Origin of the sequence: Citrobacter sp. S55_ASV_140, assembly GCF_018919505.1 — a bacterium.
GTDB lineage: Bacteria > Pseudomonadota > Gammaproteobacteria > Enterobacterales > Enterobacteriaceae > Citrobacter > Citrobacter werkmanii.
The window spans coordinates 1-43,998 of the sequence record NZ_JAHLQZ010000018.1; the positions used below are offsets into that span (position 1 = coordinate 1).

45 protein-coding genes, 1 tRNA gene and 5 pseudogenes are annotated in these 43,998 nt (G+C 51.2%); 39 read left to right on the forward strand and 12 right to left on the reverse strand.

The window, feature by feature from the left end; all coding sequences use genetic code 11:
- From KQJ18_RS24615 to KQJ18_RS05145, 22 genes and pseudogenes are all read left to right on the forward strand, one after another.
- Nucleotides 1-92, forward strand: a pseudogene (locus KQJ18_RS24615) (hypothetical protein); the annotation flags it as partial.
- A complete protein-coding gene (locus KQJ18_RS05045; RefSeq protein ID WP_216421579.1) occupies nucleotides 73-588 on the forward strand; it encodes a lysozyme in 516 nt (171 codons plus the stop codon). The pseudogene KQJ18_RS24615 and the gene KQJ18_RS05045, both read left to right, overlap by 20 nt.
- On the forward strand, nucleotides 585-1,013 hold the full coding sequence (gene lysB / locus KQJ18_RS24620; RefSeq protein ID WP_253297453.1) for an Rz-like lysis system protein LysB: 429 nt from the start codon (nucleotides 585-587) through the stop codon (nucleotides 1,011-1,013). Before KQJ18_RS05045 ends, lysB begins: the two co-directional genes overlap by 4 nt.
- Nucleotides 898-1,146 carry an Rz1-like lysis system protein LysC gene (gene lysC / locus KQJ18_RS05050; protein ID WP_253297454.1) on the forward strand — a complete coding sequence of 83 codons (249 nt, stop codon included), beginning with the start codon at nucleotides 898-900 and terminating at the stop codon, nucleotides 1,144-1,146. The genes lysB and lysC overlap by 116 nt, the downstream gene beginning before the upstream one ends.
- The gene (locus KQJ18_RS05055; protein WP_216421583.1) at nucleotides 1,109-1,540 is read left to right on the forward strand and encodes a phage tail protein; all 432 of its coding nucleotides are present in this window, start codon (nucleotides 1,109-1,111) and stop codon (nucleotides 1,538-1,540) included. The genes lysC and KQJ18_RS05055 overlap by 38 nt, the downstream gene beginning before the upstream one ends.
- The gene (locus tag KQJ18_RS05060; protein ID WP_216421585.1) at nucleotides 1,533-1,979 is read left to right on the forward strand and encodes a phage virion morphogenesis protein; all 447 of its coding nucleotides are present in this window, start codon (nucleotides 1,533-1,535) and stop codon (nucleotides 1,977-1,979) included. The genes KQJ18_RS05055 and KQJ18_RS05060 overlap by 8 nt, the downstream gene beginning before the upstream one ends.
- 212 nt (nucleotides 1,980-2,191) lie before the next feature.
- Nucleotides 2,192-2,575 (forward strand): hypothetical protein, encoded by a 384-nt coding sequence (locus KQJ18_RS05065; protein WP_216421587.1) that lies wholly within the window; start codon nucleotides 2,192-2,194, stop codon nucleotides 2,573-2,575.
- The gene (locus KQJ18_RS05070; RefSeq protein WP_216421588.1) at nucleotides 2,550-3,764 is read left to right on the forward strand and encodes a PcfJ domain-containing protein; all 1,215 of its coding nucleotides are present in this window, start codon (nucleotides 2,550-2,552) and stop codon (nucleotides 3,762-3,764) included. The genes KQJ18_RS05065 and KQJ18_RS05070 overlap by 26 nt, the downstream gene beginning before the upstream one ends.
- 72 nt (nucleotides 3,765-3,836) lie before the next feature.
- Nucleotides 3,837-4,415, forward strand: a complete 579-nt coding sequence (locus tag KQJ18_RS05075) for a phage baseplate assembly protein V (RefSeq protein WP_216421589.1) — start codon at nucleotides 3,837-3,839, stop codon at nucleotides 4,413-4,415.
- A complete protein-coding gene (locus tag KQJ18_RS05080) occupies nucleotides 4,412-4,771 on the forward strand; it encodes a GPW/gp25 family protein (protein ID WP_216421590.1) in 360 nt (119 codons plus the stop codon). The genes KQJ18_RS05075 and KQJ18_RS05080 overlap by 4 nt, the downstream gene beginning before the upstream one ends.
- Nucleotides 4,758-5,666, forward strand: coding sequence for a baseplate assembly protein (locus KQJ18_RS05085; protein ID WP_216421592.1), 909 nt, complete (start codon nucleotides 4,758-4,760; stop codon nucleotides 5,664-5,666). Before KQJ18_RS05080 ends, KQJ18_RS05085 begins: the two co-directional genes overlap by 14 nt.
- Nucleotides 5,659-6,264 carry a phage tail protein I gene (locus KQJ18_RS05090; RefSeq protein WP_216421593.1) on the forward strand — a complete coding sequence of 202 codons (606 nt, stop codon included), beginning with the start codon at nucleotides 5,659-5,661 and terminating at the stop codon, nucleotides 6,262-6,264. The genes KQJ18_RS05085 and KQJ18_RS05090 overlap by 8 nt, the downstream gene beginning before the upstream one ends.
- Nucleotides 6,261-7,706, forward strand: a complete 1,446-nt coding sequence (locus tag KQJ18_RS05095; RefSeq protein WP_253297452.1) for a phage tail protein — start codon at nucleotides 6,261-6,263, stop codon at nucleotides 7,704-7,706. The genes KQJ18_RS05090 and KQJ18_RS05095 overlap by 4 nt, the downstream gene beginning before the upstream one ends.
- Nucleotides 7,693-7,884 (forward strand): hypothetical protein, encoded by a 192-nt coding sequence (locus KQJ18_RS05100; RefSeq protein ID WP_216421594.1) that lies wholly within the window; start codon nucleotides 7,693-7,695, stop codon nucleotides 7,882-7,884. Before KQJ18_RS05095 ends, KQJ18_RS05100 begins: the two co-directional genes overlap by 14 nt.
- Before the next feature lie 1,477 nt (nucleotides 7,885-9,361).
- Nucleotides 9,362-10,534 carry a phage tail sheath protein gene (locus tag KQJ18_RS05110; RefSeq protein WP_216421596.1) on the forward strand — a complete coding sequence of 391 codons (1,173 nt, stop codon included), beginning with the start codon at nucleotides 9,362-9,364 and terminating at the stop codon, nucleotides 10,532-10,534.
- 9 nt (nucleotides 10,535-10,543) lie between these two features.
- Nucleotides 10,544-11,059 carry a phage major tail tube protein gene (locus KQJ18_RS05115; protein WP_137366269.1) on the forward strand — a complete coding sequence of 172 codons (516 nt, stop codon included), beginning with the start codon at nucleotides 10,544-10,546 and terminating at the stop codon, nucleotides 11,057-11,059.
- A gap of 54 nt (nucleotides 11,060-11,113) precedes the next feature.
- The gene (locus KQJ18_RS05120) at nucleotides 11,114-11,416 is read left to right on the forward strand and encodes a phage tail assembly protein (RefSeq protein WP_216421597.1); all 303 of its coding nucleotides are present in this window, start codon (nucleotides 11,114-11,116) and stop codon (nucleotides 11,414-11,416) included.
- Nucleotides 11,417-11,430: 14 nt separating this feature from the next.
- Complete coding sequence (locus KQJ18_RS05125) at nucleotides 11,431-11,550, forward strand: GpE family phage tail protein (protein WP_001397628.1); 120 nt, start codon at nucleotides 11,431-11,433, stop codon at nucleotides 11,548-11,550.
- The gene (locus KQJ18_RS05130; RefSeq protein WP_216421599.1) at nucleotides 11,543-14,608 is read left to right on the forward strand and encodes a phage tail tape measure protein; all 3,066 of its coding nucleotides are present in this window, start codon (nucleotides 11,543-11,545) and stop codon (nucleotides 14,606-14,608) included. Before KQJ18_RS05125 ends, KQJ18_RS05130 begins: the two co-directional genes overlap by 8 nt.
- On the forward strand, nucleotides 14,605-15,090 hold the full coding sequence (locus KQJ18_RS05135) for a phage tail protein (RefSeq protein WP_216421602.1): 486 nt from the start codon (nucleotides 14,605-14,607) through the stop codon (nucleotides 15,088-15,090). Before KQJ18_RS05130 ends, KQJ18_RS05135 begins: the two co-directional genes overlap by 4 nt.
- A complete protein-coding gene (locus KQJ18_RS05140) occupies nucleotides 15,087-16,187 on the forward strand; it encodes a phage late control D family protein (RefSeq protein WP_216421604.1) in 1,101 nt (366 codons plus the stop codon). The genes KQJ18_RS05135 and KQJ18_RS05140 overlap by 4 nt, the downstream gene beginning before the upstream one ends.
- Before the next feature lie 67 nt (nucleotides 16,188-16,254).
- Nucleotides 16,255-16,470, forward strand: coding sequence for an ogr/Delta-like zinc finger family protein (locus KQJ18_RS05145; protein WP_058842448.1), 216 nt, complete (start codon nucleotides 16,255-16,257; stop codon nucleotides 16,468-16,470).
- 287 nt (nucleotides 16,471-16,757) lie between these two features.
- Here the strand turns inward: KQJ18_RS05145 and KQJ18_RS05150 are convergent, their stop codons facing one another.
- Entirely contained in the window at nucleotides 16,758-18,443 is a 1,686-nt protein-coding gene (locus KQJ18_RS05150) for an aspartate:alanine antiporter (protein ID WP_038639225.1), read from the reverse strand.
- A gap of 269 nt (nucleotides 18,444-18,712) precedes the next feature.
- On the opposite strand from KQJ18_RS05150, the gene KQJ18_RS05155 reads away from it, so the two are divergent.
- Nucleotides 18,713-19,093, forward strand: a complete 381-nt coding sequence (locus KQJ18_RS05155; protein WP_061388467.1) for an inner membrane protein YbjM — start codon at nucleotides 18,713-18,715, stop codon at nucleotides 19,091-19,093.
- Between the two features lie 34 nt (nucleotides 19,094-19,127).
- Here KQJ18_RS05155 and KQJ18_RS05160 read toward each other — a convergent pair whose 3' ends face one another.
- Nucleotides 19,128-19,391, reverse strand: a complete 264-nt coding sequence (locus KQJ18_RS05160) for a GrxA family glutaredoxin (RefSeq protein ID WP_016152408.1) — start codon at nucleotides 19,389-19,391, stop codon at nucleotides 19,128-19,130.
- A 173-nt stretch (nucleotides 19,392-19,564) separates the two neighbouring features.
- Between KQJ18_RS05160 and KQJ18_RS05165 the strand changes: the two genes are divergently transcribed.
- From KQJ18_RS05165 to KQJ18_RS05220, 12 genes and pseudogenes are all read left to right on the forward strand, one after another.
- The gene (locus KQJ18_RS05165; protein WP_085049182.1) at nucleotides 19,565-19,855 is read left to right on the forward strand and encodes a YbjC family protein; all 291 of its coding nucleotides are present in this window, start codon (nucleotides 19,565-19,567) and stop codon (nucleotides 19,853-19,855) included.
- Entirely contained in the window at nucleotides 19,839-20,561 is a 723-nt protein-coding gene (nfsA, locus tag KQJ18_RS05170) for a nitroreductase NfsA (RefSeq protein WP_087857572.1), read from the forward strand. The genes KQJ18_RS05165 and nfsA overlap by 17 nt, the downstream gene beginning before the upstream one ends.
- A gap of 57 nt (nucleotides 20,562-20,618) precedes the next feature.
- Nucleotides 20,619-21,521 carry a 30S ribosomal protein S6--L-glutamate ligase gene (gene rimK / locus KQJ18_RS05175; RefSeq protein WP_038639233.1) on the forward strand — a complete coding sequence of 301 codons (903 nt, stop codon included), beginning with the start codon at nucleotides 20,619-20,621 and terminating at the stop codon, nucleotides 21,519-21,521.
- Between the two features lie 90 nt (nucleotides 21,522-21,611).
- On the forward strand, nucleotides 21,612-22,088 hold the full coding sequence (locus KQJ18_RS05180) for a YbjN domain-containing protein (protein WP_038639236.1): 477 nt from the start codon (nucleotides 21,612-21,614) through the stop codon (nucleotides 22,086-22,088).
- Nucleotides 22,089-22,521: 433 nt separating this feature from the next.
- Nucleotides 22,522-23,634, forward strand: coding sequence for a spermidine/putrescine ABC transporter substrate-binding protein PotF (gene potF, locus KQJ18_RS05185; RefSeq protein WP_038639239.1), 1,113 nt, complete (start codon nucleotides 22,522-22,524; stop codon nucleotides 23,632-23,634).
- A 138-nt stretch (nucleotides 23,635-23,772) separates the two neighbouring features.
- The gene (potG, locus tag KQJ18_RS05190) at nucleotides 23,773-24,906 is read left to right on the forward strand and encodes a putrescine ABC transporter ATP-binding subunit PotG (protein WP_069323238.1); all 1,134 of its coding nucleotides are present in this window, start codon (nucleotides 23,773-23,775) and stop codon (nucleotides 24,904-24,906) included.
- Between the two features lie 9 nt (nucleotides 24,907-24,915).
- Nucleotides 24,916-25,869 (forward strand): putrescine ABC transporter permease PotH, encoded by a 954-nt coding sequence (potH, locus tag KQJ18_RS05195; RefSeq protein ID WP_069323239.1) that lies wholly within the window; start codon nucleotides 24,916-24,918, stop codon nucleotides 25,867-25,869.
- Nucleotides 25,866-26,711 (forward strand): putrescine ABC transporter permease PotI, encoded by an 846-nt coding sequence (gene potI / locus KQJ18_RS05200; protein WP_038639247.1) that lies wholly within the window; start codon nucleotides 25,866-25,868, stop codon nucleotides 26,709-26,711. Before potH ends, potI begins: the two co-directional genes overlap by 4 nt.
- 59 nt (nucleotides 26,712-26,770) lie before the next feature.
- Complete coding sequence (locus KQJ18_RS05205; RefSeq protein WP_038639250.1) at nucleotides 26,771-27,259, forward strand: YbjO family protein; 489 nt, start codon at nucleotides 26,771-26,773, stop codon at nucleotides 27,257-27,259.
- A gap of 166 nt (nucleotides 27,260-27,425) precedes the next feature.
- Nucleotides 27,426-28,571: pseudogene (rlmC, locus tag KQJ18_RS05210) on the forward strand (23S rRNA (uracil(747)-C(5))-methyltransferase RlmC); the annotation flags it as partial.
- A 26-nt stretch (nucleotides 28,572-28,597) separates the two neighbouring features.
- A pseudogene (locus KQJ18_RS05215) lies at nucleotides 28,598-28,930 on the forward strand (DNA-directed RNA polymerase subunit beta); the annotation flags it as partial.
- A gap of 472 nt (nucleotides 28,931-29,402) precedes the next feature.
- On the forward strand, nucleotides 29,403-30,146 hold the full coding sequence (locus KQJ18_RS05220) for a hypothetical protein (RefSeq protein ID WP_121528828.1): 744 nt from the start codon (nucleotides 29,403-29,405) through the stop codon (nucleotides 30,144-30,146).
- Nucleotides 30,147-30,607: 461 nt separating this feature from the next.
- Here the strand turns inward: KQJ18_RS05220 and KQJ18_RS05225 are convergent, their stop codons facing one another.
- On the reverse strand, nucleotides 30,608-30,961 hold the full coding sequence (locus KQJ18_RS05225) for a hypothetical protein (RefSeq protein ID WP_216421606.1): 354 nt from the start codon (nucleotides 30,959-30,961) through the stop codon (nucleotides 30,608-30,610).
- 236 nt (nucleotides 30,962-31,197) lie between these two features.
- On the opposite strand from KQJ18_RS05225, the pseudogene KQJ18_RS05230 reads away from it, so the two are divergent.
- Nucleotides 31,198-31,868: pseudogene (locus KQJ18_RS05230) on the forward strand (IS3 family transposase); the annotation flags it as partial.
- Nucleotides 31,869-32,107: 239 nt separating this feature from the next.
- Here KQJ18_RS05230 and KQJ18_RS05235 read toward each other — a convergent pair.
- The 3 genes from KQJ18_RS05235 to KQJ18_RS05245 form a co-directional block, all read right to left on the reverse strand.
- Nucleotides 32,108-32,195 (reverse strand) — tRNA-Ser (locus KQJ18_RS05235).
- Between the two features lie 149 nt (nucleotides 32,196-32,344).
- Nucleotides 32,345-33,022 (reverse strand): isochorismatase family protein, encoded by a 678-nt coding sequence (locus KQJ18_RS05240; RefSeq protein WP_032939929.1) that lies wholly within the window; start codon nucleotides 33,020-33,022, stop codon nucleotides 32,345-32,347.
- A gap of 16 nt (nucleotides 33,023-33,038) precedes the next feature.
- On the reverse strand, nucleotides 33,039-33,899 hold the full coding sequence (locus KQJ18_RS05245; protein WP_216421607.1) for a pirin family protein: 861 nt from the start codon (nucleotides 33,897-33,899) through the stop codon (nucleotides 33,039-33,041).
- A gap of 108 nt (nucleotides 33,900-34,007) precedes the next feature.
- Between KQJ18_RS05245 and KQJ18_RS05250 the strand changes: the two genes are divergently transcribed.
- Nucleotides 34,008-34,919: a LysR family transcriptional regulator gene (locus KQJ18_RS05250; RefSeq protein WP_069323241.1), complete on the forward strand. Its 912-nt coding sequence runs from the start codon at nucleotides 34,008-34,010 to the stop codon at nucleotides 34,917-34,919.
- 81 nt (nucleotides 34,920-35,000) lie between these two features.
- Here KQJ18_RS05250 and infA read toward each other — a convergent pair whose 3' ends face one another.
- From infA to trxB, 6 genes and pseudogenes are all read right to left on the reverse strand, one after another.
- A complete protein-coding gene (infA, locus tag KQJ18_RS05255; RefSeq protein ID WP_002211347.1) occupies nucleotides 35,001-35,219 on the reverse strand; it encodes a translation initiation factor IF-1 in 219 nt (72 codons plus the stop codon).
- A pseudogene (locus KQJ18_RS05260) lies at nucleotides 35,147-35,504 on the reverse strand (hypothetical protein). The gene infA and the pseudogene KQJ18_RS05260 overlap by 73 nt, the downstream one beginning before the upstream one ends.
- Entirely contained in the window at nucleotides 35,505-36,209 is a 705-nt protein-coding gene (aat, locus tag KQJ18_RS05265) for a leucyl/phenylalanyl-tRNA--protein transferase (protein WP_038639268.1), read from the reverse strand.
- Between the two features lie 44 nt (nucleotides 36,210-36,253).
- Nucleotides 36,254-37,975, reverse strand: coding sequence for a cysteine/glutathione ABC transporter ATP-binding protein/permease CydC (gene cydC, locus KQJ18_RS05270; RefSeq protein WP_216421608.1), 1,722 nt, complete (start codon nucleotides 37,973-37,975; stop codon nucleotides 36,254-36,256).
- The gene (gene cydD / locus KQJ18_RS05275; RefSeq protein WP_204577929.1) at nucleotides 37,976-39,742 is read right to left on the reverse strand and encodes a cysteine/glutathione ABC transporter permease/ATP-binding protein CydD; all 1,767 of its coding nucleotides are present in this window, start codon (nucleotides 39,740-39,742) and stop codon (nucleotides 37,976-37,978) included.
- Nucleotides 39,743-39,856: 114 nt separating this feature from the next.
- A complete protein-coding gene (gene trxB / locus KQJ18_RS05280; RefSeq protein ID WP_003831889.1) occupies nucleotides 39,857-40,825 on the reverse strand; it encodes a thioredoxin-disulfide reductase in 969 nt (322 codons plus the stop codon).
- 547 nt (nucleotides 40,826-41,372) lie between these two features.
- Between trxB and lrp the strand changes: the two genes are divergently transcribed.
- Nucleotides 41,373-41,867, forward strand: coding sequence for a leucine-responsive transcriptional regulator Lrp (lrp, locus tag KQJ18_RS05285; RefSeq protein WP_002439523.1), 495 nt, complete (start codon nucleotides 41,373-41,375; stop codon nucleotides 41,865-41,867).
- A 134-nt stretch (nucleotides 41,868-42,001) separates the two neighbouring features.
- On the forward strand, nucleotides 42,002-43,998 hold a 1,997-nt coding region (locus KQJ18_RS05290), incomplete at its 3' end, for a DNA translocase FtsK 4TM domain-containing protein (RefSeq protein ID WP_216421609.1).

A 43,998-nucleotide genomic window follows, 5' to 3' on the forward strand; every position in this document is an offset into this window, starting at 1 on the left:
TGGCTATCAACTGGTACTACAAACACCAGTCTTTCAAATTGTTACGTGGCGGCAAAATTTCGCGGGGGGAATATGAATCCTTCAATCGTTAAGCGCTGCCTTGTCGGGGCGGTGCTGGCTATCGCCGCCACGCTGCCCGGTTTCCAGTCGCTTCATACCTCCGTCGAGGGGCTGAAACTGATTGCCGATTACGAGGGATGTCGTCTGCAGCCGTATCAGTGCAGCGCAGGTGTCTGGACTGACGGGATCGGAAATACATCCGGGGTGGTGCCGGGGAAAGCTATCACGGAACGGCAGGCGGCGCAGGGGTTAATAAACAATGTACTACTGACTGAAAAAAGGCTGGATGACTGCCTGACGGTTAAGCCCCCGCAGCATGTCTACGATGCGCTGGTGAGTATTGGTTTCAATGTGGGGACTGGCGCGATCTGCAGGTCAACCATGGTGTCATATATCAATCGCCAGCAGTGGTGGCAGGCATGCAACCAGCTACCGCGCTGGATTTACGTTAACGGTGTGAAAAATAAAGGTCTGGAGAACCGCCGCGCGCGGGAAATGGCTTGGTGCTTAAAAGGAACTGGGGTATGACGCGCTTGCTGGCGGTAGGGCTGGCGCTGGCTATTGCGGCGCTGGGCTGGCAGTCGTGGCGGCTTAAAAATGCCAGTCACACCATTGAGACTCAGGGCACCGCGCTGAAAAGCAAAACGCAGGAACTGATGAAGAAAAACAGTCAGTTGATCGGCCTGTCCATTCTGACCGAAACCAACAGCCGGGAGCAGACGCGGCTTTATGCTGCAGCGGAGCAGACCACCGCACTGCTGCGAAGCCGCCAGCGCCGGATCGAGGAACTGAAACGTGAAAACGAGGATTTGCGCCGCTGGGCTGACGCTCCTTTGCCTGCTGACATTATCAGGCTGCGGGAGCGTCCGGCCTTCGTCGGAGGTGCAGCTTACCGTGAGTGGCTGTCCCAGAGTGACGCAGTGCCGCCTGGAAAGGTCAGCGCCGCGCAGTAACGGTGATCTGAATGCGGCACTGGATGAAACCGAGGCCGCCTGGGCGGTCTGTGCCGACAAAGTCGACACGATAGTTGCGTGTCAGGAGCGAAACAGTGAACAAACCGCAGTCCCTGCGCAGCGCCCTGAATAAAGCGGTGGCGTATGTCCGCAACAACCCGGATAAGCTGCACCTTTTCGTTGATAACGGCTCACTGGTGGCAACCGGTGCCAGCTCTATGTCATGGGAATACCGCTACACCCTGAACGTGGTGATCGAGGATTTCAGCGGCGACCAGAATCTGCTGATGGCTCCTGTGTTGCTGTGGCTTAGAGAAAACCAGCCGGACGCCATCAACAACCCGGAGCTGTGCGAAAAACTGTTCACCTTTGAAGTGGATATTCTGCGCAATGATGTATGCGATATCAGTCTGAATCTGCAACTGACGGAGCGTGTACTAGTCAGCACTGACGGTAATGTGTCGAGCGTTGAAGCGGTGCCGGAGCCTGACGGATTCGAGGAAATGTGGACGGTGAAACGTGGATGAACTGCAGAGGGTGGATGACTGGCTGACGGCATTGCTGGCAAATCTGGAGCCTGCAGCCCGCAGCCGTATGATGCGACAACTGGCGCAACAGCTGCGCCGGACGCAGCAGCAAAACATCAGGCTGCAGCGTAATCCTGACGGCAGCGGCTATGAGCCGCGCCGGGTGACTGCCCGCAGCAAGAAGGGACGCATCAAACGCCAGATGTTTGCAAAGCTTCGCACAACAAAATACCTGAAAACTGCAGCCAGTGCCGACTCTGCCAGCGTGCAGTTTGAGGGCAAGGTGCAGCGTATTGCCCGTGTTCACCACTACGGCCTGCGTGACCGCGTCAGCCGTAAAGGCCCGGAGGCCCGCTATGCTGAGCGTCGCCTGCTGGGTGTAAATGATGAGGTGGAAACCGTTACCCGTGACACTCTGTTTCGTTGGTTATTAGAGTGATTTTGTTGGCACCATCTTCTGGACTCTAACTCATTCCTCTCTCTTGGTGATGCTCACCCACTGAAGTGATCTTGGAATTAAACACCACTGTTTATCAATTGATTAGTTGATTTTTTGTGAGGTAGGTGGAGCTTTAGGAATAACAAATCCATCATAGTTCTACAAAAGTTATGATAAAGTATTCCTAAACTAGAACTCAATGAAGAATTGTAATGCAAAATTTTATTCAAATACTTCAAGTTTTACTTACATGGCCAACTGCTTTTATTTTTGGTATTTGTGTTTTATATAAGCCCATAAATTTGTTACTGAATCGTTTAGTGGAAAGCAATACAGCGAAAGCTAAGTTAGGGTTTATAGAATTGGAGTTGGGCGAATTTACAAGGAAAGGGAAAATTGCTGTCGATCATTTTAATGAGTTATCGATCGTGCTGGCAAAGACAAGACTGCTTGAATTAGAAGTTACAAAGGAAAACTTTGCTCATGCGTTTACTGCTAATCAACAAGTAAAGCTTAATGGTTTAATGATTGAGTTGCAGAAAATAATGTCGAGTTTAGAGGATGGGAAGGATGAAATTATACCTTCTAAAAAATAAAATCGTAATATCATTTTCATCTGTTATTCCGTTGGCGATAAAAGTGTATGTCAGAGATGGTCAGATTTTATCAGATATACATCATGAGTCTAACGTACAGAGAGGTGAAATAGATTGTGGTATTCCGTTATTCAATGTTGAGGTTGTTGGTAAGGATTGTGTTGAGCACTTAATTAATATGCTTAATGTTGAGATTGATTCTAATATTGAGAGGATATTGTGCTATAACGATGCTCAAATTGAGTTATTTAATGCTATAAATACGAGCAAGTCACTTTCTGAGTTATATTTTGATTGCTCAAGCTTGGCCTGGGGAATTGTTCTTGATAATTATTATGGTCATAACGCTCATACTGTGGAATATTTATCAAGAATGAAAAGGAAAATTTTGCTTTCTATTGTCGCTGGCACGCCTCCTCAGGAAAGACTGGTAACGTTATTAAAAAAAACAATGTTGTTGCATGGTCGAAAGTATGAGTTTAGTTTGCTCTCGAAAATTCTAAGAGATGAAGAGGTTATTGAGGATTATAGACATAGTAAGACCGTTGCTATTCAAGAGCTTTATATGGCGAGTAGATATAAGTTATTCTCGGGTTCTGTTTTACTTAACCATCTTTGTCAGTCTAAAAAGGATTTTTTTAGAGAATATAAAGTTGGTGTGGCCTATCTGGAAAGATTGGTTCGAGATAGTATAAGAATTGGGGAGAATATAGGTATAAAAAAATCCCACGATATTGTATTGAGTTGTTCGAATGTAGAGCAGGTACAACAACTTCATGATAGATGGACTCAGAAGTTACGATATACTACGAAATATATAAAAGATGATATTTGGTTTGAGGAACCAAGTATAAGTGTATGGGATGGTATAGAGTTTATCGCTTCAGTTAATGGACTTATTAGGGAAGGGAAAGAAATGGAACACTGTCTTGCTTCTTATAAAATGAAGGCTTTGAATGGAGAAAGTTATATATATAAATATTCAAGCGCTGGGCGTAATAGACTCACCATAGAGCTTGGTCTTTCAAATGGTATCTATATACTAAAACAAGCTAAAGGATATAGAAATTCTGAACCGGGTAATGTTGAGATTAATTACATACATAGTTGGTTGAATAATGAAAATAAAGACCTTAAAGCACGTGTAAAAGAGTATGAACAACATTTTTTGAAAACATTAAGTGCCTAAAACAATTTTGTGTCATGGATGACACAACCCTGAAATTTTTCTTCCAATCCCAAATGCGTTCAACATATTCGTATGAACGTACAACTTACCGAAATCATGCGTCTTATCACCAATCTGATCCGCACCGGCATTGTGACCGAAGTGGACCGGAAGAAATGGCTGTGCCGGGTGAAAGTGGGCGAGCTTGAAACCAACTGGATTAACTGGCTGACGCTGCGCGCCGGTGGTGCCCGTACATGGTGGTGTCCGTCGCCGGATGAGCAGGTGGTGGTGCTGAGTATGGGCGGCAATCTGGAAACCGCTTTTGTGCTGCCTGCCATCTACTCCAATCAGTTTCCTCCGCCGTCGGATTCCGTGGACGGCTGCGTGACGGAGTACCCGGACGGGGGCTGGTTTGAGTATGAACCCGCCACCGGACGATGGCATGTCCGGGGTATTAAATCCATGGTGATCGAGGCGGCGGATAATATCACCCTCAAAACCAGTGAGTTTGTGGTGGAGGCAGACACCACACGCATTAACAGTGAAATGGTGATCAATGGCGGCGTCACCCAGGGAGGCGGAGCGATGAGTTCCAACGGGATTGTGGTGGATAAACACGGTCACACCGGCGTGAAGTCCGGCGGCGATACCTCAGGAGGCCCGGTATGACGTTGTATATCGGTATGAGCAGGAATGACGGACAGGCCATTGCAGATACAAACCATCTGCGCCAGTCGGTGCGGGATATTCTGCTGACGCCGCAGGGCAGTCGTCTTGCGCGTCGGGAATATGGCTCCCTGCTGTCTTCCCTGATAGACCAGCCGCAGACCCCGGCGCTGCGCCTGCAGATTATGTCTGCGGTCTATGTGGCGCTGAACCGTTGGGAGCCGCGCCTTACGCTGGATTCCATCACCATCAACGGCAATTTTGACGGCTCTATGGCGGTTGAGCTTACCGGGTACAGCAATAACGGCGCGCCAGTTTCCCTTTCCGTATCAACAGGAGCAGACAATGGCAGTCATTGATCTTTCCCAACTACCGCCGCCGCAGATTGTGGACGAGCCGGACTTTGAAGCATTGCTGGCAGAACGCAAGGCCGCCTTTGTGGCCCTCCATCCGGCTGATGAACAGGACGCCGTTATGCGCACGTTGGCGCTGGAGTCAGAACCTGTCACCAAATTGCTGCAGGAAAATACTTATCGCGAAATCCTGCTGCGCCAGCGTATTAATGAGGCTGCCCAGGCGGTCATGGTGGCCTATTCCATGGGAAATGACCTTGAACAACTGGCAGGTAATTGCAACGTGAAGCGCCTGACGGTAGTCCCTGCAGATAATGACGCGGTGCCGCCGGTCGCCGCAGTGATGGAAAGTGATGAAGCATTACGCCAGCGCATTCCTGCAGCATTTGAGGGGCTGTCCGTTGCAGGGCCAACGGGAGCCTATGAGTTCCACGCCAGAAGTGCCGACGGGCGGGTGGCTGATGCCAGCGCAACCAGTCCGGCACCGGCAGAGGTGGTGCTTACCGTGCTGAGCCGTGAGGGTGACGGTACGGCAGGGGCTGACCTGCTGGCGGTGGTTGAGCAGGCGCTTAACAGTGAAAAAGTTCGCCCGGTGGCAGACCGCCTGACGGTGCGCAGCGCTGAAATTATTCCGTACAACGTGGATGCGACGATATTCCTTTATCCGGGGCCGGAGGCTGAGCCGGTGATGGCAGAGGCAAAAGCCAGCCTGCAGAAATACATCGCCAGTCAGACACGGCTGGGACGTGATATCCGCCGCAGCGCCATTTATGCCGCGTTGCACGTGGAGGGTGTCCAGCGTGTGGAACTGGCGTCCCCTCTGGAGGATGTGGTGCTGAATAAGACGCAGGCGGCATCCTGTACCGAATGGAGCGTTACCAACGGGGGCACGGATGAATAGTCTGTTGCCGCCGGGTTCGTCGCCGCTTGAGCGCCGACTGGCGCAGACCTGCAGCGGGATTTCCGATCTGCAGGTATCGCTGCGTGATTTGTGGAATCCGGCAACCTGTCCGATCAGATTCCTGCCCTATCTGGCCTGGGCGTTTTCTGTGGACCGCTGGGATGAAAGCTGGGCAGAAAACGTCAAGCGCCGCGTTGTGCAGGACGCGTTTTATATCCATCAGCACAAGGGGACAACCAGCGCCGTGCGGCGTGTGGTGGAGCCGTTCGGCTTTCTGATCCGCATCATTGAGTGGTGGCAGACCGGCGAAACACCAGGGACGTTCCGTCTGGATATTGGCGTGCAGGACCAGGGCATAACAGAAGAAACCTATCTGGAGCTGGAGCGTCTGATCGGTGATGCCAAACCGTGCAGCCGTCATCTGGTTGGCATGTCCATCAACCTGCAGACAGGCGGCCCGTATTTTGTGGGTGCAGCCACTTATACCGGCGAAGAAATCACGATCTACCCGTATATAAACGAAACCATTATTTCCGGCGGCACCGCTTATGAGGGCGGCGCGGTCCATGTTATTGACACGATGAGAGTGAACCCATGAGCGCAAAATTTTATACCCTGCTGACGGATATCGGCGCGGCGAAACTGGCAAGCGCCGCCGCGCTCGGTGTCCCACTAAAAATTACCCATATGGCGGTGGGCAGCGGTGGCGGTGTGCTGCCCACACCCAACGCGCAACAGACCGCGTTAGTGGCTGAGGAACGCCGCGCAGCGCTGAATATGCTGTATATCGACCCACAGAACAGCAGCCAGATTATTGCTGAGCAGGTGATCCCGGAAAATGAGGGCGGGTGGTGGATTCGTGAAGTCGGCCTGTTTGATGAAACCGGCGCGCTGATTGCTGTGGGTAACTGCCCGGAGAGCTACAAGCCGAAGCTGGCGGAGGGCAGCGGACGCACGCAGACCGTGCGCATGGTACTGATTACCAGCAGCACCGATAACATCACCCTAAAAATTGACCCCGCTGTGGTTCTGGCAACCCGCAAATATGTGGATGACAAGGTGCTGGAACTTAAGGTGTATGTGGATGACCTGATGGCAAAGCATCTTGCTGCTGTTGATCCTCATTCGCAGTATGCACCAAAAGACAGTCCGACTCTGACAGGCATGCCTAAAACGCCAACGCCACCGGCAGGAAACAACAGCACCCTGATTGCCAGTACAGCCTTTGTACAGGCCGCTATTCTTGCCCTGATTGGTGGCGCACCGGCAACGCTGGATACGCTGAAAGAAATTGCAGCAGCTATCAATAATGACCCGAATTTCAGTACCACCATTAACAATGCGCTGGCACTGAAAGCACCGCTGGCAAGCCCGGCCCTGACCGGAACGCCAACGGCTCCGACTGCGGCGCAGACTGTGAACAATACGCAGATTGCCACTACCGCGTTTGTGAAATCTGCTGTTGCGGGGCTGGTTGGTTCGTCGCCGGAGGCGCTGGACACACTGAATGAACTGGCGGCTGCGCTGGGGAATGATCCAAACTTTGCGACAACAGTGATGAACGCGCTGGCGGGAAAACAACCACTCGATGCCACGCTAACGAATCTCAGCGGGAAAAGCATTTCAGGGCTTCTCGAATACCTTCAATTGGCAGAAGTGGGGAATACCAGTGGCACGCTGGCGATAATCGGGAACGTCAAAACAGATAATGATAAGTGCGCGGTCATTGTGAAAACCGGCTCTAATGCGAATGGTAAATACAGAATCTGGAGCGACGGCTCAATTGATATGTGGGGGAACGGGATTGCAAACGTGAATGGTGACGCTCTCGTTAATTATCCGATTGCTTTACCTGCTGCTGCCCAAAACGTTACGACGACACCGTTAGTATTATCGACTGGAACAAACCGACCAGCGACATCTGTCATGGTTGTCACTGACCTGACCACCGCCACGAAAGCGACATTTCTCGTTAAGCGTTCGGATGGGTCAATATCTGCTGATGGTTTTTACTGGAGTGTAAATTATGCGGCTTTTTAATCCTGAAACACTGACTGAAGTTATCCCCGGTATTCATAGCACTGAAGGGGCTGTAGAGCTACCAGATGATAACTGGTTCTTCGTGATGGATAGCATCCCTGAAGGTAAGGTACTGGCTGCTAATGAAAGGAGTGAGCCGGTTCTGGCGGACATTGTTGCGGCAGAAAAGTCAGCGTAGAAAAATTTACCAGCACCAGTAGTCTCGATACCACCAGTACTACTGGTGGTTTTTTTTGCATAATATACTGATGTGCTAAGCTAGTAATTTTACTTTTAAACTAACTATCTACCACCAAACAAAATAGCTGAAATTAAAGGATTCCGTTTTATGAGGTTTGCGATTAGTATACACAGGAGTAATATAAATAGCGAAAAAAATGTAGTAATGATTAGATTATAAACATATATATTTCCACACATGCTATTAATGTCGAACTCATCGGTTATACGGTAGATAATAAGTGTTGAAATTGCATATACAGGAAGGGTATATAGTCCAAAGAATGATGTGAGACGTGAAAAAACATTGTTTTTTGAAATTATAAAATAACATAAATATGCCATAGAGAAGCTACCAGCAAAACCAATTAGATAGCGGAATGTTATGATTTTAGTATGCTGCCAAAAGTCAACATTAAAATACGACATTGGCGTAATGTATATATAATACTGTTTGTCCCACAATAATAGCATTACCATCCATGTTCCGATGGAAAGAAAGCCCATTACATGTTTGTTTTTTAAGATGAAATCCATATGCTTACACACTAATATTCCCATCATAAAATAAGGAGCCATGAATTTTATTTTGTCCATGCTCCAGTCATCTCCACAAAAAAGAGATAAAATAAAAATAATAATGAACATGTGTGGTGCGTATTTATCTTTAATCGAATGACATGCTATATATACTATGGATAGTACAAAAAGAGATGTAAGAAACCAAAGGAAATACATTGAACCATAAAGTATATTTTTAACATCTAGATATATGGAGCCATAGAAAATATTACTGAAGTGAGTGTTGAATCCAATTAAAATTGACTCAATAACAAACCAAGATATCGCAGGAATAAGTAATTGTTTAATTTTCTTTAATGAAAGAGTAAGTCCAGAGTGCCTACTAAGTGAAAAGTGGAAAAGATATCCACTTATTATCATAAAGAATGGCATGTGAAAACTATAAATTGTTATAAAAAGTGGGTTGTCAAAAAAAGAAATACCATCTTTTTTGATGTATTGGATTGAATGCCCCCATACAACAAATATGATTGCCAGGCCTTTCATAGAGTCTAAAAAAACGTTTCTAGTATTGTTTAATAATAAAGATTTGGTTGATTTAATCGTCATTTTTTTTGCCAAATTCATGTCAATAGTGTGCAGTCAGTCGCATTGTAGATGATGATGTGTCTAGAAGACAGAAAGCTCGCATTGGTTTATGTAAGTGTTGGAAAAGGTGAGTCGGTACTGGTGGACATTGACACCTCGGAAAATCCAGCTGGTATAGGAACCTTTCAAAGAATTTAAATGCGCTGCGAACCATCATTTTTCGCCAATATCAATTGTACTATTCACCATACATAGCCAGCAGCGTGCGCCGCGCGCATATCAACCAGAACATAGGCAGACACCCTGTAAACCGGAGAGACTGCCTTATGGCTCAGGATTACCACCACGGGGTGCGCGTTGTTGAAATCAACGACGGCACCCGTTCCCTCACCACGGTAAGCACCGCTATCGTGGGTATGGTCTGCACCGGCGATGATGCTGATGCGTCCGTTTTCCCTCTCAATAAGCCGGTTCTGCTGACAGATGTGCTGGAGGCCAGCGGTAAAGCAGGCGAGTCCGGCACGCTGGCCCGTTCACTGGATGCGATTGCCGACCAGTCAAAACCCGTGACGGTTGTTGTGCGCGTTGCGCAGGGCGAAACCGAAGCGGAAACCACCTCCAATATTATCGGTGGCGTCACGTCCGACGGTAAAAAAACGGGGATGAAAGCGCTGCTTTCTGCGCAGTCGCAACTGAAAGTTAAGCCGCGCATTCTCGGTGCGCCTGGGCACGACACGCAGGCGGTTGCCACTGAGCTGATGAGTGTTGCGCAGAGCCTGCGCGGGTTTGCCTACTTGTCCGCCTATGGCTGTAAGACGGTGGAGGAAGCCATTGCTTACCGGGATAATTTCAGCCAGCGCGAGGGGATGCTGATCTGGCCTGATTTCATCAACTTTGACACCGTGCTAAAAGCCGATGCGACGGCTTACGCCTCCGCACGTGCGCTCGGTCTGCGCGCCAAAATCGACGAACAGACTGGCTGGCACAAAACCCTGTCCAACGTGGGTGTGAATGGCGTCACCGGTATTTCCGCTGATGTATTCTGGGATCTGCAGGACCCGGCAACGGATGCGGGACTGCTGAACCAGAACGACGTCACCACGCTGATCTGTAAAGACGGGTTCCGTTTCTGGGGTTCCCGCTGCCTCAGTGACGATCCCTTGTTTGCGTTTGAGAACTACACCCGCACGGCGCAGGTACTGGCTGACACGATTGCAGAGGGGCATATGTGGGCGGTGGATAAGCCACTAAATCCGTCACTGGCCCGCGACATTATCGAAGGTATCCGCGCCAAATTACGCAGCCTGGTGAATCAGGGATACCTCATCGGGGCGGACTGCTGGCTGGATGAGTCAGTGAACGATAAAGACTCCCTGAAAGCCGGGAAACTCACCATCGACTACGACTACACGCCTGTGCCGCCGCTTGAAAATCTGATGCTGCGCCAGCGCATCACCGATCGCTACCTGGTCGATTTTGCCAGCCGTGTCAGTGCATAAGGGGGATACATGGCATTACCACGCAAGTTAAAACACCTGAACCTGTTCAACGACGGGAACAACTGGCAGGGGATCGTTGAGTCCCTGACTCTGCCGAAATTCACCCGCAAGTTTGAGAAGTATCGCGGCGGCGGTATGCCGGGCGCGGTGGATGTGGATATGGGGCTGGATGACGGCGCACTGGATACGGAATTTTCAATCGGCGGCACCGAACTGTTGTTATTCAAGCAGATGGGCAAGGCAACCGTTGACGGCATCCAGCTGCGTTTCACCGGCTCTATTCAGCGTGACGATACCGGCGAAGTGCAGGCCATTGAGCTGGTTGTGCGCGGGCGTCATAAAGAAGTGGATTCCGGCGAGTGGAAAACCGGCGAGAGCAGCACCACCAAAGTCAGCAGCACCAACAGCTACGCGAAGCTGACCATTAACGGCGAAGTGCTCTATGAGGTTGATGTGGTCAACATGATTGAAATCGTTGACGGCGTGGACCTGATGGAAGCACACCGTAACGCCCTTGGCCTCTGATTTAACTTAACGGCGCGGTGATCCGCGCCAGTATCTGATGAACAGGAAACGAACATGAGCGACAAGCTGACTGAAAAAACCGTACAACTGGATACGCCCATCATGCGCGGTAAAACCCAAATCACCGAAATTGTGCTGCGTAAGCCGCAGTCCGGTGCGCTGCGCGGCACCCGCCTGCAGGCCATTATGGATATGGACGTGGGGGCCATGATGACAGTGATCCCGCGAATTTCCACCCCAACGCTGACCGCACAGGAAATGGCTGAACTGGACCCCGCCGATCTCACCGCGCTGTCGGTCGAGGTGGTGACTTTTTTGTTGAAGAAGTCGGTGCTTGCCGGTTTACCGACACCCTGACGATTGATGACCTGGTGGCGGATATCGCCACCATCTTTCACTGGTCGCCGTCCATCACTGACGTTATGCCGCTGACAGAGGTGCTGGAGTGGCGGCACAAAGCGATTCAGAGAAGCGGGGCCAGCGATGAGTGACAATAACCTGCGTCTGCAGGTGATTCTGAATGCGGTTGACAAGCTCACCCGCCCATTTCGATCCGCGCAGGCCAGCTCAAAAGAGCTGGCTGCAGCTATTCAGCAAAGCCGCGCCCGGCTGAAAGAGTTAGATTCTCAGGCGGGCAGAATTGATGGCTTCCGTAAGGCCAGCGCGCAGCTGGCAGTCACAGGTAACAGCCTTAAAGCCGCCCGCGAAGAAGCGGCAAAACTCGCCACGCAGTTTACTGCGACCAACCGCCCGACGGCAGCGCAGGCCAGACTGCTTGAGCAGGTTAAAAATCGCGTCACCGATTTACAGGGAAAATATAACGGGCTGCGTCAGTCAGTGCAGCGTCAGCGCCTTGCGCTGAATGAGGCAGGGCTTGATACAAAGAAACTGAGCAGCGCACAGCGTGAGCTACGGCAGAACGCCGATGAAACCCGACTGGCACTGGAGCGACAGCAAAAATCCCTGAAACGCCTGGGTGAACAGCAGGCGAGAATGAATGCGGTTCGTGATCAGTATTCGCGCCGTCTTGAGGTTCGGGATCGCATAGCCGGAGCTGGAGCCACCACCACAGCTGCCGGGCTGGCAATGGGTGCGCCGGTTATGGCTGCAGTGAAAAGCTACGCCAGCATGGAAGATGCCATGAAAGGCGTGGCAAAGCAGGTAAACGGGCTGCGGGACGATAACGGCAACCGTACAAAACAGTTTTATGACATGCAGGATGCCATTAAGGCTGCCAGTGAGCTGCTGCCGATGGAGAATGGCGCTATAGACTATGCCGCGCTGGTTGAAGGCGGCGCGCGCATGGGCGTGACCAGCCAGGATGATCCTTACGAAGACCAGAAACGTGACCTGCTGGCCTTTGCTTCCACGGCGGCAAAAGCTGCAACGGCCTTTGAGCTGCCCGCCGATGAGCTGGCGGAAGGGCTGGGGAAAATCGCGCAGCTCTATAAAGTTCCGACGCGCAATATTGAACAACTGGGCGATGCGCTGAACTACCTGGACGATAACGCCATGTCAAAGGGTGGGGACATTATCAACGTCCTGCAGCGTATGGGGGGCGTGGCTGACCGCCTTGACTTCCGAAAGGCTGCTGCGCTGGGTTCAACATTCCTTTCTCTTGGGGCTGCCCCGGAAATTGCCGCCAGCGCCTCTAATGCCATGGTGCGTGAACTGTCCATTGCCACCATGCAAAGTAAGCGCTTCTTTGAAGGTATGAACCTGCTGAAACTCAATCCTGCGGAGATTGAAAAGCAGATGACCACCGATGCCATGGGCACCATTCAGCGGGTTCTGGAGAAGGTCAACAATCTGCCGCAGGATAAACGCCTGTCAGCCATGACAATGATTTTTGGTAAAGAGTTTGGCGATGATGCGGCAAAGCTGGCTAACAACCTGCCGGAGCTGCAGCGTCAGCTGAAACTCACATCAGGCAGTGGTGCTAATGGCTCCATGCAGAAAGAATCCGACATTAACAAGGATTCATTGTCTGCGCAGTGGTTGCTGGTTAAGACGGGGGCGCAGAACGCTTTCAGCAGTCTGGGGGAAACGTTGCGCCAGCCGCTGATGGATATTATGGGCATGGTTAAGGGCGTGACCGGGGCGCTGCGTCGCTGGGTGGAGCAGAATCCTGTGCTGGCTGGCACACTGATGAAAGTGGCGGCGGCTACGGCGGCTGTCACTGTCGGGCTGGGTACACTTGCCGTGGCAGTGGCTGCTGTGCTGGGGCCGATTGCAGTGATTCGGTTTGGCTTGTCTGTGCTGGGTGTAAAAACATTACCTTCCGTTGCTGTAGCGGTAACACGTACTGGCGGTGCCCTGTCATGGCTGGCAGGTGCGCCACTTTCCCTGTTGCGTCGGGGTATGGCGTCATCCGGTGGCAGTGTCGGGTTATTGAGTGCCCCGCTTAATTCCCTGCATCGCTCAGCCGGAATAGCGGGTAATGCACTGAAAACGGTGGCAGGTGCGCCGCTTGCCGTGTTCCGTGCCGGTATGTCAGGCATCCGTAATATTATCGGTATGGTGATGAACCCGCTGGCGGCGTTGCGGGGTGGGCTGACAGCTACCGGTGGCGTATTGCGTTTTCTTGTTTCTGGTCCGCTGGCATTACTTCGCGGCGCGCTGTTTGGTATTTCCGGCATGCTGGGTGCGCTGCTCAGTCCGATAGGGCTGGTTGTGGCTGCGCTGGCTGGTGTGGCGCTGGTTGTGTGGAAATACTGGCAGCCCATCAGTGCATTTCTGGGGGGCGTGGTGGAAGGGTTCAAAGCCGCTGCTGCGCCCATCAGCGCTGCCTTTGAGCCGCTCAGGCCCATGTTCCAGTGGATTGGTGACAGGGTGCAGGCCTTGTGGGGCTGGTTCAGTGATTTACTTTCGCCGGTTAAATCCACTTCCGAAGAACTGAACAGCGCAGCTGCAATGGGGCGACGGTTTGGTGAGGCGATGGCGGAAGGTCTGAATAGGGTGATGCACCCGCTGGAGTCTCTTAAATCCGGTGTGTCATGGCTACTGGAAAAGCTCGGTATTGTCAGTAAGGAGGCGGCAAAGGCGAAACTGCCTGCGCAGGTCACGCAGCAGCAATCCGCCACAGTGAACAGTGACGGCAAAGTGGTGTTGCCGCCAGGCGGGTTCCCGGCTTACGCAGGGATGTACGACACGGGCGGGATCATTCCACGCGGGCAGTTTGGCATTGTTGGAGAAAATGGCCCTGAAATTGTGAACGGACCGGCAAATGTCACCAGCAGGCGGCGTACTGCTGCGCTGGCCTCTGTCGTTGCTGGCGTGATGGGGGTAGCTGCGACACCTGCAGAAGTGGCTCCGCTTCATCCGTTCAGTCTGCCTGCGAGGGCATACCAGACGCAGCCAGTGAAGACTGACAGCCCGCCGTCAGTTATTCGTTATGAGATAAATGCGCCCATTCATATCGTCGCGCAGCCGGGACAGAGTGCGCAGGATATTGCCCGTGAAGTGGCACGCCAGCTTGACGAGCGGGAACGCAGGGCCAGGGCAAAAGCGCGCAGCAATTTCAGCGATCAGGGGGGGTATGAATCATGATGATGGTGCTGGGTTTGTATGTATTTATGTTGCGCACTGTCCCTTATCAGGAGCTGCAGTATCAGCGCAGCTGGCGACATGCAGCCAACAGCCGGGTGAACCGCCGCCCGTCAACGCAGTTTCTTGGCCCGGATAATGATTCACTGACACTGTCCGGGGTTCTGCTGCCGGAAGTGACTGGAGGCAGGCTGTCATTACTGGCGCTGGAGTTGATGGCAGAGCAGGGTAAAGCCTGGCCTTTGATTGAAGGCAGCGGAACCATTTACGGCATGTTTGTTATTGAGAGTCTGAGCCAGACAAAGACGGAGTTTTTTGCCAGCGGTATGCCCAGGCGCATTGAGTTTACGATCACCCTTAAACGGGTCGATGAATCGCTGTCTGACATGTTCGGGAGCCTGACTGACCAGCTCAGCAACCTGCAGGACTCTGCTGCCTCTGCGATTGGGGGGATTAAGAACACGGTAGGAGGATTGCTGCAGTGAACGTTAATTCTGATCTTCTGAATCTGAACAGCAAAAGCCCGGCTTTCAGTATCGTCATTGAAGGTAAGGACGTGACGACCGTGCTGGATACCCGCCTGATGAGTCTGACGCTGACGGATAACCGGGGCTTTGAAGCGGACCAGCTTGATCTGGAGCTGGACGACGCCGACGGGCTGATCGCCCTGCCGCGACGTGGGGCAGTGATTCAGCTGGCGCTGGGCTGGAAAGGCCAGCCGCTTTTCCCTAAAGGGGCTTTTACTGTGGATGAAATTGAACACAGCGGTGCCCCTGACCGGCTGACCATCCGGGCGCGAAGCGCAGATTTCCGTGAAACCCTCAATACACGGCGCGAAAAATCATGGCATCAGACAACGGTGGGGGAGGTGGTAAAGGAAATAGCCGCCCGGCATAAGCTCAAAGTGGCGCTGGGTAAAGACCTGACGGATAAGGCGCTGGATCATCTGGACCAGACCAATGAAAGCGATGCAAGTTTTCTGATGAAACTGGCGAGACAGTATGGGGCGATTGCTTCCGTTAAGGACGGGAATCTGCTGTTTATCCGGCAGGGACAGGGAAGAACGGCGAGCGGCAAGCCGCTGCCGGTTATCACCATCACGCGCAAAGCCGGTGACGGTCATCGGTTCACCCTTGCTGATCGTGGTGCCTATACCGGTGTTATTGCCAGCTGGTTGCATACGCGTGAACCCGGGAAAAAAGAGACAACCAGTGTTAAGCGTCGTCGAAAGAAAACCACCACACCCAAAGAGCCGGAAGCAAAACAGGGCGATTATCTGGTGGGAACGGATGAAAACGTGCTGGTTCTTAATCGTACCTACGCCAACCGGAGCAATGCAGAGCGCGCAGCAAAAATGCAGTGGGAACGTCTGCAGCGTGGGGTTGCTTCATTTTCCCTGCAGCTGGCTGAGGGACGGGCTGATCTCTATACGGAAATGCCGGTGAAGGTGACGGGGTTTAAGCAGCCGATCGATGATGCCGAATGGACCATTACCACCCTGACGCATTCTGTCAGCCCGGATAATGGATTTACGACCAGCATGGAGCTTGAAGTGAAAATAGATGAGTTCGCAATGGAATGATTAGTTCCAAATTGCGAACAATGGTGTATCATTATTGCGAACTGGTTAATAATGAGGGCTGATTATTATGATGAATTGTCCTATGTGCGGGCAGGCTGCACATACCCGAAGCAGCTTCCAGGTTTCCAATGAGACCAAAGAACGCTACAACCAGTGCACTAACATCGAATGCGGGCATACTTTCGTGACGCATGAGACTTTTGTGCGCTCAGTATGCCGTCCGCAAAAAATCAGCGCAGCACCGCCTCATCCAAAGGGTATGCAGGAACAATTTGCTTACTAATACTGACCCGCCGCTGGCGGGTTTTGTACGTCTGGTGCCGCCATAACAAAAGCGCTGTCGCCATTTTGTCGCCACACATGAAAAAGAAGTTATCTAATTGGTTGATTGGAAAGGGGATGAATTTCAGACAACAAAAAACCCATCAACCTTGAACCAAAACGGCGGGGTTGATGGGCTCCACAAATTGGGGACATCAAAGAAAAGCAGTGGCAATAGTTATGACTGACACCTTGAAGAAAAGTTCTGCTGAACTGCAAAAAATTTTCTTTTAAGGGTAATTTTCAGTGCTAACCAAGGCCTGGCCAGACGATGACGATGAGTGTCCCCGCCAATGTCAGCAGAACGTTGGCAATGGCGTAAGTGCCAGCATAGCCTAATGCCGGGATGTTGCTGCGGGCCGTGTCGCTGATAATTTCCATTGCCGGAGCGCAGGTACGTGCGCCCATCATGGCGCCAAACAGCAGGGCGCGGTTCATGCGCAATACGTAAGCGCCAAACAAGAAACATATAACAACCGGAACCAGGCTTACAATCAGACCGGCAATCAGCATTTGACCACCCACGGCGCCAAGGCCATTGCCAATGCCGCTACCCGCGCTTAAACCGACGCCTGCCATGAATACCATCAAACCAAACTCTTTCACCATGTTCAGCGCGCCCTGCGGGATATAGCCAAACGTAGGATGGTTGGCACGCAGGAAGCCCAGCATAATCCCGGCGAACAGTAATCCAGCCGCATTCCCGATGCCGAAGCTGAAATTGCTGAACTGGAAGGTGATCATCCCAATCATCAGACCAATGATAAAGAAGGCGCAGAAGGCCAACAGATCGGTCACTTGACTGTGAATGGAAATGAAGCCGATACGATCTGCGATCGTTTTAACGCGACGGGCATCACCGCTCACCTGCAACACGTCACCTTTATTGAGCACGACGTTGTCATCAATAGGCATTTCGATCTGGCTGCGGATCACGCGGTTGAGGAAACAGCCGTGGTCGGTCAGTTTCAACTGGGCCAGGCGACGACCAACGGCATTGTGGTTTTTCACCACAATCTCTTCCGTGACGATACGCATATCGAGCAGATCGCGATCGAACACTTCTTTGCCGTTACGGAAACTGGGATCGAGGCGGGCATGCGCGTCTGGATAACCGACTAAGGCTATTTCGTCGCCCATTTGCAGCACTGCGTCACCGTCCGGGTTAGCCAGGATGCCGTTGCGGCGGATGCGTTCAATGTAACAGCCGGTCTGACGATAAATACCTAACTCGCGCAGGTTCTTACCATCAGCCCATGCTACCAGCTCCGGGCCTACGCGATAGGCGCGGATCACTGGCAGATAAACCTTACGGTTGGCGTCAGTGTCCAGACCTCGTTCACGCGCAATTTGTTGGGCGCTGGTTTGCAGGTCTTGATGCTGAAGTTTCGGCAGGTAGCGCGCACCGACAATCAGACTGACCAGTCCAATCAAATAGGTGAGGGCGTAACCCAGACTCAGGTTATCGAGGGCGGTGGAAAGCTGCGCGCCTGCCATTCCGGAATGGCGCAAGGTATCGCCTGCGCCGACCAGCACCGGCGTGGAGGTCATCGAACCGGCCAGCATACCCGCCGTCAGGCCGATGTCCCAGCCAAATAGCTTACCCAGCCCCAGGGCGATCAGCATTGCGCTACCGACCATCACCAGAGCAAGCATTAGATAATTTTTCCCATCGCGAAAAAAAATCGAAAAAAAGTTGGGGCCGGCTTCGACGCCGACACAAAAAATAAACAGCATAAAGCCGAGATTTAATGCATCGGTGTTAATACTAAAGTGCTGCTGACCTAATAATAGGGACACCACTAAAACGCCAATGGAATTACCGAGTTGGACTGAACCCAGGCGTAATTTACCCAGGCAGAGGCCCAGAGCCAGGACCACAAATAATAACAGGATGTAATTCCCATTTAACAAATCTGCGACGTTTATATTCACTGAGGCTAACTTCTTGTTTACTAGTAAGCTATTGAAAGAAATGGCAATTTACGCTAATGTTTTTGCCAGAAATTAAGGGGCGACAGCACCGCACACAGCCCCGATTAATGCAGCATAACAATATATGCGGATAGTTTAATCTCATTACGTATCAACGGCTATAAGAATCGTGTGGGTGTGTTTTTGGCATGGAATGCCGAGTTACTTTATCTGACTGGACGCCTGCGGGCGAAAAGAGTGTTCGATAGAGAATGTGTCAGGAGGAACGATTGAAACATAAGCAAAGTTGGGCGGGGGCGATCTGCTGCTTTGTGCTGTTTATTGTGGTGTGTCTTTCATTAACGCTAAACGTGAAAGGGGCATTCAGAGCGGCAGGGCATCCTGAGGTCGGGTTGTTGTTTTTTATCTTGCCTGGTGCTGCAGCAAGCTTTTTCTCCCACCGTCGGGAGGTGCTCAGACCTCTTCTGGGTGCAATGTTGGCGGCGCCATGCTGTCTGTTGCTAATGCGGTTCGTTTTTATGCCGACGCGTTCATTGTGGCAAGAACTGGCGTGGTTATTCAGTGCGGTGTTTTGGTGCGCGCTTGGCGCATTGTGTTTTTTGTTTATCAGTAGCTTGTTCAATCAGCATCAACGACGGAAAAAGAACTGATCACGCCCTCCTGCGGAGGGCGTAGAAACAGCTATCAGGCGAACAGATTCATATTCTCTTTTGCCCACGCCTCAAAATCCGTGCAGCCGCCGATGTGTTTTTGATCAACAAAAATCTGCGGAACGGTTTCTACTGGCTTACCTACCGTCTTTTCCAGATCGGCTTTCGTAATACCTTCGGCATGAATATCAATGTAGCGGAAGTTAAAATCGTCATGCTCATTGCTTAATTTTTCTGCTAATTCTTTTGCGCGCACGCAATACGGGCACCCTGGACGACCAAAAATAACGGCAAACATCTCTCTCTCCTCGAACTTATCAGGCCGGATGGCGAATACTTATTATGATGCCGCGATTTGTGACGGATGGAAAGCAGGTTCGGCCTGTTGCTTTGATATCCTCAAGCTATAACTGTTAAACACGACGAGCCGGAACGTTTTATAATAAAAGCCATTTCGCCGGGAGACCGCTTATGCGCACCATTGGTGTATTACCGAAAAGCGTATTGATGCTGGAAATAATGGGGATGGTTTTGTTATCGCTGGCGTTGCTGTCGCTTAACGATTATCTGACCTTACCCGCGCCGCTTAACAGCCCGCTCGCCTTAGTTGTGATGATATTTCTGGGCGTACTGCTGATGCTCCCCGCCGCGGTGATGTTGATGTGGCGCATTGCTCAACTGCTGGCGCCGCAGCTCCTGTCGCGCGCTCCCGACGATTCTTCCCGTTCAGACAGAGAAAAAAGAGATGACGCCAACCATTGATTTAATCCGCAGCCACCGTTCCATTCGCCATTTCACCGAAGAAGCTATTTCTGACGCACAGCGAGAGGCGATTATTGCCGCCGCTCAGGGCACTTCAAGCTCCAGTTTTTTACAGTGCACAACGATTGTTCGGATAACCGATAAAACCCTGCGTGAATCGCTGGCTACCTTATCTGGCGGTCAAAAGCACGTGGCGCAGGCCGCTGAATTCTGGGTGTTTTGCGCTGACTTTAACCGTCATTTGCAGATTTGCCCTGACGCGCAGTTGGGGCTGGCAGAACAACTGCTGCTGGGCGTGGTTGATACGGCGATGATGGCGCAAAATGCGCTGACGGCGGCAGAATCGCTGGGACTTGGCGGTGTGTATATAGGTGGGTTGCGTAACAATATTGAGTCGGTCACGGAATTATTGAAGTTGCCTCAGCACGTTCTGCCGCTGTTTGGTTTGTGCCTTGGCTGGCCTGCGGATAACCCGGATATCAAGCCGCGCCTGCCTGCGTCGCTGGTTGTGCACGAAAACCAGTATCAGCCGCTTGATACAGACGTTTTGTCGCAGTATGACGAACAGCTTGCGCAGTACTATCTGACCCGCGGCAGTAATACGCGTCGTGACACCTGGAGCGATCACATTCGTCGAACCATCATTAAAGAAAGTCGTCCCTTTATCCTGGAATATTTGCATAAACAGGGATGGGCCACGCGCTAAAGATTTCAACCCAGTGTATGATACGCCTGCTTTTACCAGGTCATTGAGAGGTGCAGGGTGAAAATTGCCATTTTGTCCCGGGACGGAACGCTCTATTCTTGTAAGCGCCTGCGTGAAGCGGCGATGCAGCGCGGTCACCTGGTTGAAATTATCGATCCGCTTTCTTGCTATATGAACATCAGCCCGGCGGCGTCATCTATTCATTACAAGGGCCGCCAGCTTCCTCATTTTGACGCGGTGATCCCACGGATTGGTTCAGCGATTACCTTTTATGGTACGGCGGCACTGCGTCAGTTTGAAATGTTGGGTAGCTATCCGTTAAATGAATCGGTAGCGATTACGCGTGCGCGCGATAAGCTGCGTTCGCTGCAGTTGCTGGCGCGTCAGGGAATCGATTTACCCATTACCGGGATTGCTCACTCCCCGGACGATACCAGCGACATGATTGATATGGTCGGCGGCGCGCCGCTGGTGGTGAAACTGGTTGAAGGCACACAGGGGATCGGCGTGGTGCTGGCGGAAACGCGGCAAGCCGCGGAAAGCGTCGTGGATGCGTTTCGTGGGCTGAATGCTCATATTCTGGTTCAGGAATATATCAAAGAAGCGCAAGGGCGGGATATTCGCTGTTTCGTGGTGGGAGACGAGGTGGTGGCCGCCATTGAACGCCGTGCGAAAGAGGGCGATTTTCGTTCTAATCTCCATCGCGGCGGGGTTGCTACGATTGCGAATATCACGCCGCGCGAAAGAAAAATTGCGCTCAAAGCCGCTCAGACTATGGGGCTGGATGTTGCAGGTGTTGATATTTTGCGTGCAGAACGTGGGCCGCTGGTCATGGAGGTTAACGCTTCTCCGGGACTGGAGGGGGTCGAGAAAACCACCGGGATAGACATTGCCGGCAAGATGATCCAGTGGATCGAGCGCCATGCTACGCCTGAATTTTGTCTTAAAATCGGCGGCTAAACACAATATCGATTGCGATCGTGGTATGACACGCTCTTTTTGCGTAAGCTGTGCCGGTATTTTTTTCATCAATAGAGGTCGCACATTATTATGACATCACTGGTCGTTCCCACTCTGGATACGTTGCGTCAATGGCTCGACGACCTGGGCATGAGTTTTTTTGAATGCGATACCTGTCAGGCGCTGCATTTACCTCATATGCAGAACTTTGACGGCATCTTTGATGCAAAAGTTGATTTGGTGGATAACGTCATTCTGTTTTCTGCGATGGCGGAAGTCAGACCTTCCGCACTGTTGCCACTGGCCGCCGATTTGTCCGCGATTAATGCCAGTTCGCTGACGGTGAAAGCATTTCTGGATATGCAGGATGATAATCTGCCAAAGCTGGTGGTTTGCCAGTCTTTATCCGTTACGCCGGGCGTAACGTTTGAACAGTTTGAGTGTTTTGTTCGCCAGAGCGAAGAGCAGATATCGATGGTGATCCTCGAAGCCGGGGCGCATCAGCTGTTATTTAACGCTGAAGACGATACGCAAAACAGCAATGCTGAAGTCCATTTCCTCCATTAATTCTCCCTGAATCTGGACACATTTTGCGCAGCCGCTACCAGAGCGGTTGCGTACTGCCTGTTTTTATTCTGCGTTTAACCTTTTATTAAAGAATTATTCACTTCCATTCTGCTCCTTCCGCTTTATGTCATAGACAATTCCTGCATAAAAAATTGATAAAAGACGTTTTTTAATCTGGGCTATATCCACAAAACCTGGCTAAAGTTATTCTTGCGAAGCATATAGACGTCAATTCTCGAACTGCCCCGTGTGACCTGAGCTGTGACTACAATACGTGGTGAATGAGTGAGCGGATATCTGCGCGCGATAGCGGCATCGGGAGAGGACTCTCTTTTCATTGATACCGCATGAAAGAATATGCACGTTTCTTGCATATCATTAGAGTGTGACATTTTTGTTCGTTTGTTAACGAACTTTCAGAAGGAAAGAGATTATGACCGCCTTAAATAAAAAATGGTTATCAGGCCTGGTTGTGGGTGCTCTGATGTCCATCTCTGCCGGCACGCTCGCTGCTGAACAAAAAACGCTGCATATTTATAACTGGTCTGATTATATTGCTCCGGATACGGTGGCTAACTTTGAAAAAGAGACCGGAATTAAAGTTATCTATGACGTATTTGATTCCAATGAAGTACTGGAAGGTAAGCTCATGGCGGGTAGCACCGGTTTTGACCTGGTTGTTCCTTCCGCCAGTTTCCTCGAACGTCAACTGACCGCCGGCGTCTTCCAGCCGCTGGATAAGAGCAAACTACCGGGCTGGAAAAACCTCGATCCTGAGCTGCTGAAGCTGGTGGGTAAACACGATCCGGACAACAAGTTTGCGATGCCGTATATGTGGGCAACGACCGGCATTGGCTATAACGTGGACAAAGTGAAAGCGGTGCTGGGGCCAGATGCGCCGGTTGATAGCTGGGATCTGATCCTCAAACCGGAAAATCTGGAAAAACTCAAAAGTTGCGGTGTCTCTTTCCTTGATGCGCCTGAAGAGGTGTTTGCTACCGTGCTGAACTATTTGGGTAAAGATCCCAACAGTACCAAAGCAGATGATTACACCGGACCGGCGACCGACCTGCTGTTGAAACTGCGTCCGAATATTCGCTACTTCCACTCTTCGCAATATATTAACGACCTGGCAAACGGAGATACCTGTGTAGCAATTGGTTGGGCGGGGGACGTATGGCAGGCGGCGAACCGGGCAAAAGAAGCGAAAAATGGCGTCAATATCTCTTTCTCAATTCCTAAAGAGGGGGCGATGGCGTTCTTTGACGTGTTCGCAATGCCAGCTGATGCTAAAAACAAAGAAGAAGCCTATCAGTTCCTCAACTACCTGCTGCGTCCTGATGTGATTGCGCATATTTCCGACCACGTGTTCTATGCCAATGCCAACAAAGAAGCGACGGCTCTCGTCAGTCAGGAAGTTCGTGATAACCCTGGTATCTACCCGCCTGCGGATGTGCGCGCCAAGCTGTTCACGCTGAAAGTACAGGATCCGAAGATCGACCGTGTCCGTACCCGAGCGTGGACGAAGGTAAAAAGCGGAAAATAACCTGATGTTTGGGACATGACCCGGCAGGATTTATGCCTGCCGGGCAGTGTTGATCCTAAACACACCTAACCCGGCAATACGCACCACCGTGGTGCGTTATTTGCACCGTTTCTTTGTTTTATGCCGGAGAGCACCTGAGTGAATGATGCAACCCCACGCCCACACGCGAAAATCCGCAAGGCGCTGACCCCGCTGCTTGAAATTCGCAACCTGACCAAGTCTTTCGACGGGCAACACGCCGTCGATGACGTCAATCTTACTATCTACAAAGGTGAAATATTTGCCCTGCTCGGCGCATCCGGCTGTGGCAAATCGACTCTGCTGCGCATGTTAGCGGGATTTGAACAGCCGACAACCGGGCAAATTATGCTTGATGGCGTCGATTTAGCGCACGTCCCGCCTTATCTGCGTCCGATCAATATGATGTTTCAATCCTATGCCCTGTTTCCGCACATGACGGTAGAGCAGAACATTGCCTTTGGCCTCAAGCAGGACAAGCTGCCAAAAGCTGAAATTGCCAGCCGGGTGAATGAGATGCTGGGCCTGGTGCACATGCAGGAATTTGCAAAACGCAAACCGCATCAGCTTTCCGGCGGTCAGCGTCAACGTGTGGCGCTGGCGCGTAGCCTGGCGAAACGGCCGAAGTTGCTGCTGCTGGATGAACCGATGGGGGCGCTGGACAAAAAGCTCCGTGACCGTATGCAACTGGAAGTGGTGGATATCCTTGAACGCGTCGGCGTGACCTGCGTGATGGTAACGCACGATCAGGAAGAAGCCATGACGATGGCAGGGCGCATTGCGATCATGAACCGTGGAAAATTTGTGCAGATCGGCGAACCGGAAGAGATCTACGAGCATCCGACTACGCGCTATAGCGCCGAGTTTATCGGTTCGGTTAACGTCTTTGAAGGACTACTGAAAGAACGCCAGGAAGATGGGCTGATTATTGAGTCTCCTGGACTGGTGCATCCGCTTAAAGTAGATGCAGATGCGTCTATTGTCGATAACGTCCCAGTGTATGTTGCGCTGCGCCCGGAAAAAATCATGCTCTGTGAGGCTCCTCCCCCAGACGGTTATAACTTCGCGGTAGGCGAAGTGGTACACATTGCCTATCTGGGCGATTTGTCGGTGTATCACGTACGTTTGAAAAGCGGCCAGATGCTGAGCGCTCAGCTACAAAATGAACATCGTTATCGCAAGGGATTACCAACCTGGGGTGACGAGGTCCGTTTGTGCTGGGATGCAGACAGCTGTGTGGTGTTGACGGTTTAAGGAGCGAAGATGAGTACACTTGAACCTCCGGCGCGCGTGGATAAAGCAGGGCGATTCACGCTGCTTATGTCGCGGCTGCAAATGAACCACGGGCGCAAGCTGGTGATTGCGCTGCCGTATGTGTGGCTGCTGCTCCTGTTTCTTCTGCCGTTTCTGATCGTCTTCAAAATCAGTTTGGCTGAAATGGCGCGGGCTATTCCACCGTATACTGACCTCGTTTCATGGGCTGACGATCAGCTATCCATCACGCTCAACTTAGCCAACTTCCTGCAACTAACGGACGATCCGCTCTATTTTGATGCCTACCTGCAATCTTTGCAGGTGGCGGGGATTTCGACGATCTGTTGTCTGCTGTTGGGATATCCGCTGGCGTGGGCCGTCGCACACAGTAAACCCTCGACACGCAATATTCTGTTGTTGCTGGTGATCCTGCCGTCCTGGACGTCGTTTTTGATTCGCGTGTACGCCTGGATGGGGATCCTGAAAAATAACGGTGTACTGAATAACTTTCTGATGTGGCTGGGCGTTATCGATCAACCATTGACGATTCTGCACACCAATCTGGCGGTCTATATCGGTATTGTTTATGCCTATTTACCCTTTATGGTGCTGCCGATTTACACCGCGCTGACGCGTATTGATTATTCGCTGGTAGAGGCGGCGCTGGATTTGGGCGCCCGACCGTTGAAAACCTTCTTTAGCGTGATTGTGCCATTGACCAAAGGCGGGATTATCGCCGGATCGATGTTGGTGTTTATCCCGGCTGTGGGTGAGTTTGTAATTCCGGAACTGCTGGGCGGCCCGGATAGTATCATGATTGGTCGCGTGCTGTGGCAGGAGTTCTTTAATAACCGCGACTGGCCGGTGGCATCTGCCGTTGCCATTATTATGCTGCTGTTACTGATTGTGCCAATCATGTGGTTCCACAAATATCAGCAAAAAAGCATGGGGGAACACGGATGAATAACTTACCGGTCGTGCGTTCGCCGTGGCGTATTTTTATCCTGGTGCTGGGCTTTACCTTCCTGTACGCACCGATGCTGATGCTGGTTATCTATTCGTTTAACAGTTCGAAGCTGGTAACGGTCTGGGCGGGGTGGTCAACGCGTTGGTATGGTGAACTTTTCCACGATACCGCGATGATAAGCGCCGTTGGCATGAGCTTAACGATTGCCGCGGGTGCGGCGACGATGGCGGCAATCCTCGGTACTATAGCCGCCGTGGTAATGGTGCGTTTTGGCCGTTTTCGCGGATCGAATGGGTTTGCTTTTATGATTACCGCACCGCTGGTTATGCCGGATGTCATTACCGGTTTATCACTGCTGCTGCTGTTTGTGGCGCTGGCGCATGCCATCGGCTGGCCTGCGGATCGCGGTATGTTGACCATCTGGCTGGCGCACGTCACCTTCTGTACGGCGTACGTGGCGGTGGTGATTTCCTCACGGTTGCGCGAACTGGATCACTCCATTGAGGAAGCGGCAATGGATCTTGGCGCCACGCCGCTGAAGGTCTTTTTCGTTATCACGCTGCCGATGATTATGCCTGCGGTGATCTCCGGCTGGTTACTGGCCTTCACGTTGTCGCTTGATGATCTGGTTATCGCCAGCTTTGTCTCTGGTCCTGGCGCCACAACATTACCGATGCTGGTGTTCTCCAGCGTACGTATGGGGGTTAACCCGGAGATCAACGCGCTGGCGACGCTGATTCTTGGCGTGGTAGGAATCATCGGATTTATCGCGTGGTATCTGATGGCGCGAACAGAAAAACAACGGATTCGCGATATCCAACGTGCAAGACGCGGCTGAAAAAACTAAAATCTGCCAACCTGTCTATACGGCGCCGCTGTGGTGGCTGCGCCGTTTTCATGGAAGACGACGCGTTGGGATTTTTTAAGAAATCATCCACATCACATGCTCGCTTAAACGTCCCTGCGTTGGTGCAGGTGGCGGCGCTGGCTATTATCATGATCCGCTGTCTCGATCTGTTGATGATTTTTAATACGCTAGGGTTGCGTGGAACCAGCGAATTTATTCATCGCAGCGTGCAGACCTGGAATTTGACGCTGGTGTTTCTGGGCAGCCTGGCGCTGCTGTTTATTGAAATCTACTGCGCATTTTCGCTGGTGAAAGGACGTAACTGGGCGCGTTGGGTTTATCTGTTGACCCAGATTATCGCCAGCGTTTATCTGTGGGCGGCCTCGTTGGGTTATGGTTATCCGGAACTGTTCAGCATTGCGGGAGAGTCCAGACGTGAGATCCTGCGTACGCTGGTGATGCAAAAGTTGCCGGATATGCTGGTGTTGCTGCTACTGTTTGTTCCCGCGTCCAGTCGGCGGTTCTTCCGTTTGCAGTAAATGTGGTCGGTATTGTTTGTAGGCCGGATAAGGCGTTTACGCCGCCATCCGGCACCGATGCCGCACAATTGCCTGATGGCGACCCTAACGCGTCATATCAGGCCTACGAAAGCTCAGGCCTGATATGCATCCCGAATGATTTTACGTATATAATCTCCGCCCTCGATCACGTAAAGGTTTTTGTATGCAGTGCGCACTCTATGACGCCGGTCGCTGTCGTTCCTGTCAGTGGATTGAACAGCCGGTTTCCCACCAACTCACCGCCAAAATGGCCGATTTACGCCAACTGCTTGCTGAACATGCGGTGGCGGAGTGGCGCGCGCCGGTCAGCGGCCCGGAACGCGCTTTTCGCAACAAAGCCAAAATGGTGGTCAGCGGCAGCGTGGAAAAACCATTGCTTGGGATGCTGCATCGTGACGGTACGCCGGAGGATTTGTGTGATTGTCCGCTCTATCCTGCGTCTTTTTCGCCCGTATTTGCCGCGCTCAAACCGTTTATCGCCCGTGCGGGGTTAACGCCCTATAACGTGGCGCGTAAACGCGGGGAGCTTAAATATCTGCTGTTAACGGAAAGCCGGTTTGATGGCGGTATGATGCTGCGCTTTGTCCTGCGTTCAGACGCCAAACTGGCGCAGTTGCGTGCAGCGCTACCGTGGTTGCAGGAACGGTTGCCACAGTTAAAAGTGATCACTGTGAATATTCAACCGGTGCATATGGCGATTATGGAAGGGGAGACAGAAATCTTCCTCACCGAACAACAGGCGCTGGCGGAACGCTTTAATGATGTGCCGCTGTGGATACGTCCGCAGAGCTTTTTCCAGACCAACCCAGTGGTGGCGGGACATTTATATGCCACCGCACGCGACTGGGTGCGCCAGCTTCCGGTTAATCATATGTGGGATCTGTTTTGCGGCGTAGGAGGGTTTGGTCTGCATTGCGCCACGCCGCAGATGAAACTGACAGGTATTGAAATCGCGCCAGAGGCGATTACCTGTGCGAAACAGTCGGCGCAGGAGCTTGGGTTGCAAAATCTGCGTTTTCAGGCGCTGGATTCGACTCAGTTTGCTATCGCCCAGGGCGAAGTACCCGATCTGGTTTTGGTGAACCCGCCGCGTCGCGGGATTGGCAAACCGCTGTGCGATTTTCTTTCCCGCATGGCGCCACGTTTTATTGTCTATTCAAGCTGCAATGCGCAAACCATGGCGAAGGATATTCACGAGTTGCCAGGGTATCGCATTGACCGCGTTCAGCTTTTCGACATGTTCCCACATACCGCGCATTACGAAGTGTTAACGCTGCTCAGCAGACAATAACGGATATGCCTGATGGCGCTTTGCTTATCTTAAACGGTTTGGCTGAGCAGGCGCTGTTTGATGTTTCTCACAAGTCTAACGGCTTTAGCAACGTTGATGTTTTGGAAGTAACGGATAAGGGACAAGAGGTTGAGTTTTGGGATCGCAAGGATGGTGCCTATATATATCATCGTGCGGTGGCTGAAATTAAAGAATGCACTGAAACCGGTCCAAGTGGCATGAAGATTGTTCGCGTGTCGTATACGAGGAAGCCGGTTGATGTACCAAGTTGGGTAGATAAAAGCGCATTCGCTGGTGTCAGAGAAATGACTGAACCTGCTGAAAGTCTTAAGACCAGTAATAGTTGGAAAGCTAACTAAAGGGATACCAGATCGATAAATGCCCCTGTTGCTTTGTAGAAAGCCAGTGCGGGGGCATGATTGCTCAAACTACTTAGTCACAGTTTGATATAGAGTCTACTCGAAATAGTATATCTTCGTAATATTTGAACTGTATTTCTCATTGGCATGTCTACGGGTATGGTTGGCACTTATATCAACCTCCCGGTAATTGCTATCATAGGACTATTGCTGTAAAGATGTTCTCTTTGATAATATTGAATTCAGTTGGTTAATAGAATGTGAAAATTAAAAAATGAGATCCACTATTTATCTAACGTTGTTGTTTTTAAATATTGATTAATGCAAATGTTTATTCTGAAAATTATATTTTCATGTAGAGTATGATTGCTTTGAGACTGATAGGTAATCATGTTAGAGTAAAAATAATTGATTTGGCTAAGTGAGTTATTGTAATATGAGTTAATCCAGAACTGATAAAACATCAAAAGTAATGAACGTAATAGATATTGTAAAAGATTCGTGGTTATTCGATGAGCATTTCAAGGGGATCACTGGGCCGCTAATCGTAGCTATTTCTTTCTGGTCAGTAAAATCTATAAGACGACTTTTTTTTCCATTCTTTTGGATCTTTAGAAATAATCTGTCATCCGGTTTTTTAAAACTATCGGTAGATGATAAAATTGATGCCTTAAAAATAATAGGTGAATATAAAGAGAGTGACAAAGAATATAATGTTTTAATTAAGGAGTTAAAACTAAAACAATATGGTCTGTTTTATCCTCTACCAATACTACAAGTGTTATTCAGTTATATTCATGATAATAATATTCGTATGAACAGCACAGGTTTTTTGTCCTTTTTAGATTGCAATCAGATTTTTGATTATGATAGGGATACAATGCCAATACATTCTTCAAAAAAAATAATTCTTCATTTGATTGCTTATGCCGTATTTATGGCTTTTCTAATCTACTATATTTTTGGCGTGTTTGAGTTAATTGGTTCACTATATCATGCTCCTAAAAATTTGATTAATACAATGACATTATTATCAATGCTTGTTATTGTTATTATAATATTTAGAATCATATATATCATTTTAGAAAATTCAGTTTCTTTTATTTGGGCTATTAACTTTTCGAAAAAACTTAGGGAGTATTCATTTTCAATGAAAAGAGAAAAGCTACTTGAGAAATATAGAGTAACACCTAAATATTCTGATAGAAGTAGCTAATATATTTATTTATCAAAAATAATAACAAGACTACGAATAGATATTATTATAACGTCCGATTAAACCTAGTTTTGTAGAGTCAGCTTTATAACAAACTCTACAAATATTTATGTAGTAGGAGTTTATAACGCCTGGATTGGGGACTGCATTTTATAAGAAAAATGAAATATTGTTGGCTGCAGTAAGTCCTCCTCTATGTGCGCACCTAATTATTCAGGAGTAATATTCATGGTTGGCCATATTTTATTATTATTGCATCTTGTCTATTTTTTCTGTGCTTCAGACTTTTAAAATGAACTTCCAGTGATGATCGAGAATTGAGTGATCCTATAAGATTAAGGGCATTATTATCTGAAAAAGAACAACTTGCTAACGAAAAGACAGGCTGATTAACTTCTAATAAGTTGAGGCAGTGTTTCCAGATTCGTCAAGGTGAATATTTGGCACTAACATTTCCCTTCTTATAATTTTATCCTTGTTCCTATTCTCTTTTTGACGCGTTTTTCAAACTCGTCTGGTGGTACATAGATACTCAGCACTTCATCAAACACGTATTTGTCAGCAATACGCATATCGTGTTCAATATCAGAAGTCACAGGCTTCTTCTTGGCCCAGACGAATTTCTTTTTTATGTATTTAACCGCAAGAATGGTGAAACGTTTGAAAATCCTATCCTGACGTGATTTAACCAGTTTCTTCTTACTGTTAACAAGAGTGCACTTAATCGCTCTGGTAGTTAAAGAGGATGCGGTTTTCAATTTATTGCGTGTATGAGGTGCAGGGGCAACCAGAACAGGAGATTTTTCTCCAGCCATACCAGCCTTACTTACCTTGTTGGGATCACGGTAAGATTTTACTGCTAGCCTTTGGTATAGTTCAGATGCCGCTACAACTGGCTGTTGCTTTTCTCTGGCTGTGGTTCAGAAAGAACAGATACCGTAAAGTTTCTGATATCAATAACGATCCCAAGTGGAAGATCACTGAAGGTTGTATAAACTGTCTTCGCCTCCGCGATTTGATGATCGCGTAAAGTTAGCAGGAACATCATACTCAGGTTTTTGAGTTTGTTGCACGCATCAGGTGTCGTCAGCCGCGAATCGGTACGCGTAAACTGCACTATCTGCTGAACACTCAGACCGATAAAACGCTGAATATCGGGTGGGACCGTCTATTTAACCTGCTGAAACCCAGACCTGAACAGGTTACCGCTCTTGATCCTGAGCAGGTCTGGGTTGCCGATATTACTTATCTTGCACTACGCAGCGGCACGGCCTATCTGAGTCTGGTCACCGATGCCAGCTCCAGAAAAATCATGGGTTACCATATCGGGGAAAACCTGCAGACAGAAAACTTGGTTAAAGCGTTCAGACAGGCGCTGAGGCGAAGAAAAACGACAGGTCCGCTTGTACATCACTCTGACAGAGGAGTGCAATACTGTAGCTACTTTATAAGTCAGTCCATGAAAGAATCGGAATAACCTGTTCAATGACCGATGGTTATGACTGCTACCATAATGCGCTGGCTGAGCGGGTAAACAGGATCCTGAAAAATGAAATTTTACTCTCGCGCCCAACAGACCTGGTGCAGGCCCGGGAAATGGTAAAAGAATCCGTGGCAATTTATAACCATGAGCGGCCACATCTGGCCCTGAGATACAAAATGCCTGATGATGCTCATCAGTCATTTTACAGACAGAAAACTGTCAACCTATATCAGGACTAGTCACATTTTATGCAGGATAAAACCAATTTTGCGTTGTAAGGAATTGATTTTATATCAAATATGGAGTGGGGGATTGACTCGCTTTGCTCGCCCCTTCGGGGCAGCCCGTTCGCGATGCTCCCGGTCTGTCCAGCTGGCTGCGCCAGCAGTCGAACCCCGGTCGGGGCTTCTCATCCCCCCGCAGGCGTGCAATATGCGAAAAAAAAGCCCGTACTTGCGCACGAGCTCTTCTTAAAATATGGCGGTGAGGGGGGGATTCGAACCCCCGATACGTTGCCGTATACACACTTTCCAGGCGTGCTCCTTCAGCCACTCGGACACCTCACCATATTGTATTGCTGCCTGACCGCTTGGGGGGCAACGGGGCGCTACTATAGGGAGTTGCGCTAAAACGGTCAAGCAGAATTTACAGGTTCACTGTTGTTTGGTTACGCAGTGTACATATTTCTCCGCCCGGACTGGCGCGGAGGATATAATTAACGCTGAGAGTCCAGTTTTTCGCCGTTGGTCACGACTTCCTGGGCTTTGCTGTAGCTTTCTATCAGCAACTGATACGCCGGGAAGACTTTGGTATACACTTCAGCCCATTCAGCGGCGTCTTCACGGTTCCATGTCCCCTGAATTTCAGAAGCGACGGCAGCGGTATCCATCGGCACGACGCCAGCCTGAACCACGCGTGCCAGGGTAATTTCCTGCGCCATTTTGCTGTAGGTGCCGGAGGCGTCGATTACGGCGAAGACCTTATAACCTTCAGCCACTGCGCTGATGGCCGGGAAAGCCATGCAGACGCTGGTGATCGTACCGGCGATAATCAGCGTCTTACGACCTGTTGCTTTTACCGCTTTAACGAAGTCTTCGTTATCCCAGGCGTTGATTTCGCCTTTACGCGCCACGTATTGGGCGTGAGGCGCATTGGCATGGATCTCAGGGATCAGCGGGCCATTAGGTCCCTGCGGTACAGACGCCGTGGTAATCACCGGCATTTTCGCCAGGGTGGCCATTTTAGCCAGCGCAGCAGCACGCGCACGCAGCTCTGGCATTGGCATATCGCCGACGGTCTGGAAAAGCCCGCTCTGATGGTCGATAAGCAGCATGACGGAATCATTCACATCGATGACCGGACGTGAACCATTAAAGTTTGCAGGACTGGACATATTCTTCTCCTTCGATTCAGATTTGGCCAAAACGGCCGGAGTTAAAATCGCGTACGGCTTCAGCGATTTCTTGTTTCGTGTTCATGACAAACGGGCCGTAACCTACAATGGGCTCGTTCAACGGTTCGCCAGACAGCAGCAGCACGATGGCATCGCTGGTGGCTTCAATGTGCAGCGTTTTCCCCTGCTGGCTTAGCACCACCAGTTGCGCTTCGCTGGCTGGCGTGGTGCCGTTTACGGTGATATTGCCTTTCAATACCACCAGCGCGGTGCTCCATCCTTCATGCTGAGACAACGTGAGCTGATGATTACGTTGCAGTCGCATATCCCAGACGTTCAGCGGCGAAAAAGTATGTGCAGGCCCTTTGGTTTCCTCGTAGCTACCCGCAATAACGCGAACGCTTCCTGCTTCATCAGGCATCGCAACCGTTGGGATAACATCGCTGGTGATGCTCTGATAACCCGGCGCGGCCATTTTGTCTTTTGCCGGCAGGTTGACCCACAGCTGTACCATTTCCAGTTCGCCGCCCCGACGGGTAAATTCCGGTGAATGGAACTCTTCGTGCAAAATTCCTGCACCTGCGGTCATCCACTGCACGTCGCCGGGACCGATAATGCCGCCGCGACCGGTTGAATCACGATGTTCAACTTCACCGCTGTAAACGATGGTCACCGTTTCAAAACCACGGTGAGGGTGTTCGCCGACGCCGCGCTTTTCGTTACCCGGTGTGAACGTATGCGGACCGGCGTAATCCAGCAGCAGGAATGGACTTAACTGCTCTGCATGAGACTGGTAAGAGAACATTGAGCGAACCGGAAATCCATCGCCAACCCAGTGCGGGCGAGGTGCGGTGTAGACGCCTGTTACTTGTTTCATTTGTGTCTCCTCAGTGGCGTTATCTTGATGTGAATAAGCTTATATTCATGACAGCGAATTGAGTAGTCGCTAAAATGGTCTTCACTGTCTCATAAATAGGACAATAAAATGACAAAGCCGGATCTCAATGATTTTGCCTGGTTTGTACATGTCGTAGAGGAAGGTGGTTTCGCGGCGGCGGGACGTGCGCTTGATGAACCGAAATCAAAACTGAGCCGACGTATTGCGCAACTTGAAGAGAGGTTGGGGGTTCGACTTATTCAGCGAACCACCCGGCAGTTTAACGTGACTGAAGTCGGACAAACCTTTTACGAGCACTGTAAGGCGATGCTGGTGGAAGCGCAGGCGGCTCAGGATGCCATTGCGGCTTTACAGGTTGAGCCGCGTGGCGTTGTGAAGCTGACTTGTCCGGTCACCTTGTTGCATGTGCATATTGGGCCAATGCTTGCCCGATTTATGGCGCGTTATCCCGATGTATCCGTGCAGCTTGAGGCGACGAACCGTCGCGTTGATGTTATCGGTGAAGGTCTGGACGTGGCGATTCGCGTCAGACCTCGTCCATTTGAGGATAGTGACCTGGTGATGCGGGTACTTGCAGACAGGGGACACCGGTTATATGCCAGCCCGCGATTAATTGAACAAATGGGCGCGGTTAACTCCCCGGCGGAATTGACCCGTTGGCCGGGCCTGAGTCTGGCATCGGGTAAACATGTGCATCGCTGGGAGTTATTCGGCCCACAGGGCGCACGGGCGGAGGTGCATTTCACGCCGCGAATGATCACCACTGATATGCTGGCGTTACGTGAAGCCGCGATTGCCGGCGTGGGGGTTGTACAACTTCCGCAACTGATGGTGAAAGAGCAATTAGCGGCGGGTGAGCTGGTGGCATTGCTCGACGGTTGGGAGCCCAAGCGGGAAATTATTCACGCAGTCTTTCCGTCTCGTCGGGGATTACTGCCCTCGGTACGCGCCCTGGTGGATTTCTTAACAGAAGAATATGCCCGGATGATTGAGGATTAAATACAGATCCTCAGCCTATAAAAAAGGCCGGTTAAACCGACCTTTTATTATCTGGACGCCATCATGGTGGCGTGAAAACAATCAGCGACTACGGAAGACAATGCGGCCTTTGCTCAGGTCGTACGGGGTCAGCTCAACAGTCACTTTGTCGCCCGTCAGGATGCGGATATAGTTTTTGCGCATTTTACCGGAGATGTGTGCAGTAACCACGTGACCGTTTTCTAACTCTACGCGGAACATGGTATTAGGTAACGTATCGAGAACGGTACCCTGCATTTCAATATTGTCTTCTTTGGCCATCTAATCCTCTGGGGTATCACTACCGTAATTTGAACCGGCAAGATAATGCCGAAGTTCTTTTAATAAGTAAAGATTTGTGCGTTTAAAACACAGCAAATCGGGTTTGGCGCATTACTCTGACCACCCACGGCAAAGCTGCACGTAAAGCGCAACGTATAAGGGAACGAGGAGATAAACGATAGGCGTTGCCTGGCGCGAACTGTTCCTTAACGGCGGCGGGGTAATGGGCTAAACCAACTCTGCGGCACAATTATAACACCCCGACAAAAAATGTGCCGAAAACATTCACCCCTGAGGCGAAAATAACGTCCTTGGTATCCAGAAATGGCTCGGTAGCCGCTGCTGACGCAGTCTGCTCAGCTGCTCAAGGTACTCCCGTCGCGGGGTTTCGATGGCGCCCAGGGATGCTGTGTGGCTATTTAACACCTGGCAGTCGATTAATTTTCCGCCCTGACGGATAAATTCCGCGCAAAAAACAAGTAGTGCGGTCTTGGACGCATTTTCCTGACGACTGAACATTGATTCGCCACAAAACAGCGTACCTTGCGCTACGCCATACATGCCGCCGACTAATTCATTTTGTCGCCATACTTCAATTGAGTGCGCATGTCCCAGTTCGTGCAGCCGATGGTAAGCGTCCACCACATCGTGTGTGATCCAGGTGCCTTCTTCCCGATCGTTCGCACAGCCTTCAATCACCTGACCGAACGCGTAGTTGAGCGTCACACGATAAGGTGAATTTTTATGAAAGCGTTTCATGCTGCGACTGAGGTGAAAGTTCTCAGGCCAAAGAATGGCGCGCGGATCGGGTGACCACCAGAGAATAGGGTCACCGGGAGAAAACCACGGGAAAATACCGCGCTGGTAGGCCATCAACAGGCGGGCAGGGCTAAGATCGCCTCCCAGCGCCAGTAAACCGTTAGGCTCGCGTAAAGCGCCTTCCGGTGATGGGAAGGCTATAGAATGGCGGGACAGTTGCACCAGGCGCATGACAGTGAAACTCCACTACGCGAGTTTGATCGTTCAATAATAGCTTACAGACGTTGCTTAAACTGGTAATAACGCCCCTGCCTGGCTAACAGATCTGCGTGATTACCTTGCTCAATAATTTGTCCGTTGTCCATCACTATTATTTGATCAAAACGCGACAATCCGCGCAGACGATGTGTGACCATCAGCACGGTTTTATCCCGCATCACATCGCCAATTAATTCAAGCATTTGGCTTTCTGTTGTGGCATCAAGCCCTTCGGTAGGCTCATCCAGCAGCATCAGCGGGGCATCATGCAGCAAGGCGCGGGCGATAGCCAGACGGCGGAGCTCGCCGCCGGAAAGCTGACGACCGCCTTCTCCCAACCAGGCGTTGAGCCCATCGTCTTCAAGCAGTTTTTCCAGACCGACGCGGCGCAGGATCGCGGATAATGCTTCATCGCCGGCGTGCGGAGCTGCCAGCAGCAGGTTATCGCGAAGCGTAGCGCTAAACAGATGTACGCGCTGTGGCACGACGCTGATGATTTGGCGCAACGTGGCTTCATTCAGGGCTGAAAGCGGTCGATCGTTAATCAGGATTTCGCCACTTTGTGGATCCCATGCGCGGGTCAGCAATTGCAGCAACGTTGACTTTCCGCAGCCGGTGCGACCTAAAATAGCGATGTGCTCACCGGGTTTTGCCAGTAAAGAAAGGGTGTCGAGTGCTTTTTGCGTCTGCCCCGGATAGCTGAATGAGACCTCACGCAGGGTAAGAGTGAGCTGCTCAGAAACCGGAGATTCGGTATCCGGGAAGGTGACTTCTGGCTGCTGTTCGGTCAGTTCGGTGATGCGTAATGCAGAGGCGATAACCTGGCCGAGATGCTGAAACGCGCCGGTGACAGGCGCTAATGCCTCAAACGCAGCCAGCGCACAGAAGACAAACAGCGCGATTAGCGCGCCTGGCTGGGTATTTCCGCCCACGTCGCCTGAGGCCATCCATAACATCATAATCACCGCCAGCGCGCCGATTAACAGCATGATCGCCTGCGACAGTGCCGTTAATTCGGACTGACGTCGCTGCGCTTCATGCCACTGCAATTCGGTGGCTTCCATTTGAGCGCGGTAGCGTTCACTGGCGCCGAAGATAGTTAGTTCAGCCTGGCCCTGCAGCCAGGAGGTTACTTGCTGACGATATTGCCCACGCAAATGCGTCAGGTTTTGCCCGGTACTTTTACCGGCCTGATAAAAGAGTGGGGGCAGAATGAATAAGGTCAGCAGCATAATACCGCCGAGGGTGACAGCCAGCGTGAAATCGAGAACGCTCAGTCCCAGCGTGACCACCATGATAACGACAAACGCCCCCACCAGCGGAGACAGAACGCGTAAATAAAGATGATCGAGCGTGTCGACATCAGCGACGACGCGGTTAAGTAATTCACCTTGTCTATAGCGGGACAGGCCAGCAGGGGAGAGCGGTAGCAGCTTGCTGAAGGTATAAATCCGCAGGTGTTGCAGCACTCGGAACGTGGCGTCGTGACTGACCAGGCGCTCGAAATAACGGCCTGCGGTTCGGGTGATTGCCGCACCACGTACGCCCGCGGCGGGGAGCATATAGTTAAAACTGTAAATTCCAGTGACGCCCACCACCGCAGAAGCAGACAGGAACCAACCTGAGAGCGTCAGCAAGCCAATACTGGCCAGCAGCGTAACGATCGCCAGAACGATGCCCAGCGTTAACATCCATTTGTGACGTTTATACAGCGTCAGATAGGGTAGCAAAGCGCGCATTTAGATATCCTCCTGACGATGAGCCAGTAGTGTTGCAAAAGCACCGTCGGCAGCCCTAAGTTCAGCCCAGCTACCTTGTTCAACGATCTGACCATCCTGCATGACCCAGATAGCGTCCCAGTCGGCAAGATCTTCAAGCTGGTGCGTCACCATCAGCGTGGTCTGGCGGCGCGATGCTGCGTTCAATGCCTGCATCACGCGTTGTTCACTGTGGGCATCAAGGCTGGCTGCGGGTTCGTCCAGCAGAAGCAACTGACACGGATTAAGTAACGCGCGCGCCACGGCCACGCGCTGCGCTTGGCCAACAGAAAGTCGGGCCGCCTGATCGCCGACTGGCGTATCTACGCCCTGCGGCAGCAGCGGTAAAAACTCGCTCACCCAGGCGCTGTCGAGTGCGGCCTGAAGCTGTTCTTCACTGGCATCGGGCCGTGCCAGCAGTACGTTTTCGCGTAACGTGGCGGCAGGAAGCTGCGGGTTTTGCCCAACCCACGATAGCTGTTTGCGCCAGGAATCAGGCGACAGGTCGCGTAGTTCAAAACCGTTAATCCGCAGCGACCCTTGATAAGAAAGAAAGCCGGACAGAACATTCAGCAGCGAACTTTTTCCGGATCCGCTACGTCCTACCACTACCGCACGTTGACCTGCTGCCAGGGTAAAGTTGAGCGGTCCCGCAAGCACTTTGCCTTCCGGCGAGGTGATGACCAGACCTGCAGCCTCAATTGAAACGGCATCTTTCGTCGCCAGCTCAATCTCACCACGCTCAGGGTGCGCCAGCGGGGTTTCCATAAAGGTTTTCAGACTGTCTGCTGCTCCAACGGCTTGCGCTTTGGCGTGATAAAACGTCCCGAGATCGCGCAGGGGTTGGAAAAACTCCGGTGCCAGAATGAGCGCCAGGAAACCGGACGCCAGCGTGACGCCCATACCGTAGTGGCCGAAGTCGAGCTCGCCGAGGTAGGAAAAACCGAAGTAAACCGCGACCAGAGCGATAGACAACGACGTAAAGAACTCGAGGACCCCGGATGACAGGAATGCCAGGCGCAGGACTTCCATCGTGCGCTGGCGGAAATCCTGTGATGCTGCGCGAATACTTTCTGTTTCGGCTTCACCGCGGCCAAATATTCTCAGCGTTTCCATACCCCGGAGGCGATCGAGAAAATGACCGCTTAGTCGGGCAAGCGCCTGAAAGTTGCGGCGGTTAGCGTCGGCTGCGCCCATACCGACCATCGCCATAAACAGAGGGATTAGCGGGGCGGTTCCGAGCAGAATAAGAGCGGCTACCCAGTTTGACGGAAAAACGGCCGCCACAATCAACAGGGGAACGCATACGGCCAGCGCCATTTGCGGCAGATAACGCGCATAGTAGTCATGCATATCGTCAATCTGCTCGAGGATCAGGGTCGCCCAGCTCCCGGCTGGTTTACCCTGTATCCAGGCCGGACCCGCCTGTTGCAGGCGATCGAGAACCTGGCGACGAATCTCAAAGCGAATATGTTGCCCGGCGTGAAACCCGACGCGTTCGCGCAACCAGACGACCCATGCGCGCAGGATGAAAACCAAAATCAGCACGATGAAAGGGAGCAGAAGCGCTTCCCGGGGGATATTGCCCATGATCATATGGTCCAGAATTCGGGCCATGAGCCAGGCCTGAGCGACAATTAACAGGCCGCTCACGAATCCCAGCAGGCGTGAAATGTTCAGCCATCGTTGGGATATTACACTTTGCTGTTTTAACCAGCGGGTCAGCTCTTTTTGACGGGTTTTATTCATTGCACGCTTAGCAGGTGAGTTATTGGAATTTTTGGGCAGGACAATGTTACAACGAGGCAAAAATAAAGGCGACTTATAGTCGCCTTTTTTACTTTTGTTACTGATTTGTAAAACTTATTTGCAAGCGTCTGCCAGACCGTCGAGATAACGTTCTGCGTCAAGCGCAGCCATACAACCCGTGCCAGCAGAAGTGATCGCCTGGCGATAAATATGGTCCATCACGTCACCCGCTGCGAAGACGCCTGGAATGCTGGTTTGCGTCGCATTGCCGTGAATACCGGACTGAACTTTGATGTAGCCGTTTTCCAGTTCGAGCTGACCGTCGAAAATGGCGGTATTCGGGCTGTGACCGATGGCGACAAACAATCCCGCAACGTCAAGTGATTCAACGTTGTCAGTATTTTGCGTATCGCGCAGACGCAGTCCGGTTACGCCCATTTGATCGCCAGTCACTTCTTCCAGCGTACGGTGCGTATGCAGCACGATGTTGCCGTTTTCCACTTTATCCATCAACCGCTTGATAAGAATTTTCTCAGCACGGAAGCTGTCGCGACGGTGAATCAAATGTACTTCAGACGCGATATTCGCGAGATACAACGCTTCTTCTACAGCGGTATTGCCACCGCCGATCACCGCAACTTTTTGGTTACGGTAGAAGAAACCGTCGCAGGTGGCGCAAGCGGAAACGCCGCGGCCTTTAAATGCTTCCTCTGAAGGCAAGCCCAGGTAGCGTGCGGACGCGCCAGTGGCGATGATCAATGCGTCACAGGTGTATTCACCGCTGTCGCCGGTCAGACGGAAAGGGCGGTTTTGCAGATCAACTTTGCTGATGTGATCAAAAATGATTTCTGTCTCAAATTTGGTCGCATGTTCGTGCATACGTTCCATCAGCAATGGGCCAGTAAGATCGTGCGGATCGCCAGGCCAGTTTTCCACTTCTGTTGTTGTGGTCAACTGACCACCTTTTTCCATACCGGTAATCAGTACCGGTTGCAGGTTAGCGCGTGCAGCGTAGACCGCAGCGGTATATCCCGCAGGGCCTGAGCCCAGAATAAGAAGTTTACTGTGTTTGGTTGCGCCCATGAGATCCCCATAGTTGTTGGCAGGCAATGAGCAGGATTGTAGGGAATTTACAGGCGTAAAAAAAGAGTATGGCGATTTTGTTAACAATATGTGTAATAGCGGAAACCGATGAACGACAGATTGAGTCGTAATACTATAACGATTTCTACTTAAAATCGGTCAGTTATAAGGTGATAAAATGACGAATTTCCATCACTGCGACTGAATAACTGGCATGTTGTACTAAAAATCGATGTTTTGCTTTGACAATCCCCTGCTGTTTTGCGAAAACATTCAAGGAAGAAAAAAACTGTGTCATGTATGTGCTGCATAATCATGCATGTAGATACCATGTTTACCGTGTTAGCGAAATCTACGCATGGTGTGGACAGATGCCATTCGTGATGTCGATAGCCGCCGACAGGCAACGGTCTTCTCACCATAAACCCAGACATTGCAAGCCGTAAATCCCTCTGGGCTGCGGTTTATTTTGATGGGGAGCGACTCTGAACAGTGATGTTAGTAGAGTCAGGCAGGAGTAGGGAAGGAATACAGAGAGACAATAATAATGGTAGATAGTAAGAAGCGCCCTGGCAAAGATCTCGACCGTATTGATCGTAACATTCTTAATGAGCTGCAAAAGGATGGGCGTATTTCTAACGTCGAGCTTTCTAAACGTGTGGGACTTTCACCGACGCCCTGCCTTGAGCGTGTGCGTCGGTTGGAAAGGCAGGGTTTCATTCAGGGCTATACAGCGCTGTTAAACCCACATTATCTGGATGCATCACTTCTGGTTTTTGTTGAGATAACTCTGAATCGTGGCGCCCCGGATGTGTTTGAACAATTTAACTCTGCAGTACAAAAACTTGAAGAAATTCAAGAGTGTCATTTAGTTTCCGGTGATTTCGACTATTTGCTGAAAACACGCGTACCGGATATGTCAGCATACCGTAAGCTGCTGGGGGAAACCCTGCTGCGTCTGCCTGGCGTAAATGACACACGTACTTATGTAGTAATGGAAGAAGTCAAACAGAGCAATCGTCTGGTAATTAAGACGCGCTAACACGGAACAGGTGCAAAATCGACGCAGTTTGATTACACTCCTGTTAATCCATACAGCAACAGTGCCGGGGCAACCCGGTGCTGTTGTCCGTTTTAGCATCGGGCAGGAAAAGCCTGAAACCTGGAGAGCCGTTTTTGAGCCAGGAATACACTGAAGACAAAGACGTCACATTGACGAAGTTAAGCAGCGGGCGCCGACTTCTGGAAGCGCTACTGATCCTTATTGCCCTTTTTGCCGTCTGGTTGATGGCTGCCTTACTCAGCTTTAACCCTTCGGATCCCAGTTGGTCGCAAACCGCATGGCATGAACCTATCCATAACCTGGGAGGCATTCCCGGTGCATGGCTGGCGGACACGCTGTTCTTTATTTTTGGCGTCATGGCCTACACCATTCCGGTCATTATTGTCGGCGGCTGCTGGTTTGCCTGGCGACACCAGGCCAGCGACGAATACGTCGATTATTTTGCTGTTTCATTGCGCATTATTGGCGTTCTGGCCCTGATCCTCACCTCCTGCGGGCTGGCCGCTATTAACGCCGATGACATCTGGTATTTCGCCTCTGGCGGGGTGATTGGCAGCCTGCTCAGCACTACGCTGCAGCCATTACTGCACAGTAGCGGCGGTACGCTTACGCTTTTGTGCATCTGGGCTGCGGGATTAACGCTGTTTACCGGCTGGTCATGGGTGAGCATTGCGGAAAAACTGGGTGGCTGGTTACTTAATATCCTGACATTTGCCAGCAACCGTACCCGCCGCGACGATACCTGGGTCGATGACGAAGAATATGAAGATGAAGAAGAGTTTGTCGACGCCGCTGATGGTAAACCCCATGAATCGCGTCGGGCTCGAATTCTGCGCGGTGCGTTAGCGCGCCGTAAACGCCTGGCTGAGAAATTTACCAATCCGCTGGGCCGTCATACTGATGCTGCGCTGTTCTCCGGCAAACGCATGGATGATGAAGACGACATTGAATACAGCGCCCGTGGCGTGGTCGCCGATCCGAACGATGTGCTGTTTTCCGGTAATCGGGCAACATTGCCTGAATACGACGAACTCGATCCACTGCTGAACGGTCATTCGGTGACAGAGCCGGTAGCTGCCGCAGCAGCAGCCACAACGGCATCTCAGGCCTGGAGCGCGCCGGTTGATCCGCTGTTGCAAACGTCGCCAGTTACCAGCACCGTTATGGAACAATCGACGCCAGCCGTGGCCTGGCAATCCGCGCCTGGCCCGCAAACCGGTGATGCGGTGATTGCGCCTGCGCCTGAAGGTTATCCGCAGTCAGCCGAATATGCTCAGCCTGCGGTGCAGCAGCCGTATGAACCATGGCAACAGCCGGTTGCACAGGAGAATCCTCAGCCGGAATATTACGCACCGCAAACGTCTGAACCGGTGTATGCGCAACCCGCCGCGCCGCAGCCGCAGGAATTCACCTCGCAGCAAAACGGGCAGCAGGAACCGGTTTATCAGCCGGAGCCTGAGCCGCAACCGGTCTATCAGCAGGAGCCTGGCTTCCAACAACCTTCCGCGTTCCAGCAACCGGTGGTTGAACAACCTTCTGTAGTGGAACCTGAGCCAGTTGTTGAGGAGACGAAACCCTCTCGTCCACCGCTCTACTATTTTGAAGAAGTCGAAGAGAAACGGGCGCGCGAGCGTGAGCAGTTGGCCGCCTGGTATCAGCCTATTCCAGAACCCGCTCAGGAGCCTGAGCGTGTTAAGCCGTCTATGCCATCTATGCCGACGGCTGCCTCCATTCCGCCCGTTGAGTCTGTTGCTGCCGTTGCGCCGCTGGCTGCCGGGGTGAAAAGCGCCGCTTCTGGGGCAAGTGCCGCTGCCGCAGCACCTGTGTTTAGCCTTGCGGGTAGCGGTGCGCCGCGTCCGCAGGTGAAAGAAGGGATTGGCCCGCAACTGCCGCGCCCGAATCGTGTGCGCGTGCCTACTCGTCGGGAGTTAGCATCGTATGGCATAAAACTGCCGTCACAGCGTATGGCTGAAGAGAAAGCTCGCGAAGAGCAGCTTGATACCAATGCGTACAGCGATGATGAAATTGATGCAATGCAGCAGGATGAGCTGGCACGTCAGTTTGCCCAGTCTCAGCAGCACCGTTATGGCGATGATTATCAGGACGATAC

Coding starts and splice junctions, on each gene's coding strand:
- KQJ18_RS05090 (WP_216421593.1), top strand. CDS start 5,659: ATGAATAGTCTGTTGCCGCCGGGTTCGTCGCCGCTTGAGCGCCGACTG.
- KQJ18_RS05220 (WP_121528828.1), top strand. CDS start 29,403: ATGAACGTAATAGATATTGTAAAAGATTCGTGGTTATTCGATGAGCAT.
- KQJ18_RS05065 (WP_216421587.1), top strand. CDS start 2,192: ATGCAAAATTTTATTCAAATACTTCAAGTTTTACTTACATGGCCAACT.
- lrp (WP_002439523.1), top strand. CDS start 41,373: ATGGTAGATAGTAAGAAGCGCCCTGGCAAAGATCTCGACCGTATTGAT.
- KQJ18_RS05245 (WP_216421607.1), bottom strand. CDS start 33,899: ATGAAACAAGTAACAGGCGTCTACACCGCACCTCGCCCGCACTGGGTT.
- lysB (WP_253297453.1), top strand. CDS start 585: ATGACGCGCTTGCTGGCGGTAGGGCTGGCGCTGGCTATTGCGGCGCTG.
- aat (WP_038639268.1), bottom strand. CDS start 36,209: ATGCGCCTGGTGCAACTGTCCCGCCATTCTATAGCCTTCCCATCACCG.
- infA (WP_002211347.1), bottom strand. CDS start 35,219: ATGGCCAAAGAAGACAATATTGAAATGCAGGGTACCGTTCTCGATACG.
- potI (WP_038639247.1), top strand. CDS start 25,866: ATGAATAACTTACCGGTCGTGCGTTCGCCGTGGCGTATTTTTATCCTG.
- KQJ18_RS05145 (WP_058842448.1), top strand. CDS start 16,255: ATGATGAATTGTCCTATGTGCGGGCAGGCTGCACATACCCGAAGCAGC.
- nfsA (WP_087857572.1), top strand. CDS start 19,839: ATGACGCCAACCATTGATTTAATCCGCAGCCACCGTTCCATTCGCCAT.
- KQJ18_RS05135 (WP_216421602.1), top strand. CDS start 14,605: ATGATGATGGTGCTGGGTTTGTATGTATTTATGTTGCGCACTGTCCCT.
- trxB (WP_003831889.1), bottom strand. CDS start 40,825: ATGGGCGCAACCAAACACAGTAAACTTCTTATTCTGGGCTCAGGCCCT.
- KQJ18_RS05095 (WP_253297452.1), top strand. CDS start 6,261: ATGAGCGCAAAATTTTATACCCTGCTGACGGATATCGGCGCGGCGAAA.
- KQJ18_RS05160 (WP_016152408.1), bottom strand. CDS start 19,391: ATGTTTGCCGTTATTTTTGGTCGTCCAGGGTGCCCGTATTGCGTGCGC.
- KQJ18_RS05080 (WP_216421590.1), top strand. CDS start 4,412: ATGACGTTGTATATCGGTATGAGCAGGAATGACGGACAGGCCATTGCA.
- KQJ18_RS05120 (WP_216421597.1), top strand. CDS start 11,114: ATGAGCGACAAGCTGACTGAAAAAACCGTACAACTGGATACGCCCATC.
- cydC (WP_216421608.1), bottom strand. CDS start 37,975: ATGCGCGCTTTGCTACCCTATCTGACGCTGTATAAACGTCACAAATGG.
- KQJ18_RS05085 (WP_216421592.1), top strand. CDS start 4,758: ATGGCAGTCATTGATCTTTCCCAACTACCGCCGCCGCAGATTGTGGAC.
- KQJ18_RS05250 (WP_069323241.1), top strand. CDS start 34,008: ATGACAAAGCCGGATCTCAATGATTTTGCCTGGTTTGTACATGTCGTA.
- potF (WP_038639239.1), top strand. CDS start 22,522: ATGACCGCCTTAAATAAAAAATGGTTATCAGGCCTGGTTGTGGGTGCT.
- KQJ18_RS05180 (WP_038639236.1), top strand. CDS start 21,612: ATGACATCACTGGTCGTTCCCACTCTGGATACGTTGCGTCAATGGCTC.
- KQJ18_RS05070 (WP_216421588.1), top strand. CDS start 2,550: ATGAAATTATACCTTCTAAAAAATAAAATCGTAATATCATTTTCATCT.
- KQJ18_RS05110 (WP_216421596.1), top strand. CDS start 9,362: ATGGCTCAGGATTACCACCACGGGGTGCGCGTTGTTGAAATCAACGAC.
- cydD (WP_204577929.1), bottom strand. CDS start 39,742: ATGAATAAAACCCGTCAAAAAGAGCTGACCCGCTGGTTAAAACAGCAA.
- KQJ18_RS05075 (WP_216421589.1), top strand. CDS start 3,837: ATGAACGTACAACTTACCGAAATCATGCGTCTTATCACCAATCTGATC.
- KQJ18_RS05100 (WP_216421594.1), top strand. CDS start 7,693: ATGCGGCTTTTTAATCCTGAAACACTGACTGAAGTTATCCCCGGTATT.
- potH (WP_069323239.1), top strand. CDS start 24,916: ATGAGTACACTTGAACCTCCGGCGCGCGTGGATAAAGCAGGGCGATTC.
- KQJ18_RS05115 (WP_137366269.1), top strand. CDS start 10,544: ATGGCATTACCACGCAAGTTAAAACACCTGAACCTGTTCAACGACGGG.
- KQJ18_RS05225 (WP_216421606.1), bottom strand. CDS start 30,961: ATGGCTGGAGAAAAATCTCCTGTTCTGGTTGCCCCTGCACCTCATACA.
- KQJ18_RS05045 (WP_216421579.1), top strand. CDS start 73: ATGAATCCTTCAATCGTTAAGCGCTGCCTTGTCGGGGCGGTGCTGGCT.
- KQJ18_RS05130 (WP_216421599.1), top strand. CDS start 11,543: ATGAGTGACAATAACCTGCGTCTGCAGGTGATTCTGAATGCGGTTGAC.
- KQJ18_RS05165 (WP_085049182.1), top strand. CDS start 19,565: ATGCGCACCATTGGTGTATTACCGAAAAGCGTATTGATGCTGGAAATA.
- KQJ18_RS05240 (WP_032939929.1), bottom strand. CDS start 33,022: ATGTCCAGTCCTGCAAACTTTAATGGTTCACGTCCGGTCATCGATGTG.
- KQJ18_RS05205 (WP_038639250.1), top strand. CDS start 26,771: ATGGAAGACGACGCGTTGGGATTTTTTAAGAAATCATCCACATCACAT.